Source organism: Jeotgalibacillus sp. 10bf12, from assembly GCF_055597105.1.
Genome location: NZ_CP200276.1, coordinates 288,357 through 346,027 on the forward strand (window position 1 = coordinate 288,357; position 57,671 = coordinate 346,027).

The 57,671-nt window shown below is 44.8% G+C and carries 56 protein-coding genes and 1 riboswitch (2 of these 57 cut by a window edge); of the genes, 27 read left to right on the forward strand and 29 right to left on the reverse strand.

The features are described 5' to 3' along the window. The 3 genes in view from DH10bf12_RS01300 to DH10bf12_RS01310 are tightly spaced (at most 51 nt apart) and all read right to left on the reverse strand, a layout consistent with a single transcriptional unit that may run on beyond the window. Positions 1-43, reverse strand: partial view of a transglutaminase family protein gene (locus DH10bf12_RS01300; protein WP_471736822.1) — the start only. Its footprint begins 809 nt before the window's first position; only the first 43 of its 852 coding nucleotides appear in the window; its start codon is at positions 41-43; its stop codon lies off the left edge, out of view. Between the two features lie 51 nt (positions 44-94). Beyond that, positions 95-1,063 carry an alpha-E domain-containing protein gene (locus DH10bf12_RS01305; protein WP_471736823.1) on the reverse strand — a complete coding sequence of 323 codons (969 nt, stop codon included), beginning with the start codon at positions 1,061-1,063 and terminating at the stop codon, positions 95-97. Continuing rightward, on the reverse strand, positions 1,044-2,510 hold the full coding sequence (locus DH10bf12_RS01310) for a circularly permuted type 2 ATP-grasp protein (RefSeq protein ID WP_471736824.1): 1,467 nt from the start codon (positions 2,508-2,510) through the stop codon (positions 1,044-1,046). The genes DH10bf12_RS01305 and DH10bf12_RS01310 overlap by 20 nt, the downstream gene beginning before the upstream one ends. Before the next feature lie 364 nt (positions 2,511-2,874). Between DH10bf12_RS01310 and DH10bf12_RS01315 the strand changes: the two genes are divergently transcribed. Beyond that, positions 2,875-3,045, forward strand: a complete 171-nt coding sequence (locus tag DH10bf12_RS01315) for an SE1832 family protein (RefSeq protein WP_471736825.1) — start codon at positions 2,875-2,877, stop codon at positions 3,043-3,045. Positions 3,046-3,150: 105 nt separating this feature from the next. Next, entirely contained in the window at positions 3,151-5,217 is a 2,067-nt protein-coding gene (locus DH10bf12_RS01320) for a cation:proton antiporter domain-containing protein (RefSeq protein ID WP_471736826.1), read from the forward strand. Positions 5,218-5,260: 43 nt separating this feature from the next. Here DH10bf12_RS01320 and DH10bf12_RS01325 read toward each other — a convergent pair whose 3' ends face one another. Both DH10bf12_RS01325 and DH10bf12_RS01330 read right to left on the reverse strand, forming a co-directional pair. After that, positions 5,261-6,640 (reverse strand): MATE family efflux transporter, encoded by a 1,380-nt coding sequence (locus tag DH10bf12_RS01325; RefSeq protein ID WP_471736827.1) that lies wholly within the window; start codon positions 6,638-6,640, stop codon positions 5,261-5,263. Beyond that, a complete protein-coding gene (locus DH10bf12_RS01330; RefSeq protein ID WP_471736828.1) occupies positions 6,624-7,091 on the reverse strand; it encodes a MarR family winged helix-turn-helix transcriptional regulator in 468 nt (155 codons plus the stop codon). The genes DH10bf12_RS01325 and DH10bf12_RS01330 overlap by 17 nt, the downstream gene beginning before the upstream one ends. A 148-nt stretch (positions 7,092-7,239) precedes the next feature. Here DH10bf12_RS01330 and DH10bf12_RS01335 point away from each other — a divergent pair, with 148 nt between their 5' ends. Then, on the forward strand, positions 7,240-8,796 hold the full coding sequence (locus DH10bf12_RS01335; RefSeq protein ID WP_471736829.1) for an ABC-F family ATP-binding cassette domain-containing protein: 1,557 nt from the start codon (positions 7,240-7,242) through the stop codon (positions 8,794-8,796). Positions 8,797-9,055: 259 nt separating this feature from the next. Here the strand turns inward: DH10bf12_RS01335 and proC are convergent, their stop codons facing one another. Continuing rightward, the gene (gene proC / locus DH10bf12_RS01340) at positions 9,056-9,865 is read right to left on the reverse strand and encodes a pyrroline-5-carboxylate reductase (protein WP_471736830.1); all 810 of its coding nucleotides are present in this window, start codon (positions 9,863-9,865) and stop codon (positions 9,056-9,058) included. A gap of 462 nt (positions 9,866-10,327) precedes the next feature. Here proC and DH10bf12_RS01345 point away from each other — a divergent pair, with 462 nt between their 5' ends. The 4 genes from DH10bf12_RS01345 to DH10bf12_RS01360 all read left to right on the forward strand — a co-directional run bounded on the left by DH10bf12_RS01345 (position 10,328) and on the right by DH10bf12_RS01360 (position 13,011). After that, positions 10,328-10,675 (forward strand): ArsR/SmtB family transcription factor, encoded by a 348-nt coding sequence (locus DH10bf12_RS01345; protein ID WP_471736831.1) that lies wholly within the window; start codon positions 10,328-10,330, stop codon positions 10,673-10,675. A gap of 18 nt (positions 10,676-10,693) precedes the next feature. After that, the gene (locus DH10bf12_RS01350; RefSeq protein WP_471736832.1) at positions 10,694-11,989 is read left to right on the forward strand and encodes an arsenic transporter; all 1,296 of its coding nucleotides are present in this window, start codon (positions 10,694-10,696) and stop codon (positions 11,987-11,989) included. A gap of 219 nt (positions 11,990-12,208) precedes the next feature. Beyond that, positions 12,209-12,628, forward strand: a complete 420-nt coding sequence (gene arsC / locus DH10bf12_RS01355) for an arsenate reductase (thioredoxin) (protein WP_471736833.1) — start codon at positions 12,209-12,211, stop codon at positions 12,626-12,628. A 98-nt stretch (positions 12,629-12,726) separates the two neighbouring features. After that, positions 12,727-13,011: an iron-sulfur cluster assembly accessory protein gene (locus DH10bf12_RS01360; protein ID WP_471736834.1), complete on the forward strand. Its 285-nt coding sequence runs from the start codon at positions 12,727-12,729 to the stop codon at positions 13,009-13,011. A 152-nt stretch (positions 13,012-13,163) separates the two neighbouring features. Here the strand turns inward: DH10bf12_RS01360 and DH10bf12_RS01365 are convergent, their stop codons facing one another. Together DH10bf12_RS01365 and DH10bf12_RS01370 are read right to left on the reverse strand one after the other, a co-directional pair. Continuing rightward, positions 13,164-14,018: a permease gene (locus DH10bf12_RS01365; RefSeq protein ID WP_471736835.1), complete on the reverse strand. Its 855-nt coding sequence runs from the start codon at positions 14,016-14,018 to the stop codon at positions 13,164-13,166. A 97-nt stretch (positions 14,019-14,115) separates the two neighbouring features. After that, the gene (locus DH10bf12_RS01370; protein ID WP_471736836.1) at positions 14,116-14,436 is read right to left on the reverse strand and encodes an ArsR/SmtB family transcription factor; all 321 of its coding nucleotides are present in this window, start codon (positions 14,434-14,436) and stop codon (positions 14,116-14,118) included. Between the two features lie 167 nt (positions 14,437-14,603). On the opposite strand from DH10bf12_RS01370, the gene DH10bf12_RS01375 reads away from it, so the two are divergent. After that, entirely contained in the window at positions 14,604-15,410 is an 807-nt protein-coding gene (locus DH10bf12_RS01375) for an alpha/beta fold hydrolase (protein ID WP_471736837.1), read from the forward strand. A gap of 46 nt (positions 15,411-15,456) precedes the next feature. Here the strand turns inward: DH10bf12_RS01375 and DH10bf12_RS01380 are convergent, their stop codons facing one another. From DH10bf12_RS01380 to DH10bf12_RS01390, 3 genes are all read right to left on the reverse strand, one after another. Then, positions 15,457-16,413, reverse strand: coding sequence for an ATP-grasp domain-containing protein (locus DH10bf12_RS01380; RefSeq protein WP_471736838.1), 957 nt, complete (start codon positions 16,411-16,413; stop codon positions 15,457-15,459). Between the two features lie 12 nt (positions 16,414-16,425). After that, positions 16,426-17,484: an LLM class flavin-dependent oxidoreductase gene (locus tag DH10bf12_RS01385; protein ID WP_471736839.1), complete on the reverse strand. Its 1,059-nt coding sequence runs from the start codon at positions 17,482-17,484 to the stop codon at positions 16,426-16,428. A gap of 80 nt (positions 17,485-17,564) precedes the next feature. Continuing rightward, positions 17,565-17,668, reverse strand: a riboswitch (SAM riboswitch). 348 nt (positions 17,669-18,016) lie between these two features. Next, positions 18,017-19,288 (reverse strand): hemolysin family protein, encoded by a 1,272-nt coding sequence (locus tag DH10bf12_RS01390; protein WP_471736840.1) that lies wholly within the window; start codon positions 19,286-19,288, stop codon positions 18,017-18,019. A 627-nt stretch (positions 19,289-19,915) separates the two neighbouring features. Here DH10bf12_RS01390 and DH10bf12_RS01395 point away from each other — a divergent pair. Next, on the forward strand, positions 19,916-21,289 hold the full coding sequence (locus DH10bf12_RS01395) for a dipeptidase (RefSeq protein ID WP_471736841.1): 1,374 nt from the start codon (positions 19,916-19,918) through the stop codon (positions 21,287-21,289). 262 nt (positions 21,290-21,551) lie between these two features. Here the strand turns inward: DH10bf12_RS01395 and DH10bf12_RS01400 are convergent, their stop codons facing one another. From DH10bf12_RS01400 to DH10bf12_RS01425, 6 genes are all read right to left on the reverse strand, one after another. Beyond that, positions 21,552-21,764, reverse strand: a complete 213-nt coding sequence (locus tag DH10bf12_RS01400) for a hypothetical protein (protein WP_471736842.1) — start codon at positions 21,762-21,764, stop codon at positions 21,552-21,554. Positions 21,765-21,863: 99 nt separating this feature from the next. Further along, the gene (locus tag DH10bf12_RS01405) at positions 21,864-22,514 is read right to left on the reverse strand and encodes a 3'-5' exonuclease (RefSeq protein ID WP_471736843.1); all 651 of its coding nucleotides are present in this window, start codon (positions 22,512-22,514) and stop codon (positions 21,864-21,866) included. A 14-nt stretch (positions 22,515-22,528) separates the two neighbouring features. Beyond that, positions 22,529-24,403 (reverse strand): DUF294 nucleotidyltransferase-like domain-containing protein, encoded by a 1,875-nt coding sequence (locus tag DH10bf12_RS01410; RefSeq protein ID WP_471736844.1) that lies wholly within the window; start codon positions 24,401-24,403, stop codon positions 22,529-22,531. Then, positions 24,372-26,048 (reverse strand): sodium:solute symporter family protein, encoded by a 1,677-nt coding sequence (locus tag DH10bf12_RS01415; protein ID WP_471736845.1) that lies wholly within the window; start codon positions 26,046-26,048, stop codon positions 24,372-24,374. Before DH10bf12_RS01415 ends, DH10bf12_RS01410 begins: the two co-directional genes overlap by 32 nt. Before the next feature lie 71 nt (positions 26,049-26,119). After that, a complete protein-coding gene (locus tag DH10bf12_RS01420; RefSeq protein ID WP_471736846.1) occupies positions 26,120-26,422 on the reverse strand; it encodes a DUF4212 domain-containing protein in 303 nt (100 codons plus the stop codon). A 17-nt stretch (positions 26,423-26,439) separates the two neighbouring features. Then, positions 26,440-26,625 (reverse strand): hypothetical protein, encoded by a 186-nt coding sequence (locus DH10bf12_RS01425; protein ID WP_471736847.1) that lies wholly within the window; start codon positions 26,623-26,625, stop codon positions 26,440-26,442. A gap of 433 nt (positions 26,626-27,058) precedes the next feature. Between DH10bf12_RS01425 and DH10bf12_RS01430 the strand changes: the two genes are divergently transcribed. The 3 genes from DH10bf12_RS01430 to DH10bf12_RS01440 all read left to right on the forward strand — a co-directional run bounded on the left by DH10bf12_RS01430 (position 27,059) and on the right by DH10bf12_RS01440 (position 28,514). After that, positions 27,059-27,274 carry a YuzF family protein gene (locus DH10bf12_RS01430; protein WP_471736848.1) on the forward strand — a complete coding sequence of 72 codons (216 nt, stop codon included), beginning with the start codon at positions 27,059-27,061 and terminating at the stop codon, positions 27,272-27,274. Between the two features lie 62 nt (positions 27,275-27,336). Continuing rightward, a complete protein-coding gene (locus DH10bf12_RS01435; protein WP_471736849.1) occupies positions 27,337-28,230 on the forward strand; it encodes a manganese catalase family protein in 894 nt (297 codons plus the stop codon). A 92-nt stretch (positions 28,231-28,322) separates the two neighbouring features. Next, entirely contained in the window at positions 28,323-28,514 is a 192-nt protein-coding gene (locus DH10bf12_RS01440; RefSeq protein ID WP_374096966.1) for a YwbE family protein, read from the forward strand. 207 nt (positions 28,515-28,721) lie between these two features. On the opposite strand, the gene DH10bf12_RS01445 is transcribed toward DH10bf12_RS01440, so the two are convergent. The 3 genes from DH10bf12_RS01445 to DH10bf12_RS01455 all read right to left on the reverse strand — a co-directional run bounded on the left by DH10bf12_RS01445 (position 28,722) and on the right by DH10bf12_RS01455 (position 32,793). Then, positions 28,722-30,968: a helicase C-terminal domain-containing protein gene (locus DH10bf12_RS01445; RefSeq protein WP_471736850.1), complete on the reverse strand. Its 2,247-nt coding sequence runs from the start codon at positions 30,966-30,968 to the stop codon at positions 28,722-28,724. A 192-nt stretch (positions 30,969-31,160) separates the two neighbouring features. Continuing rightward, positions 31,161-32,342 carry a class I SAM-dependent rRNA methyltransferase gene (locus tag DH10bf12_RS01450; protein WP_471736851.1) on the reverse strand — a complete coding sequence of 394 codons (1,182 nt, stop codon included), beginning with the start codon at positions 32,340-32,342 and terminating at the stop codon, positions 31,161-31,163. Further along, positions 32,323-32,793 carry an SRPBCC family protein gene (locus tag DH10bf12_RS01455; RefSeq protein ID WP_471736852.1) on the reverse strand — a complete coding sequence of 157 codons (471 nt, stop codon included), beginning with the start codon at positions 32,791-32,793 and terminating at the stop codon, positions 32,323-32,325. The genes DH10bf12_RS01450 and DH10bf12_RS01455 overlap by 20 nt, the downstream gene beginning before the upstream one ends. A gap of 155 nt (positions 32,794-32,948) precedes the next feature. Here DH10bf12_RS01455 and DH10bf12_RS01460 point away from each other — a divergent pair, with 155 nt between their 5' ends. Then, positions 32,949-33,758: an SGNH/GDSL hydrolase family protein gene (locus DH10bf12_RS01460; RefSeq protein ID WP_471736853.1), complete on the forward strand. Its 810-nt coding sequence runs from the start codon at positions 32,949-32,951 to the stop codon at positions 33,756-33,758. Positions 33,759-33,824: 66 nt separating this feature from the next. Here DH10bf12_RS01460 and DH10bf12_RS01465 read toward each other — a convergent pair whose 3' ends face one another. From DH10bf12_RS01465 to DH10bf12_RS01490, 6 genes are all read right to left on the reverse strand, one after another. After that, a complete protein-coding gene (locus tag DH10bf12_RS01465; protein ID WP_471736854.1) occupies positions 33,825-34,133 on the reverse strand; it encodes a hypothetical protein in 309 nt (102 codons plus the stop codon). 14 nt (positions 34,134-34,147) lie between these two features. Then, complete coding sequence (gene msrB / locus DH10bf12_RS01470) at positions 34,148-35,101, reverse strand: peptide-methionine (R)-S-oxide reductase MsrB (RefSeq protein WP_471736855.1); 954 nt, start codon at positions 35,099-35,101, stop codon at positions 34,148-34,150. 11 nt (positions 35,102-35,112) lie between these two features. Continuing rightward, positions 35,113-35,901 (reverse strand): hypothetical protein, encoded by a 789-nt coding sequence (locus tag DH10bf12_RS01475; protein ID WP_471736856.1) that lies wholly within the window; start codon positions 35,899-35,901, stop codon positions 35,113-35,115. A 272-nt stretch (positions 35,902-36,173) separates the two neighbouring features. Then, the gene (locus DH10bf12_RS01480; RefSeq protein ID WP_471736857.1) at positions 36,174-36,542 is read right to left on the reverse strand and encodes a response regulator; all 369 of its coding nucleotides are present in this window, start codon (positions 36,540-36,542) and stop codon (positions 36,174-36,176) included. 203 nt (positions 36,543-36,745) lie between these two features. Beyond that, on the reverse strand, positions 36,746-37,117 hold the full coding sequence (locus DH10bf12_RS01485; RefSeq protein ID WP_471736858.1) for a VOC family protein: 372 nt from the start codon (positions 37,115-37,117) through the stop codon (positions 36,746-36,748). Continuing rightward, positions 37,117-37,377 carry a hypothetical protein gene (locus DH10bf12_RS01490; protein WP_471736859.1) on the reverse strand — a complete coding sequence of 87 codons (261 nt, stop codon included), beginning with the start codon at positions 37,375-37,377 and terminating at the stop codon, positions 37,117-37,119. The genes DH10bf12_RS01485 and DH10bf12_RS01490 overlap by 1 nt, the downstream gene beginning before the upstream one ends. A 309-nt stretch (positions 37,378-37,686) precedes the next feature. Between DH10bf12_RS01490 and argC the strand changes: the two genes are divergently transcribed. The 9 genes from argC (at position 37,687) to DH10bf12_RS01535 (ending at position 48,344) form a co-directional block, all read left to right on the forward strand. Further along, positions 37,687-38,718, forward strand: a complete 1,032-nt coding sequence (argC, locus tag DH10bf12_RS01495; protein ID WP_471736860.1) for an N-acetyl-gamma-glutamyl-phosphate reductase — start codon at positions 37,687-37,689, stop codon at positions 38,716-38,718. A gap of 214 nt (positions 38,719-38,932) precedes the next feature. Beyond that, the gene (gene argJ / locus DH10bf12_RS01500; RefSeq protein WP_471736861.1) at positions 38,933-40,159 is read left to right on the forward strand and encodes a bifunctional ornithine acetyltransferase/N-acetylglutamate synthase; all 1,227 of its coding nucleotides are present in this window, start codon (positions 38,933-38,935) and stop codon (positions 40,157-40,159) included. Continuing rightward, positions 40,122-40,892, forward strand: a complete 771-nt coding sequence (gene argB, locus DH10bf12_RS01505; RefSeq protein WP_471736862.1) for an acetylglutamate kinase — start codon at positions 40,122-40,124, stop codon at positions 40,890-40,892. Before argJ ends, argB begins: the two co-directional genes overlap by 38 nt. Further along, positions 40,889-42,043, forward strand: a complete 1,155-nt coding sequence (locus DH10bf12_RS01510; protein WP_471736863.1) for an acetylornithine transaminase — start codon at positions 40,889-40,891, stop codon at positions 42,041-42,043. Before argB ends, DH10bf12_RS01510 begins: the two co-directional genes overlap by 4 nt. A gap of 431 nt (positions 42,044-42,474) precedes the next feature. Beyond that, positions 42,475-43,536, forward strand: a complete 1,062-nt coding sequence (locus DH10bf12_RS01515; protein WP_471736864.1) for a carbamoyl phosphate synthase small subunit — start codon at positions 42,475-42,477, stop codon at positions 43,534-43,536. Continuing rightward, the gene (locus tag DH10bf12_RS01520; RefSeq protein ID WP_471736865.1) at positions 43,529-46,597 is read left to right on the forward strand and encodes a carbamoyl phosphate synthase large subunit; all 3,069 of its coding nucleotides are present in this window, start codon (positions 43,529-43,531) and stop codon (positions 46,595-46,597) included. Before DH10bf12_RS01515 ends, DH10bf12_RS01520 begins: the two co-directional genes overlap by 8 nt. Continuing rightward, positions 46,594-47,535 (forward strand): ornithine carbamoyltransferase, encoded by a 942-nt coding sequence (gene argF / locus DH10bf12_RS01525; protein ID WP_471736866.1) that lies wholly within the window; start codon positions 46,594-46,596, stop codon positions 47,533-47,535. Before DH10bf12_RS01520 ends, argF begins: the two co-directional genes overlap by 4 nt. 163 nt (positions 47,536-47,698) lie before the next feature. Beyond that, entirely contained in the window at positions 47,699-48,169 is a 471-nt protein-coding gene (locus DH10bf12_RS01530; RefSeq protein ID WP_471736867.1) for a hypothetical protein, read from the forward strand. Positions 48,170-48,209: 40 nt separating this feature from the next. Next, positions 48,210-48,344, forward strand: a complete 135-nt coding sequence (locus DH10bf12_RS01535; protein ID WP_471736868.1) for a hypothetical protein — start codon at positions 48,210-48,212, stop codon at positions 48,342-48,344. Between the two features lie 273 nt (positions 48,345-48,617). Here DH10bf12_RS01535 and DH10bf12_RS01540 read toward each other — a convergent pair whose 3' ends face one another. From DH10bf12_RS01540 to DH10bf12_RS01550, 3 genes are all read right to left on the reverse strand, one after another. Further along, a complete protein-coding gene (locus DH10bf12_RS01540) occupies positions 48,618-49,823 on the reverse strand; it encodes a YflT domain-containing protein (RefSeq protein WP_471736869.1) in 1,206 nt (401 codons plus the stop codon). 283 nt (positions 49,824-50,106) lie between these two features. Continuing rightward, entirely contained in the window at positions 50,107-50,934 is an 828-nt protein-coding gene (locus tag DH10bf12_RS01545) for an aldo/keto reductase (RefSeq protein ID WP_471736870.1), read from the reverse strand. 102 nt (positions 50,935-51,036) lie between these two features. After that, positions 51,037-51,780: a Cof-type HAD-IIB family hydrolase gene (locus DH10bf12_RS01550; RefSeq protein ID WP_471736871.1), complete on the reverse strand. Its 744-nt coding sequence runs from the start codon at positions 51,778-51,780 to the stop codon at positions 51,037-51,039. A gap of 467 nt (positions 51,781-52,247) precedes the next feature. Here DH10bf12_RS01550 and DH10bf12_RS01555 point away from each other — a divergent pair, with 467 nt between their 5' ends. From DH10bf12_RS01555 to DH10bf12_RS01575, 5 genes are all read left to right on the forward strand, one after another. Further along, the gene (locus DH10bf12_RS01555) at positions 52,248-53,234 is read left to right on the forward strand and encodes a LacI family DNA-binding transcriptional regulator (protein ID WP_471736872.1); all 987 of its coding nucleotides are present in this window, start codon (positions 52,248-52,250) and stop codon (positions 53,232-53,234) included. A 21-nt stretch (positions 53,235-53,255) separates the two neighbouring features. Beyond that, positions 53,256-54,572 (forward strand): ABC transporter substrate-binding protein, encoded by a 1,317-nt coding sequence (locus tag DH10bf12_RS01560; protein WP_471736873.1) that lies wholly within the window; start codon positions 53,256-53,258, stop codon positions 54,570-54,572. A gap of 276 nt (positions 54,573-54,848) precedes the next feature. Beyond that, positions 54,849-56,126: a carbohydrate ABC transporter permease gene (locus tag DH10bf12_RS01565; RefSeq protein ID WP_471738168.1), complete on the forward strand. Its 1,278-nt coding sequence runs from the start codon at positions 54,849-54,851 to the stop codon at positions 56,124-56,126. A 12-nt stretch (positions 56,127-56,138) separates the two neighbouring features. Continuing rightward, complete coding sequence (locus DH10bf12_RS01570; protein WP_471736874.1) at positions 56,139-56,960, forward strand: carbohydrate ABC transporter permease; 822 nt, start codon at positions 56,139-56,141, stop codon at positions 56,958-56,960. A 181-nt stretch (positions 56,961-57,141) separates the two neighbouring features. Continuing rightward, a protein-coding gene (locus DH10bf12_RS01575; protein WP_471736875.1) for a ThuA domain-containing protein crosses the window boundary here: on the forward strand, positions 57,142-57,671 show its 5' portion. Its footprint extends 199 nt past the window's final position; 530 of the gene's 729 nt are visible here — the first part of the coding sequence; its start codon is at positions 57,142-57,144; its stop codon lies beyond the right edge, outside the window.

Sequence of the window (57,671 nt, forward strand, 5' to 3'; positions counted from 1 at the left end):
TTGAATAGTTAAATGAATTGATATGTGTAATTTCGTATTTCATCGGTCGTCCGCTCCCTCGTGTTGTGAGTTTCTCCTCTTGAGTCTTACCCTTTCAAGAAGATTTAGACGGTTCGACGAGATAATAAGTCTCAGAAAAAATGCGCCCGATGTCATTACACTTGTTCTGGAAATCATCCAGAAAAGCACTGATGCCCTCTTCTTTTAAAGATCTGATCTTCTGCTCGTCAAACTCGTCAATGATCAAATCCAGTGCCGCATACATCCTCCATGAATAGTGCGAAACGCGTCCGCCCTCAAGAGAAATAACCGACTCTCTGATATGGTCTATGCAATATTGAATCGCCCGCGGGAATGAAAAATCTGAAATAAGGAAAGTTAAAACATCTCTTTCATTCATTCTAGGCGGATACTTTTTTAAATATTCCTCATATCCATTTACCAGCTGAAGAGCAGAGCGCCAGTAATAATAATTGGTCCCATCTGCTTTTTGTCTGTCAGCTGTGGACTGATCATTTAAGATATTTAAAATTCTTGCTGTTTTCTCGGCCCGTTCAAGCCATTTAGCAACATTGAAAAATCTGTATGGAACACCGCGCGTCATCATGGAATCCACAATTCCGTGTGACGTCAGCGCCGCGATTTTTACTTTGTTTAAAAAGTGCTGGATATCTCTTAATGACCCTTCTGAGATTTTAATTTCAGTCATTTCAAGGTAAAGGTTATTCCAGACTTCAAATAAATCGTTCGGGATAATGTCACGGGTCGTTCTTGCATTTTCCCTTGCAAATTTAATACAGCTTAAGATCGAGTTCGGATTCGCTTCCGAAAAAGCCAGATAATCGATCATATGACTGGTACTCATTTTAGGATACAGGCGATTGAAATCCGCTACAGAACCGCAGATTTCAAGAACTGTTTCCCAGTCATGACGTGCCATCGTCTCTTCAGAAGAAGCTTCAAGCATCTGAATAAGCTGTACACCAAGCACACGTGCATTATTTTCTGCACGTTCGATATTCCGTGACATCCAGTAAAGTGAATCAGCTACTCTGCTCAGCATGATTGCTTTCGCCTCCTTTTAACACCCAGGTGTCTTTTCCGCCGCCACCCTGTGATGAATTTACGACAAGTGAGCCTTCCTTCAGCGCAACCCTTGATAGTCCGCCTGGCAGCACATGCGTTTTCTTTCCTCTCATCACGAATACACGCAGATCCACGTGACATGGATAAAAGCGTCCATCCTGGAAGGCAGGCGCCCTTGAAAGCTGAATGGTTGGCTGCGCAATATACTGATGCGGTTCTTCTTCAATCTTCTTTTTGAAACGGTCAATCTCTTCATTTGTAGCATGAGGACCGATCAGCATATCGTAACCGCCGGAAGCCCCTACATTTTTCACAACAAGCTGATCAAGATTTTCAAGCGCCCACTTACGCTGCTCGACGTTCCTCATAAAATACGTATCTACATTTGGAATGATCGGATCTTCATTTAAATAGTAGCGGATCATCTCAGGGACAAACGCATACATTGCCTTATCATCTGCTACACCGTTTCCGACACCATTTAATATCGATACATTTCCTTTTTTATACGCGCTCATTAAACCGGGTACACCAAGCGCTGAATCTTTATTAAATACCTGAGGATCCAGGAATTCATCATCTATACGGCGATAAATAATATCAACACGCTGCATGCCGCGGATCGTTTTGACGTATACAATATTGTCTCTGACATAAAGGTCACGCCCCTCAACAAGCTCAATCCCCATCTGCTGCGCGAGAAATACGTGGTCGTAATAAGCTGAATTATACATACCAGGAGTTAAAAGCACCGCTCTCGGCTCGTGGAGACAATTGATCGGGCAATGATCAAGTACAGCATCATGCATATGAGAAAGCTGATGTTCGAGTGAATGAATGCTGTGACGGTTAAAGAATTCAGGATATACCTGACGCATCACATAACGGTTCTGATAGACGTAAGACATACCTGAAGGGTTTCTCAGGTTATCTTCAAGCACACGATATGTACCTTCCTGATCGCGAATTAAATCGATACCTGCCAGAAAAATGTGATTTTTGAGCGGTACATCGATGCCTGTTACCTGTTTTTTCAGATAATGGGGGTTTTGCTCGACAAACTCTCTTGGAATCACGCCAGCTTTTACAATCTCTGCATCGTGGTATACATCATCAAGAAAACGATTGAGCGCTTCAACACGCTGCCTCATTCCTTTCTCTATCATCGTCCAGGTTTCAGGCGGCATGATAATCGGAATAAAGTCAAATGGCATCGTGCGCTCTGTACCTATGTTATCGTTGTATACCGTAAATGTGATCCCCTGTCTTAAAAAGCTGAGCTGGGCTGTTTCATGCTTTTCCTTCAGTTCGGCTTCACTGAACTGGTCCATGACTTTGTGAAAATCCTGATAGTGCGGCCTGACTGAGCCGTCTTTTTCAAGCATTTCATCAAAATTTCTTTCAGACTGATACGGCTTGAACATTTACCTGTCCCCCTTTAAGATATCTTTCTAAAGCCGGCGGTTAATTGCAGCGAGAGGGGGACGCTTTCCGCGGCAGCGCGGTGAGCCTGCAGGCTTCGCCTAGGCCTCACACGTCCCTTCCTGCGAGCCGCCCCCTTACGCTGCAATCAACAGCACTTGGTTAGCTTTTAAAAGTTTTATCGATAAATCATAAAAAACAATCATTAGTACTACATCACTCTTTCAACAAATGAGAACAAAATTCCTCTAAATTTTCTGAAAATACTTTATTCTTTACCCTTCTTCTGTTTATCATAAGCGTATCAGATTAAGTTTTGTCGAGATAAAAGTAAATTTGTTAGAATGGAAAAATGGAGGGATACTGATGACACAAAGTGAGATTCAGAACAGAATTGCTGAATTAAAAATGGACTATATCAGAGCACAGGATGATCTTGAGAAGCTCGAATCAGTCGGACGTGACGGGGCGTCAGCTCAAAAACGACTTACGCTGATTGAGGAAGAGCTTTCTGAGCTGAGAAGACTTGAAGAATAAGCAGCGACAGCCGGTTGCCGGATGAGGCAATCGGCTATTTGTTTCCTCAAAAACAGGTTTCGTATATAATTTGACTATACATGTACAAGGAAAGCAGGTTGATCTATGACTCTTCCACTAGAGGAGCCGGTACTCGTTTTTGGACTGGCTGTCATTATTTTTCTTATCTCACCATTTCTGATGAGTAAGCTCCGGATCCCTGGGATTATCGGACCAATTATTGCCGGGGTGGTTATCGGGCCTAACGGACTTGGTCTGTTAGAGCGCGGAGAGACAATCCAGCTCTTAGGTACAGTCGGCCTTTTATTCATTATTTTCATTGCAGGACTTGAGCTTGATATTGATGGATTTAAAAAGTACCGGTCAAGAAGTATTTTATTCGGTCTGCTTTCATTTTTCATTCCTTTATTATTCGGTACAGCATTAGCCTATTATCTGGGCTTTTCATTCAGTGCAGCCATTTTACTCGGCTCAATCGTGGGCTCACATACATTGCTTGCCTATCCGATTGCTTCAAGACTTGGCATTGCAAAAAATAAAGCCGTAACCACAGCGATTGGCGGAACGCTTTTAACGGATACATTCGCCATGCTTGTTCTTGCTGCAGTCGTTGGTCTTGCAGGTGGAGACACAAGTGCAGAATTCTGGTTCCGCCTGATTATTTCCACGATTATTTTTGGTCTCGTCGTACTTGTAGGTGCACCATTTACAGCTAAATGGTTTTTCAGAAACTCAAACAATGATGGACAGATGGAGTTTAACTTCGTTTTAACTGTCATGTTTGTAGCCGGGGCACTTGCACTCCTTGCAGGACTTGAACCAATTATCGGTGCTTTCCTGGCAGGCCTTGCGTTAAATCGCTATATTTACGACCACGGAACACTAATGAACAGAATCCGTTTCACCGGGAATGCACTCTTCATCCCGTTTTTCCTGCTGTCTGTCGGTATGCTCATGGATTTATCTGTGCTGTTTTCAAGTCTGGATGCATGGATCATGCTCGGTGTCGTGCTCGGGTCAGTGCTGATAGGTAAATCGATTGCGAGTATGGTAACCAGTAAAATCTATCATTATAACCGGCTGGAAAACCTGGTTATGATTGGACTCACCACGCCACAGGCTGCTGCGACACTTGCTGCGACGCTTGTCGGCTTTGAAATCGGACTGCTGAATGTGGCAACAGTCAACGCAGTGATTGTCATGATTCTGCTTACCTGTATAACAGGTCCCTATCTGACTGAAAAGTTTGGACGAAAGCTTGCAGAAAGTGAAACACTTGAAGCGCCTCAGCTGAACGATGAGCGTCCGGAAAGAATTCTTATTCCTGTTGCCAATCCAAAAACCACGGAGACTTTACTCGACCTAAGCTTCGTAGTCAGACGTGCCAAAGCTTCAGAAGAACCGATTTACCCGCTAAGCGTTGTACAGCGGGACGTGAAATCTGTAAAGAATGCCGTCGCAAGCGCTGAGAAAATGCTGACACAGGCAATTGCCCATGCAGCAAGCGCTGAAATCCCGGCGAGGTCACTGATCAAAGTTGACCGGAACCCGGGACGTGGAATTGAACGGGCTGTAGCTGAAGAGCGGATTACAACCATTATTGCCGGGTGGAATGGGCAAAAGTCCACGAAGACCAAGCTCTTTGGCAGTGTGATTGATAACTTTCTGGATCATACAAATGAACGGGCAATGATTGTAAAGCTAGGACATCCGCTGAACACGACTGACCGGATTATGTTGTTAGTCCCGAGCGGCTCAGATCATAAACCCGGTTTTGCTGATGCCTTGAGAATTGTCAAAGGGATGGCAGCACAATTAAACACACTATTAGAGGTCCTGGTCATCCGTGATCAGACTGAAACTTACGAAAAAATACTCAGTGATATTAAACCAAATGTTACGACTGTCATTCACAGGCTCGCTTCCTGGCAGGAACTATACAAGCAGCCTGTTGAATCGTTACGCAAAAATGATTTAGTCATTGTGATGAGTGCCAGAAAAGGAACCATCGCGTGGCACCCGCAGCTTGATCAGCTCCCAAGCCGACTGGCCGTTGCCAATCCTGAAAGCTTTATTATCTTCTATCCGACAGAAACCGGCGAAACCGATGTCCGCGGAGCCCGTGGGACAGAAGTGCCAAAAGAAGTGTTATTCAGACGTGATTATGATTAACTAAAAAACACCCTTGGCCGCAGTTCGGCTAAGGGTGTTTTCGTTAACTGTGTACTTCTGCCTGACGCAATTTTGGTGCAGGCGTTTTTTGAAATAAACTTCTCCGGTCTCTCCAGACAAAGAAGAGCGATAGCAGAAATGCAAGTCCGTCTGCAATCGGGAAAGCAAGCCAGACACCGGTTAATCCAAGGAAGGTTGGCAGAATTAACACAAGCGGAATCAAAAAGATCAGCTGCCTTGCCATTGACAGGATAAAAGAAATCTTCGCCTTTCCAAGCGCCTGATACAAGCCCCCTGTGACCATCTGGAACCCGATAATCGGTACGATCAGGAAGATAAAGCGCATCGCCTCTTCCCCACCAGCAATTACTTGGGGATCTGTTGAGAAGACAGACATCATCGCCCCAGGGAACAGCATGGTTACCGCCCATACAAATATCGCCATGACAGTCGAGATTCCTATACCAAGCTTCAATGTTTCACTGACTCTGTGATGCAGCTTAGCTCCGTAATTATAGCCAATGATCGGCTGCATACCCTGGACAATCCCAAACATCGGAAGGATCGCAAACATCATAATGCGGTTAATAATCCCGAAGATCGCAACAGCAGACTCCCCACCGTAGATGACGAGCATCCAGTTCACTGCAATAAACATCAGACTTCCTGCAGTCTGCCGTACAAATGTAGCAGAACCGATCTGCGTGATTTCACGCACGACACGCCAGTCCGGTAAAAGACCGATCCATTTGAGTTCAAGTGAGCTTTTACCTGCACGGAAGTACAGATAAATCCAGATCGCTCCGACCGCCTGTGAGATTACTGTCGCAATCGCCGCTCCAGCCATACCCATATCCAGTGCAAAGATAAAGATCGGATCAAGTATGATATTTAATCCTGCAGAAATCACCATCGTCAGCATCGCCATCTTCGCATTTCCTTCAGAACGCACCACATTATTCATCGACATCGCAAACGCCTGGAAGATTGCTCCATACAAAATAATCGACAGGTACTCTGCTGCATAAGGAAGGATCTCTTCAGTCGCACCGAATGCCACCAGAATCGGTTCTAAAAATACGAGCGCCGCAACAACCATCAGAACACTCAGGAACCCGACAAGCCAAATCACATTTCCGAAAATCTTATTCGCTTCATCCAGCCTGTTCTCACCTAGGCGCCTTGAAATGATAGACGCACCACCAATTCCGATTGCTGCTGCAAATGCTGTAATAATCAGCTGCAGCGGAAAAGCAATTGAAAGTGCAGCAACCCCGACTGTTCCGACGCCTCTTGCAATGAAGAACGTATCCGCAATATTATAAAACGCCATCACGAACATTCCGATAAATGCCGGAACAGAAAATCGCACCATCAGTGATGGGATTTTTTCAGTTCCGAGCCTTTCACTCTGCTGCTTCATTCGATGTCACCTCTTCCCTTCCCTCGACTTCGCGTACTGCATTTCCGGCCATCCGCTTCAGCAGTTCTATCGCAAGCTTCTGTTCTTCTTCTGTAAAGCCTGATGTTAATGTTTCAGTCCAGTAGGTCATTTCCTTTTTCACAAATGATTCTATATCCTTTGCTTTTTCAGTCAGATAAATATAATTCGATCTTCTATCTGATTCATGTGGCATTCTTTTCACATAGCCCTCCGTCTCAAGCTTACGGACAGCACGCGCCACAGTTGCTTTATCAATATTTAACTCATTCGCCATATACTCCTGTGTCAAACCATCCTGTTCAAAAAGCATCATTAAAAATTTAATTTGCCCCTGCCCGATTCCATATTCAGCAAAGGTCTTACTTAAAAATATATAACTGTACCGGTGCACCGTTGACAGCCAGCGCCCGGCAGTATGTGCGTGTTTCATCAATATCATCCCATTTCTATTACACTGCTGATTAGTATAAACCCATTTAGTTGCATGCGCAACTTTACAGCTTCCGAAGGTTTTTATGGTGGCGGGAATAGGTTACATCCATTATGATGTAGGAAGACTTTGATTTTGGAGGACGAACATGAGTGTACTAACTGTAAGTAAGCTGTCCCATTCATTTGGAGACCGCACGCTTTTTAAAGACGTTTCTTTCCGGTTATTAGCCGGTGAACATATTGGACTTGTCGGTGCAAATGGCGTTGGTAAATCAACGCTGATGAATATATTAACGGGAGAGCTTATTCACGACGAAGGAAAAGTGGAATGGCTGCCCGGTACGCATTACGGATACCTGGATCAGCATACACAGCTGACGCCTGGCCGTACGATGCGCGAAACACTTGGGGATGCCTATCTTCCTCTATTTAAAAAGGAAGAAGAATTGAATGAAATCACAGGTAAAATGGCAGATGCCACACCTGAAGAGCTCGAAACACTTTTGGAGGAAATGTCTGAGATCCAGGATGCGCTGGATGCAGGTGACTTCTATACGCTTGATATTAAAATCGAGGAAGTCGCACGTGGACTTGGTCTCGATGCAATCGGCCTTGACCGTGACGTATCTGCACTGAGCGGTGGTCAGCGTACAAAGGTGCTATTGGCAAAGCTTTTACTTGAAAAGCCAAAAGTATTACTGCTGGATGAGCCGACCAACTACCTTGACGTTGAGCATATCCGCTGGCTGTCTATGTATCTGAAGGATTATCCTCATGCATTTTTGCTAATCTCTCATGATACGAACTTCATGAACGATACAGTTGATATTATCCTGCACCTTGAGTTTGCCCGTATGAATCGTTATACAGCAAGCTATGATAAATTTATTGAGCTTGCTGAGCTTCACAAAAATCAGCACCTGCAGGCGTATGAAAAGCAGAAGGAATTCATTAAAAAGCAGGAAGATTTTATTGCAAAAAATAAAGCGCGTTATTCAACAACCGGCCGAGCAAAAAGCCGTCAGAAACAGCTTGACCGGATCGAGCGGATCGACCGTCCTGAAACAGCTGCAAAGCCAACATTTGAATTCAAGGAATCCCGCGGCAGCAGCCGTTATGTAATAGAAGCTGAAAACCTTGAAATCGGTTATGATGAGCCGCTTCTGCCGAAGATGACGCTTGATATTGAGCGCGGTGAAAAAATCGCGGTTGTCGGCTGCAACGGTGTCGGTAAGTCAACGCTTTTGAAAACAATTATGGGTAAGCTTGATCCGATTGGCGGAAAAGTCATTCATGGTGATTTTCTGTATCCATCATATTTCGAACAGGAAATGAAGCCAAAAGCGATCACGCCGATCGAGGATGTATGGAGCGAGTTCCCTGGCATGGATCAGAACCAGGTGCGGTCTGCACTGGCGAGATGCGGATTGAAAAATGAACATATTACCCGACAGATGAACCAGCTGTCTGGAGGCGAACAGGCGAAGGTCCGCCTGTGTAAGTTGATGATGCATGAGAGTAACTGGCTGCTGTTTGATGAGCCGACGAATCATTTGGATGTGACGGCGAAGGAAGAGCTGAAGCGTGCGTTGAAGGCGTATAATGGGACGATTGTGCTTGTGTGCCACGAGCCTGATTTTTATGAGGATTGGGCGACGCGCACTTGGAATGTTGAGGAGTGGAGCGAGAAGGTTAACGCTTAGGGGTTTTAATCAAAATCGCTGAGCCTTTCCGTGGGGGACTGCGCTTTCCTGCCCCCGGGCGGTGAGCCCCTGAATGCTTCGCATCCAAGGTCTCACCTGTCCCTTCCTGGGGCGGGAGTCTCCGTCCCCCACTCCAAGGCTCAGCTGGATGGGCTGCCTTAACCTTCTTTTTCTTTTGATTTAGAGCGTAAAAACAAGATTGTACTGGAAGATTATATTTGTTTCACACACCAAAATAAGCAGTGCCCGCGGGCGCTGCTTATTTTTTGTTTCCTAATTCTTTTACTGTAGACGTGCAGCTTTCCATCGCTTCTAAGATTGCGCCTCTGAAGCGGTGTTTTTCGAGTGCTTCTGTTGCGGCAATGGTCGCGCCGCCGGGTGAGGTCACCTGGTCTTTCAATTCGCCGGGGTGCTTGCCGGTATCAAGGACCATTTTCGCTGCGCCGAGTACTGCCTGGGCTGCGAGTCTGTAAGCCTGATCACGCTTGAGCCCCTGACGGACGCCGCCATCTGCCATGGCTTCAATCATCATGTAGACATAGGCCGGCGATGAGCCGCTGATTGCCGGGATGCTATCCATCAGATCTTCTGAAATTACTTCTGTTTTACCGAATGAATGGAACAGTTTGAGCACTGCCTCAAGTTCTTCTTCTGTAACTTCATCATTGACGCTGATCGCCGACATGCCTTCTCCTGCAAGTGAGGGTGTGTTCGGCATCGTTCTGATGACCTTCAGTGTTTTGCCGGCAAATGCAGAGATATCAGCAGTCGTAAGCCCTGCTGCGATTGTGATGATCACTGTATCTGCTGACAAATGAGATTGGATTTCTTCAAGGATCTGCCTGTGAAGTCCCGGAGCAATGCCCAGAAATAACAGATCTGCTTCCTCAGCTACTTTCGCGTTGTCACCTGTTACTTCAATGCCAAATTGATCTGATACTTTCACTCTTGTTTCTTTGGTTGTTGCGCTTGCGATAATCGATGAGGGTTTGACTGTTTTGGAGCGGATCATGCCGCCGATCATTGCCTGTGCCATTTTCCCGCATCCTATAAATCCGATTTGTGTCATGTGATCCTCCTACTTCTTTGCTCTTGAGCTGATATATAAAATGCCTGCCGTAATGACTGCAATTGTGACGACTGTTAAGATCAGCGATGTGCTGAATAACGGGAATCCTTCCATTGTCCATCTCCCTTTCATGCCGGTTTTGTTTACTATCTCATATTTTCCCTGAAAGCTCTATCTAAAACGCTGTCATGTTTCTTAAGGGCATGAAGAGGGTGTCTTGATGCACACATTATGGCGGATATAAACACCATTTGAGTGAATCGATACAAGTTCAGCGGTGAAAGGTGCAAATCCCCGGGTATATCGCGACATCCTGACGGTGAATTGGTGCAACTCCGGTAAAAATCAAACCATCCACCGCCTGTAATATAAAATTTACAATTAAATTCAGACGAACACATTGCGCATATAAGCATATGCCTATATACTAATCAGCGGATGAACTAAATGGAGGTGTGAGCCATGCTCGCAAAGGAAGCCATTTCAATTGAAAAAGCTTCAGCCGCTTTAAAGCTGATGGGTGATAAAACGCGCTTGACGATGCTGCGTATTCTTGCAGATCATGACTGCTGTGTATGTGAATTCGTCGAAATCTTTCAGATGAGTCAGCCGTCAGTCAGCCAGCATGTCCGGAAAATGAAGGACATCGGGATGATCAAGGAGCAGCGTAAAGGACAGTGGATTGTGTATTCGCTGAATGAATCCTTTGAAGGCTATGACATGATTCACAGCATTTTAGAACAGCTGCCTGCGCAGGATCATCATCTTAAACAGCTGATCGAGCAGGGAAAGCGAGTTTCCTGTAACTAAACTTAAAGGAGTTTCGTCATGGATGTATTTTTAGCTATACTGATTTTTCTTATTACGTTAACACTTGTCATCTGGCAGCCTAAAGGACTTGGCATCGGCTACTCTGCAATGGGTGGTGCAGTGATCGCACTGATTTTAGGCGTCGTCTCCATGCAGGATGTCGCTGATGTAACAGCGATCGTCTGGAACGCCACGCTGACATTTGTCGCACTCATCATTATTTCATTAATTTTAGATGAGATTGGTTTTTTTGAATGGTCCGCACTGCATATGGCGCGTTTTGCAAAAGGCAGCGGGATCAGAATGTTTATTTACGTCACACTACTTGGCGCACTCGTTGCAGCATTTTTCGCAAATGACGGTGCCGCACTGATTCTGACGCCAATCGTACTTGCAATGGTCCGAAACCTGAACTTTAAAGAAGCGATGATTTTACCATTTATTATGGCCAGCGGATTTATTGCTGATACAGCCTCCCTTCCGCTGATCGTCAGTAATCTGGTCAACATTGTTTCTGCTGACGTCTTTGGCATTGGGTTCGCTGAGTACGCAAGCCGGATGATCATTCCAAATTTCTTCAGTATCGGGGCGAGTATTCTCGTGCTCTGGCTGTTTTTCCGTAAAAGTATTCCGGAAAATTATGATTTATCACAGCTGCGAAAGCCAAGTGAAGCACTGAAGGACCCGAAAATGTTCCGCCTGTCATGGGGCGTGCTGGCAATTCTGCTCGTTGGCTACTTCACAAGTGAATTCGCTGAAATTCCGGTATCGATTGTTGCCGGTACCATCGCCATCCTCTTCCTGCTGATTGCAAGAAGAAGCCCGGCTGTCAATACGACCACTGTTGTAAAAGATGCGCCATGGGCCATTGTGTTTTTCTCAATCGGTATGTACGTTGTTGTTTACGGACTGCGAAATGTCGGCTTAACCAGCCTGCTTGCAGATGTACTCGATGCAACAGCTGATCATGGACTGCTTGCTGCAACGATGGGAATGGGATTCATTGCTGCCTTCCTGTCTTCCATTATGAATAACATGCCAACTGTCATGATCGATGCACTGGCGATCCAGGAAACTTCAACAACCGGCGCTGTGCGTGAAGCACTGATTTATGCAAATGTCATCGGATCTGACCTCGGACCGAAAATTACACCAATCGGCTCGCTTGCAACTCTATTATGGCTGCATGTGCTGAGTAAAAAAGGTTTTAACATCAGCTGGGGATACTACTTTAAAGTAGGGATCATCCTGACAATCCCGACGCTGTTTATCACACTGTTCGGATTGTATCTGTGGCTGCTGATTATTTTGTAATCACATATTATGAAATTTTATTAAATCATCACTAGGTATTGAGTAAATCTCAGCTGCCTCTCGTAGTGGAGGACGGAGACTCCCGCCCCAGGAAGGGACAGGTGAGACCGAGCATGGCGAAGCCTGCGGGCTCAGCGCCCGGGGGCAGGAAAGCGCAGTCCTCCACGGAGAGTGGCAGCGGTTTTAAAGAACAATACAAAATTCCAAGGAGTGTTTCTCATGTCTAAAAAAACATTATATTTCCTATGTACAGGTAACTCTTGCAGAAGTCAGATGGCTGAAGGCTGGGGGAAGAAATATTTAAGCAATGAGTGGAATGTCCTGAGCGCAGGACTTGAAGCGCACGGACTCAACCCAAATGCGGTGAAGGCGATGAACGAAGCGGGCATTGATATTTCAAACCAGACTTCAGATACAATTGATCCCGAGATTCTGAATAACGCTGATCTTGTGGTTACACTATGTGGACATGCCGCAGATCACTGCCCTGTCACACCACCACATGTAAAACGTGAACACTGGGGCTTTGATGATCCCGCTAAAGCGGAAGGAACTGAAGAAGAAAAATGGGCGTTCTTCCAGCGCGTGCGTGATGAGATCGGCTCAAGAATGAAAGAATTTGCTGAAACAGGAAAATAAGCTGACGAATCATACCAGAAAAACAGCATCATACTTGCGTTTATCTTCCTTTTCACACATCATAAATATATAAGCTTATGTGAGAAAGGAAGACAAACATGATTATTACAGATGAAGCAAAAGAAGCTTTCAAAACGCTGTTTCACCAATATGAATCTGAAAACATCCGCGTTTATTTCGCCGGTCAGGGAGAAGGCAGTCCTGAAATTGGGTTATCTTTCGATGTACCGGAGGAAAATGATGTGATGCAGACGATTAATGGTATTAAAGTAGCGATTGATCCGCAGATTTTATTCGTCGCAGAAGAATTGACGCTTGATGTTCAGGATACACCTGAAGGCCGGGGAATTGTGATGACCGGCGGACCTGAGCAGATTATGTAAAATGACTGCATCCGGAACATTACTGTTCCGGATGTTTTTTATTAACAGCAGTTTTTCTCCTTCACTTCCACAATCTTCACTTTACAGCAGTTTTCTTTCTTAGCCGGCTTTACAATTGAAAGCAGTTTTTTCAACATCTTCTGTCACCTCCTTTAAATAAAGTAAAAAATAAATCCTGATATTGAAGCCATGGTTAGAACTGATAGTACAAACACAGCAACCAGCTGGATACTGAAAACAGATTTTAACAGTACTATTTCAGGCAGACTCGCTCCTGCTGAACTGATCAGCAATGCCATAATCGGACCAAGTGCCATCCCTTTTAACAGCAAAACCTGAGAAATCGGAATCATACTTGATAACCTGATGTATAATGGGATGCCGAGAAGTGCCGCAAGCGGCATCAGCCACCATGCCTGATGCCCAAAGTTTTCAGCAATGAATGAGGCAGGTACAAGCCCGTGGATACCTGCGCCAATTGCAGCACCTATTATTAAAAACGGGAATACTGATTTCATCATCTGTGCAGTTTCCTGAAAAGCCCGCTTTACTTCCCACTTTTTGTGCGTTGATTGATATCCTTCCACCATTACCGGCTTTACGTATTTTTCAAAACCGAACCTTTCCAGTGTGAAACCTAACACGAGAGAAAAGACAGCTGTAATAATCGTATAAATAGCTGTTGTCTGCCACCCCAGTATCACACCCATAACAGTGAGAATTGTCGGGTCTAGGAGTGGTGAAGCAAATAAAAATACCATGGTTAATCCGAAAGGCACTTTATTTCGCAGCATATTCACCACTACCGGAATCGTCGAGCAGGAACAAAATGGCGTGATAAATGCGAATACAATTGCAAACAATCCTGCTTTCCATTTTGAGCGCGTTCTCAGATAATGCTCCACTTTTTTATACGGGATCACTGACTGCAGTAAAGATAAAACGAATGAAATGATAACAAACAACAGTGTAAGTTCGAGTGCAATCCATAAAAATGAAGTTAACAATTATCCCACCCCTTATATCAATTATTTTTGATTTATTAATCAATTTTTTTTGATGTATTATATAAACTCCGGGCATTCATTTTCCCGGTAGAATCAATCAGCAGCTGTCATTATTCCTGAACAGACAACATAATGCAGGCGATAACACTTCATTAATGCCTTCATCTCTAATGGAATAATAATTCCACGTCCCTTTTTTCTCCACCTGTAAAAAGCCTGCATCAAGCAACTGTTTTAAATGATAGGATAATTTAGACTGCGGCATATCAATATGTTCTGCCAGATCACATACACACAGTGATTGGTGCTGCTGAATCAGGTGTAAAATCTCCAGTCTTTTCTGGTCAGCAAGCGCTTTAAATTTCTTTTCGTATTTTACAAATGTTTCTTCATTTGGCTCAATCATTTGTGATGACATTTCAGGTCCTCCTTAAATCAATTTTATTTGATATAACAATCATATTCCTGCAACAACACAATGTCAATCACTAAATCAAATTAATTTGATTTAGTGATTGACATAGATTGGTGTATATTAAAAAGTTTCGGGTATACAACTATTATCTTAATTCAGGAGGTTTTTTAATGTCGCATCGAATTGAAGTTGAAAAAGGTGTATCTTTATTTGTAGAGGATATCGGTGAAGGTCAACCGGTTATTTTTATTCATGGGTGGCCGGTCAATCACCGCATGTTTGAATATCAAATTAATGAAATCGTTAACCTGGGCTATCGTTTTATCGGAATTGACCTTAGAGGATATGGCCAATCTGACAAGCCCTGGAGCGGTTATAACTATGACCGGAAAGCGGATGACATAAAAGCAGTGATTGACCATTTGGGATTAGAGAATGCAGTGTTGGCAGGTTTTTCAATGGGCGGACCGATTGCGCTCAGATATATGGCGCGTCACCAGCAGCATGCCGTTTCCAAGCTGATGCTGCTTGCTCCTGCTGCACCACGTTTTACAAAAACAGATGATTTCCCTTATGGCATTGAAGCCAAAGAAATCGACGGGATGATTGAGAGCATTCAAAAAGACCGTCCGGCTTTCTTAGAGGAATTCGGTGATATGTTCTTCCACCAGGAGCCGTCAGAAGCTTTCAGGCACTGGTTTGGTACACTCGGTCTTCAGGCATCTGCACATGGGACCATTCATTCCGCCGAAGCCCTCAGAGATGAAGATGGACGCGGCGACCTTGAGCACGTGACAGTTCCTGTTCTGCTGCTTCATGGTACAAACGATGAGATTTGCCCAATCGATTTTTCTGAGTATCTGCAGTCTCACCTGCAAAACGCAGAGCTTGTTAAATTCGAAGAAAGCGGTCACGGCCTTGTTTTCGAAGAAACTGAAAAGCTGAACGCAGAGATTCTACAGTTTTTGCGTAATTGATCAATAAAAAAAGCCCTGTTTTACAGGGCTTTTCAAATGCAATGTTTTAAGCTTCCACAACCGAATACTCGCGCTCAAGCTTCTTCTTCAAAAACTTCGCAAGCTCAAGCATTCCGAAAGTACCGTACGCTGCTTCAGCATCCGCATTATAATTCGTATTTGTGTTAATGTCATACACATAAATTTCGCCGTCAGCATCTTTAATGAATTCAATTCCTGCTACTGCAATATCATTTTTTGCGAGGAAATACTCAAGCTGTGTGATCAATAGCGGCTCATTAAAATCTTTTACCACCTGGAATTTCGGCTTCTCTTCCACTTCTTCACCAACCGGGCAGAATAGATCATCAATCTGACACGCATCTGCCGGGCATAATTCAAATCCTTCAGAAGTATCCACACGGACTGCATACACAAATTTCCCGCCTACAAATTCACAGCGCGTGATATAAGATTCAGGTGATTCAATGTATTCCTGGATCAATGTAATTCCGTCAACCGGCAGTTCGAAATCATCACCGTTCACATACTGCTTCAGTGCGTCAATTGAATGGAAAAGCTGTACGCCAAGCCCCTTACCTGCGCGGTTGTGCTTTGTAATAAATGAAGGCTTATCAAGCTTTTCAGCCGCTTCGATAATCTGCTTGCGTCCAACCGCTGCGATTGTATCAGGTGTTTTGATCCCATTCAGCTGAAGTGCCGTATACTGATTGACCTTGCTGACTTCGAGACGCAGTGCACGCGAGCCGTTCAGCACTGTTCTGCCGTGCTGCTCGAGCCACGCAAGCACTGATTCAGTCAATTCCGGTGCAAAGCGGTGACCGCGCGTATGTGATGAAGCACTCATTCTGCTGTAGAAAATGCCTTCCGGCGGCTCTTGCGTCAAATCAACAATGCCTTCATCAAGGTGCCATACTTCATAAGGTACATTCAGTTCATCCAGCCTTTTCGTTAAATGAACTGTCCACTCATCATTTTCATGCAGTATATATGCTTTAGCCATGCTGAATTCCCCCTAAATGTTGATTTCCTGATGAATTTTTCTCTTTTCTTCAACCAGTGGCATTACCTTTTCAGAAAAACGCTTCATCTCTTCAAGCTGCGGAGAGAATTGAAGCAGTAACAGGTCCAGTCCTGCATTTTCAAATTCAATAATACGCTCAGCAATCTGTTCAGGTGTCCCGATCAGGTTCGGTCTCAGCCCACGGTTTGATACAGAGTAATCCATCAGCTTCACCTGCTGTTCAAGCTGTGATTTGCTGACAAAATCGTTGTAGCCCGCATATCCGCTCACATCTTTTACATCCGTAATGCGCTCAAGCTCAGCCTGCACTTCTTCTTCTGTGTCACGGCACACAATAAATGCAGCCATTCCAAATGAACCAAATGGATCTTTTCCAGCTGCTGCGCGGCGTGATTTCATATCAGCAATTTTCGTTTCAATCTCTTCAACGGTTCCGCCATGCATCACATATGAATCACAGTGCTCAACAATCGACTGCTTACCCCGCGGGCTTTCACCGCCTGCATAAAGAATCGGATTTGGCCGCTGAACCGGTTTTGGCTCAAGCTTTGTATTTTCAATATCATAATATTTCCCTTTGAAGCTGAATGTATCTTCTGTCCATAACCCTTTTAGAATTGTCAGGAATTCATCTGTACGTTCATAGCGCTCATCATGCTCTGTAAAAGCACCGCCATACTGCTTCGCTTCTTCAGCCCACCAGGCAGATACAACGTTCAGTGTGAACCGGCCATTTGAAATGTGGTCGATATTTGATGCCATTTTTGCTGCGACTGCCGGATTATGGAACCCCGGACGGATCGCCGTCATAATTTCAATTTTTTCTGTAACCGCTGCAAGTGCAGCTGCAGTCGACCAGGCTTCAATCGAGTCGCGCTCCGGTCCTTTTATATCGTTCAGATAAAGTTCAGCAATCAGCGTTGTATCATAACCCCACATCTCCGCTGACTGAATGACCTTTTTCGCATAATCAAATGTCGGTGGCATATTCTCATCTTCAACATTACGAAGCCACCCGCCAAAAATCGGAAGCCAGAAACCGTATTTCATCCTGATCCACTCTCCTTGTTAGTTCATAAAATAAAAAAACTCCCTCTGCGACAGACAGAAGAAGAAACCTCAGAACTCCTGTCTTATCTTTCAGGCAATGCCTGATGGATGTAGCACCTTTCTGACTAAGTCAGCGGTTGCCGGGCTTCACAGGGCCATATCCCTCCACCACTCTCGATAAGAGCTATTCACTTTAATACGCTAATCCTATAACATCACTTGGTATTAGTCAAGACCCAATGTGTGAATTTTCTAATCCATTCGTCCAGCGAAACATAAATTTAAAAGGCTCATTTAATCGTTTCGCTGCGCTTCAGGCGGACGCTTTCCGGACGGAGGTTGCTGAGCCTCCTCAGCCTGCGGCTTCCGGGGTCTCAGCTTCCCTCTATTCGTCCCGTAGTCGCCGCCTTTCACTCCACTGCACTTAGATTTCAATAAACTGAAGTGTTACGATTCAATTTTTATGGTTTTTATTATTTATGATTTTTATAATGAATACATAGATATAGAAAAAAGCTGACGGCAATTGCCATCAGCTTTCAGTATCAATATCTTTATCATCCGCAATCCCATCAATGACTCGTTTTTCAATACGGACTTTTGTAATTTTATTTTTCTCCATTTCAAGCACGGAAAAACGCAGATGCTGAAAATCGAATTCGTCGCCTTCTTCAGGCAAGTGACCGATTTCTTTTAACACAAATCCTGCAAGCACGTCCTGCTCTTCAGGAATTTTAGTTGAAAACACTTCATTTAAACGGTTAATATTAAGCTTTCCGTGACAGACAATCGTTCTGTCAGTCAGTTCGTCAATCCACGATTCTTCCTCATCATCATTTTCATCAGCAATCTCCTGACCGATCATTGCTTCGATGATGTCTTCGTGCGTAATGATCCCAAGCGTTCCACCATACTCATCAAGCACAATCGCAAAATGCTTTTTCGCCTGAAGCATACGTTTGAAGATGCGTTCAATCGAAGTGGTCTCTACCGTGAACAGCGGATCATTATCCATAAACTCTGTCAGCGGCTTCTCCGGCGTCAGTGACCATTCAATCACCTGCTTTGAATGAAACACCCCAACGATATTATCCATATTTTCTTTATATACGGGATAGCGCGTATAAGGATTATCAATCACGTAATCACGTACTTCTTCATAAGTTGTTTCAATTGGAATACCAATAATGTCAACACGCGGCGTCTTCATTGCATCGCCTACGTCTTTTTTCTGGAAATCAAGAACACCTTTAATTCGCAGGGATTCATCTCCAAGGAAAGTTCCTTCAGTTGATGCAATATCAACCATTGTACGCAGCTCTTCTTTTGTGATAGTGGCTTCTTTAATGTCACCTCTAGAAAGGATCCGGATCACAATATTTGTGAACTTAGAAAGAAACCATGTGATTGGTTTAAAAATAACCATTAAAACACGAATCACAGGCGCGACGATATAGGCGATCCTGTCAGCAAAAGTAGCAGCGATTGTTTTCGGCAGTACTTCGGAAAAAATAATCAGAGTAACAGTTAGAACCCCTGTTGCGAGTGCAACTTCAATGTTGTATTCAATTGCAATAATTGTTACGAGCACAGGCAAAAGAATATTTGATATATTGTTCCCGATCAGAATGGTTGTAATCATCTGATCCGGCTTTGACACCTGTTTCAACAGCTTTTGAGCCGCACGATCACCCTGCTCAGCACGGGTTTTAACCTTCATTTTATTAACAGCAGTCAGTGCTGTCTCACTACCTGATAAAAAGAATGAGGCTAAAAGCAATGCAGCTATGGCTATAAATTCCAACGATATTCCTCCTGATAAAATAGCGATATGTAAAAAAATTAGATAGAACTAGCGTATACTATCCCGCATAAAAATTCCACTATCATTCACTGAAAAGTCAATCTTTTTGGATTTAGATGGAAAGAAAATTGAAATGATTTTCATTTAGGAGTAATGTTAAGAGGATTGGTGATCTGCCTTACGGGAGCGGCATTACATAATACCTAAAACAACGAAAGCCCTAACCTCTCTTTCGTCCTTGCAGCTCCGAAGCTGCGCCAGTGTGAATCAGATACTACTTTAAAACGTTCAAGTCGTTCATAAAGTAATCTGGAATTTTTGGTCTGAATCGGTTCGGTGAGATAGAACCTTTAGAAGTGCACAGTTACTGCGTAGTAGTTTGAAGTACTGTCTCCGGGCAACGACCCCGGTATGTTTAGAGGGTTTTTGCTTCAATCGGTGAAATAGCTTAACTGCTTAGCAAACTCAGAAGGTGAGTCGCTGAATTCAGGCCTTGGATTTCCAGACCTTGTTATTAAATGATGGCGGTTGGCGATATCCGCCTGACAACCGCTCCCGTAAAACGATCAACCAATAGCATAACAAATCACTAACCCGCTGTCAACCTAATTAAAGGAGTGTTTTAATATGGCATTAGATCAATACTTTCACGATAACCGTGACCGGCATTTAGCAGAACTAACAGAATGGCTTTCAATCCCAAGCGTCAGCTCACTTTCAGAGCACAAACAGGATACATTAAAAGGTGGCGAATGGATCGCTGAAAACCTGCGTAACATTGGTATGGAAAATGTCCAGATCATCCCGACACCCGGCCACCCTGTCGTCTACGGAGACTGGCTGCATGCTGAAGGGGCACCAACTGTTCTCGTTTATGGACACTACGACGTCCAGCCGGTTGATCCGCTGCACTTATGGGAAACTGAACCCTTCCAGCCTGCAATCCGTGACAACAAAATCTTTGCCCGCGGCGCAACAGATGATAAGGGACAATCCTTTATGCATATAAAGGCTGCAGAAGCTTTACTGAAGGAAAACGGCAGTCTGCCAGTTAATCTGAAGTTCCTGATTGAAGGTGAAGAGGAAATCGGCAGCGTAAACCTGCCTAAGTTTGTTGAAGAAAACCAGGACCTGCTGTCATCAGATGTGATTGTCATTTCAGATACTGGCATGCAGGAAAAAGGACAACCGGCGATCTGCTATGGTCTGCGGGGACTTGCAGGTGTTCAGATTGATGTAAAGGGTGCAAAAGGCGACCTTCACTCAGGTCTCTATGGCGGCGCTGTGCAGAATGCACTTCATGCGCTTGTCAGCCTCCTTGATTCTTTCCGTGATGAAAACGGCGTGATTCAGGTAGACCGCTTTTATGATAAAGTCGAGCCACTTACTGATGAAGAAAAAGCAGCCTATGAAGCGCTGAACTTTTCAGATGAAAACTTGAAAAAAGAGCTTGAAGTAGGAGAGCTGTTCGGTGAAAAAGGCTATACATCTCTTGAACGCATGTGGACACGTCCAACATTAGAAATTAACGGGATGTGGGGCGGATTTGAAGGGGAAGGCATTAAAACTGTATTGCCAAATGAGGCGCATGCGAAAATTACATGCCGCCTCGTACCGCATCAGGATCCTGATGAAATCGTCGAACTGCTGACCAGGCACGTTGAAGCGCACACGCCACCCGGTGTCACAGTTGAAGTAACGCCATTTGATAAAGGAGCTCCTTATGTCACACCTTACGACCATCCTGCCATTCAGGCTGCCGGTGCATCTTATGAGAGAGTGTACGGCGTGCCGACTCAGTTCATTCGCGGCGGCGGCTCGATTCCGATCGTTGCAGCGTTCGATCAGATCCTGCAGAAGCCGATTGTACTGATGGGATTCGGCTTGCCGGGAGAGAACTTCCATGCACCAAATGAACATTTCCACTTAGAGAATTTTGATCAGGGACTAAGGGTGATTGCTGATTATTACAGTACGCTGCCAGAGATTTTGAAGAAATAAGGTTTTTGACCGCCGCTCATTTGGGAGCGGCGGTTTTTTGTGCTGGGAAATGACTATGGTGCTGCGAGAGAGTTGGGTCTTTTCACATAATCTCGGGGACATCGATGAAAATCTCCTGAACGCTGTATGTAATGTCATGAACACCAGCTGTAATTTTCGGAACCACCCACGAGATCTCCTGAACACCGACAAAAATCTCCTGAACCGGCCACCGCCATATAAAAAACCGTCCGGCGTCACCAAACGGTTCTCATCACACTATTTAAGTATCCATCAGCCGATTACTCGCAATTAACCTGTACACCGTACTCACTGATCTATTTTTCTCTTCCCATTCCGTTGTGATGACATCAGGGATTTCATAGGACTGTTCCATCCGGATCATCAAATCAGCATATTTTTCATCAAGTAAGTCTACTGGAATGGACTCCGCTTTTAATGTATGGAATTCCTGTAAAATGCTTTGAAGCGTCATTTCTGACAATCCTCTCTCTGTTCAATTTACTTCGTGCACCTTACTATTCCCACATAACAAAATGTTTCAAACCATCCCCAGCATATTGTTAAAAATTTGTCACGGTGTTCTTGACGAGCGGAGCGCCAGCAGCTCTCCCCAGGTTGTAATACCTCTCTCTTTCACGCGCTCACACAGCTCACAAAAAAGGTAGGCCGCTGTCAGTGCATCTCCGAGTGCTGTATGCCGGTCATACATTCTCGTTTCAAAGACAGACGCATAATAGGCAAGGTCCTTCATTTCCCAGGTCGGTACGAGATAGGAAAGCAGGTCGAGTGTATCCATTGCCGGTGGCTCCTGATAGCGGAGTGAGTTTCTCCTGAGCTCATGTTTGAATACGAGCAGATCAAATGAAATATAGTGCCCGGCAAGCGCATGAATCCCGAGCTGTTTCCCTTTGTCAAAAAGTGCTTCAATGACCTCCAACGCTTCAGGTGCATCTGCTACGTCTGACTGTTTGATCGACGTCAGGTCTGTAATGACAGGCGGGATGTCTCTGCCCGGGTTCACGTACGACTGAAAAGACTCTTTTTCAAGCACCTTCAGCCCCTTCACCGGTACCGCGCCAATTTCAATCATTCTGTCATCTTTACCTACTGCAAACCCTGTTGTTTCAGTATCTATGACGAGCAGATTCAATTCTTCAAGCGGTGTGGAAAGCGGAATATCTGTGATGAGCTGATCATCAAATTTCTTTGACCATATCGCCATGGTGCCACCTCCTTTTACACACCCATTTCTCTAACTGCTGCCTGTTGAAAATAGCGCAGCGTTTCAAGTGATTTTGACAGTAAGGCTTTCTCTCTTGAAGTCAGCTGATCCGGGCGGACTTCTGACGTTCCTTCCTGCTTGCGTTGAAGGTTCAATGAAATGATAAAATCAATGCTTTCTTTCAGATCTGCATCCTCTTCAATCTTCCCTTTTTCCGTCAGCTTTGTGATTCTTTCAGCTGTTGATCCTTCTAATATGCCTGCTCGGATTGAGCTGATCTGCAGTGCATGATGGAACGGAAAAAGCACCTGCTTTTTCAGATCAATGACTTTTCCTTCCCGTAAAATAAAGCTTCTGATCCGGTGGTCTATGGAGGGGATCGGCGCTGATTTAATTTCTTCTGCCATTTGCCTGAGCAGTACACCGGAGTGATCAAGTTCTTTTTTCAGCCCCTGCATAAAAACGTAATGAACCTCGGCATTTCCATAGAGCCATCTCATCGCAAAAAAGTTATAGGCGTATAGGATGTTTTGTGGTGTAGAGCGAAGTGCCCACCTTCTGATCCGCTGCTGCCAGTCAGTCACAGAGCCTCTCCACATCGGGTTGCTGACCATCATATGACCGTCACATAATCTGAAGCCGGCTTTTTCAAGCAAAGACGTGATTTCTGAGCCCAGCTTTTCAAAATAAGCCTCTTCTTTCTCACCATTCCGTTCAAATACAAGAAAATGATCCTGATCCGTCATCTGGAACTGCTCCGCACGGCCCGCACTGCCCATCTGATAAAAAGCAAATTCGCATGGCGGCTCCCCGGTATTTCTAACCGCATCATTCAGCAGCTTTCCTGTCAGCTGATCAAAAAGCGGTGTCATAGCTGAAGACAACATACGGACACTCGCACGTTCAGCAATCAGCTGTGAAGCCATTTTTTTCAGATCTTCTGACAGTTTTTCAAGTGATGACGGATCAACTGACTGGATTTCTTTCATCAGATGCTGGATGGATCTGTGACGCTGCTTTAAGACGTCTGAAAGGGTAAGCATGCCGATCGGACGCTCTCTTTCATCAAGTACCACGATGTGGCGCAGGTCGCCTTTCATTTGAAAAACAGCGAGCGCATCATAATAAAATGCACTTCTTTTAATGACGGCGCATTCCCGGCCAATCTCTGACAGTTGTGCAGTAAGCGGAACTTTTTCAGAGATCGCTTTCATCATTTCTCTCATCGACACAATATAAGGGACTTCATTTTTTACATATACGGCAGCACTCAGTTCGTGACGCGCCATAAAACTGATGCCTTCTTCGATTGTACTGTCAGGTGAAATGGTAAGCAGCGGGGAGGACATCATGTCCTGCACCCGCTGAAATACCTGCTTCTGCTGTTCGAGCCACCCCGCGTGCTGCATCTGCTCAGTCAATGACTGATACACATCCTGCAGCCGGAAGATTGCTTTTTCCAAAAAGTACTGCTGTACCGACGGCTCCCCCCAGAGCTCTTTCAGTACACTATATGGAATAAATAAACCCTGGGTGGTTTCAAGTGCTAAAATCTCAACGGTATGAACGGGTTCATCCGATGGTTTCAGCATCGTGCTGATACTTGCAAGCCCGACAATTTCGCCGGGACCTGCAAATTCAAGCACTTCTCTTTCATCCCGGAACCCTGCTGCATATACTTCAGCAAGCCCTGATGTAATCAGCAGAATCCCTTCCCTTTTTTTACGCGCATCCGCAATTAAAACACCCTGGTCGTACTGCCGCTCCTGACAAAGGTCATAAAGCCGGCTGAACTCACTTTCAGATCTGTTTTTAAAAAGCGGTGTCTCTTTGATAAATGCTTTGATTGATTCACCGTCACTTGGATGGCGGTACGTCGTTTCCGTCATCAAGCCACACCTCTCCATCCCGGTATGTCATCTGCTCAGGATAACGAAGGTCAATAACCTCTTCCTGAATCTTCTGTGATGGCGGCTTCGTCGCAAGTGATACGACTACGTTTGCAATAATCGCAGCCGAAGCACCGAAGACGCCGGCTCCTGTGTCAATAATGCCTAAGATTGTAAATCCGCCAAATTTAGCTGCGAAAATATAACCGAGTGTCACTGATAAACCGACAAGCATGCCGGCAATAACCCCTTTGGCATTCGATCGCTTCCACCATACACCAAGCAGCAGTGCCGGGAAGAATGATCCGGAAGCAAGCGCAAATGCCCACGCAACAATCTGCGTAATCGCACCTGGCGGATTCAGTGCAATCACACCTGCTGCAAGTGAAGCAAGGACGATCGACCAGCGTCCAACTGACAGGCGCTTTTTATCTGACGCATTTGGATTAATTGAACGGAAATAAATATCGTGTGAAAGTGATGCTGAAATGGCAATCATCAGACCACCGGCCGTTGAAAGTGCGGCAGCCATCGCACCTGCTGCCATCAGACCGATGACAAAGATACCAAGGTTTGCAATTTCAGGCGTCGCCATCACGACAATATCATTTGCAATCTGAAGCTCCTGCCATTGCAGTACGCCGTCCCCACTCGTATCTGCAACCTGCAGCATGCCGGTATCCACCCATGACGCTGTCCATGCAGGAAGCTGGTCAATTGGTGAACCTGCGACCTGCGTCATCAGGATAAAACGTGAAAATGCAGCATATGCTGGTGCTGAGAGATATAGAAGACCAATGAATAACAGCGCCCATGCACCACTCCAACGGGCAGCCTTCATTGTTGATACTGTGTAAAAACGTACAATTACGTGAGGAAGTCCTGCAGTACCTGCCATCAGCGTGAACATCAGCGCCAGGAACTGCCACTTGGTTCCTTCTGTAAATGGAACCACATATTCAGATATCCCAAGCTCCCGGTCGAGTACCCTCATTTCCTCAATGACTGATCCATAGGAAATCCATGGCAGCGGATTATTTGTCAGCTGAAGCGCCATAAAAATAACAGGTACAAGATACGCAGTGATTAGTACACAATACTGTGCGACCTGCGTCCAGGTAATCCCTTTCATCCCCCCAAGTGCTGAATAAAAGGCAATCAGGCACGCACCGATTATCGTACCGACCCGGTAATCTACTTCAAGCAGACGTCCGATGACAACACCAGATCCTGACATCTGTCCAATTGAATACGTAAAACTGATAATGATCGTTGCAACAGCAGCAATCAATCTGGCAAGATTACTCCCATAACGGTCACCGATAAACTCAGGAACCGTATAACGCCCATACTTACGAAGCTGTGGCGCCATCAGGAAGGTTAATAGTAAATAACCGCCTGTCCAACCCATGATATAGCCAAGTCCGTCATACCCCATGACCATGACAGTTCCGGCCATACCAATGAATGAAGCAGCACTCATCCAGTCAGCACCAATTGCCATCCCGTTATAAATTGGCGGCACGCCACGACCTGCTACGTAAAAGTCTGATGTTACTTTCGCCTGATTATAAATGGCGATTCCTATGTAAAGTCCAAATGTGATCAGTATAAAGGACAGTGAAACAATAAACTGACTATCCATTCTGTATCCCCCTTTGAATGACATTCATTCTATTAGTTGTCTAGAGAACCATTCTTTCAGTCAGATCCCCTTTAATGGTCGACAGTTTTCCCCGAACCAATCGATTCATTCTTCGCTTCATCAATGCCATATTTCTTATCAACACGGTCGCTGACAATCGCATTTACAAACAGCAGAATGATAAAGGTCAGAACCGCGCCCTGGGCACCCATATAATAGTGGAACGGAATTCCGTTAAAAGAGAACTCAGACAGCGGCTCAGCAAACAGCACAACGCCGTATGAGACCGTTGCACCGATCGTCAGATAAATCATGATGAGCGTCGTCCGTGTCTTAAAATAGGAATCTGCTACCTTCTTGTCAATTTTCTTCATGATACTCCTCCTCTGCATTAACCTCTTAAGTCGAAGATAAATGTGATCGTATCCCAAAACGGCATTGGCACTTTCATAATCTCTATGATGATTAATGCACCTACACCAAGCAACGGTGTCAAAAGCAGCCGTTTTTTCTTAAGCTTTAAAGCCAGAAAAACCGATACAACTGTCAGTATTCCTAAAAACCACACCGAGAACATATAATCCTCCTTTTTGTAAGCGTTAACATTTTGCTGGATAACTAATGAAAAGATCTGTGATTCTGTAGAGCTGATGATTAGAGCATAGAGCGGTGACTCCTGTGACATAAACGGTCAGATAGAGACTGGGCGTTAAGCCCGCTGCCGCGGCATCCGCATGAAGAGGAAATCAGCAGCCAGTTTTCAAAAATCCACAAGAAGAATGAATATTCACCTTTTTTCCATTATTCATTTAATTAGCACCTGATGTCAAGAATTGTTCACAATGGTAAAAAGGTCCAAAGTCCTGTCTCATATACCAGCTACTTACCTGTACTATTTTAGAAACTTACCATAACACCTTCTATTCGTATTCAAATCATCTGTACTATTACAGGAAACCTTTTTAATTTTTTTTGCATATACTACATCATTCTGAAAAGGAGATGTTTTCATGAACGAACAACAGCTTACGTTTGTTAGCAATTATGACCCTTTTGTATATCAGGCGTTAAATTCACTGGTCGGTACGATGATTACAGTTCAAACCACTAAAAATCCTGTACAGGGAATGCTGACGAGTGCCGCTCCAGATCATATTGTCATTGAAATCAATCAGGTTCCCTTTTTTATTCGGACCCAGGAAATTGTCTGGATCTCTCCATCATAAAAGCATAAATATCTCTCACGCTTCATACAGTTAGCAGAGCTTCCATTCAAAGGAGGAACTGCATGTTTAAGCGCGTAAATAAATTACTGATCGATTTACCGGCTCCTGAATACGGTGATGCAAATGCAGCAGCAGCGGTCCAGGAGCTGCTTGGTGGTAAATTTGGAGAAATGTCAACATTGAATAATTATATGTATCAGTCATTTAACTTCCGACAAAAGCATAAGCTTAAGCCTTTTTATGACCTTGTGGCCAGTATTACAGCAGAAGAATTCGGTCATGTGGAGCTGGTCAGTAATACCATCAACCTCGTTTCCAAGGGAACCACATTTACCGCTGCGCCCGACTTAACACCACTCAGTAACGCAACAGATAAAAGAAACACCTATTCATTTATCGCAACTGCACAAACCTCACTTGCAGGAGATTCGATGGGCAATGCGTGGCGGGGTGATTATGTATTTTCAAGCGGTAACCTGATCCTTGATTTGCTTCATAATTTCTTTTTAGAAATCGGAGCAAGAACACATAAGATGAGAGTGTATGAAATGACTGACCACCCTACTGCCAGGGAAATGATTGGTTATCTGCTTGTACGGGGAGGCGTTCATATTCTTGCTTACGCCAAAGCCATTGAGATTGCTACCGGCACTGATCTGACGAAAATGCTGCCGATCCCAAACCTTGATAACCGGGTATTTGATCACGCCAGAAAGTATGAAGACCAGGGTGTAGGGAACGTTCTTTTCACCTGGAGTGACAATGACTATAAAGATATTAAGCAAATTTGGAAAGGCACAAACCCTGCCAATGGACAGCCGCTAATCGTGAAAGAAGGAATTCCCGAAGACGGCGGTGACATCCCTGATCTGCACGATCTTCCGGAGGAATTCGCACCTGGTATCGACCGGGATCTGTACGAGCAGATCGCTAAAAGACTGAAAGCAAATATGTAGCGTAAGACCTCAGAGGATAATCATAAGCAGAGATACGCCCGCTTTTCTTTGTTATACTATATGATATAAAAAGTGAAGCGGGGTATAAACGAATGAATGGACAAAAGCGCAGCGATATTGCACCTGGTAAAAAGGTCGATATCGTCTTAAAAAAAGACCAGCGATCAGGCAACCTGACAGCTGGTACTGTAAAAGATATTTTAACAAACTCTCCAAGTCATCCACACGGGATCAAGGTACGTCTTGAGGATGGACAGGTTGGCCGGGTGAAGAAGGTATATTGATTTTTATGATTGTGCGATTCGGGAGGCTTGGCTTCCGGGTCGTTTTTTTGAGCGCAGGATAGGTCTAATGACGTGAAGTGGCGAAGTTTATGTCGTCACCGGCGAACGATCGGGTTTATTCGTCGAACACTCCCTGCGATGCGTCGAACCGCCAATATTTCCCGCCGAACATCAGTCATTTTCCATCTAATCACAAACCGCGTCCCTCTACCTCCACTCATCCGGCAGCAATTTTTGGTACTGCGCTGTCAGATACCGGTCATCAATCAGCAGCAGAATACCACTGTCCTGTTCCGTACGGATCAGCCTTCCCCCTGCCTGCAGGACTTTGTTCATTCCGGGAAATACGTATGCATACTGATAACCGTTCAATCCTTTATCCTGAAAGTATCTCTTCAGCTGATCCCGCTCCGGATTAATCTGCGGCAGACCTACCCCAACAACTGCAACACCCGTCAGCTGATCACCGGGCAGGTCCACTCCCTCAGAAAAGACGCCGCCAAGGACAGCAAATGCCGCTACTCTTTGTCCATTTTTAAAAGAGGCTAAAAATGAATCTCGTTCAGCTTCATCCATCCCTGAAGACTGCATGATCAGCTCGACGCCCTCAATTCCTTTCTCTTCAAAAAAACCGTAGGCCATTTCCATATAAGCATAGGACGGGAAAAAGACCATGAAATTACCGGAATGTCTCTCAATTGCGCTTCTTAATTCATCTGTAATCCGGCTGATTGTTGCTTCACGATCCTTATATTTAGTCGAAACAGGTACTGTCTTAACCTCTATCTGCTCTTTACTAAACGGTGACGGCAGATCAAGCTGAAAGTCATCCGGTTCCCCGCCGAGCATTGTTCTGATATAGGAAACAGGCTGCATGGTAGCGCTGAAAAAGACTGATGCCCTGTATCCTTTTGAAGATCCTTGTATAAAGGCTGACGGGTCCATGCAGACGACTTTAATCAGCACATCATTTCTCATCTTCTGGATGTATATATAAAAACGCTCATCGATCTGTTCAGCTGCAGCGGCCAGCTGGCGCACGGCAAAGTACTGCTCAATGAGCTGTTCATCACGTACACCTGACTGCACGAGCCGTTCTGCTTCTGTGAAAAATGCCTGGACCGCCTCAAGCCACTCTTCAGGAAGCTCACTCACAATTGCAAAGGACTCATCAAGCTCCTTTTTCACTTCAAGAAATGCCTGATTCACACGCTTCGCCGCCTGCTTAAGCGCAGGATACTGATCATTTCTGCTCAACTGTAAAAAAGGCGCTTTTGTTAATGAAGCTGAGTACATGTTACTTGCCCGGTCAGGCAGATTGTGTGCCTCATCGACAAGCAGTATGGACCGGCTCTTCTGTTCACCTGCCATGCGCTTTCTTGATACACGCGGGTCAAATACATAATTGTAATCCCCGATCATCGCATCTGTTACATAAGAAAGATCCATTGAAAATTCAAATGGGCATACGCGGTGCTTCATTGCATACGTTTCAATCACACTGCGCGTCATCAGCCTTTCATTAGCCAGAATGTCCATCATGGCACCATTAATCCTGTCAAAATGTCCATCCGCAAATTCGCAGTATTCTTTTTGGCAGATCGTTTTTTCCTTAAAGCAGATTTTATCCTTTGCAGTCATCGAAACAGCAGACATCTTTAACCCCTGACCCTGCATCAGACTGAATGCTTCCTCAGCTGCAATGCGCGTCGTTGTTTTCGCTGTCGTATAAACGATCTGATTGACTTTTCCTTCACCAGCCGCTTTGACGGCAGGAAAAAGCGTTGAAATCGTCTTACCAATTCCGGTTGGCGCCTGAGCAAACAGCTTTGCCTTTTCATTGATCGTCTTATAGACAGAGCCCGCAAGCTCCCTCTGCCCGGGTCTGAATGACTGAAAAGGAAAGCTGAATGTTTCAATCGAGTCCTGCCGATCCTGCTTCAGACTTTGCATTAATAAAGCAAATGGCTCATAAATCCTTACCATTTCAATTACCTTATCCTTCAAAAAAACAGCACTGTAAGTGTCAACAAAGCGCATTTCTTCCCGCGTGGAGGACTGCACATAGGTGACCTGAACCTGAATGTCATCCAGATTCAACTCTTCTGTTAAGATCCACGCGTAAACAAACGCCTGCGCTTTGTGAACCTCAGCAGGCGATTGTATATCTTCAAACGGCTTTGAAGTAGATTTAATCTCATCTACGATATAATCGCCCTCACGCTTCAAGAGACCGTCGCAGCGCCCCTCTAAAATAAAGGTTTTACCATCAAGGTCCAGCTCCCGCGAAAGGAATTTCTCTTTTTCATCTTCTTCGCCGTAGGTTTTCTGGATCGCCTGATGGATTCTCGTTCCCTCCATCATAGCATTTGCGCTTCCGATTGCGGCGTCTATACTGCCGCTGCGGTGTACGTATTCGGCGAGTCTTCTAGCAGATAGTGTAACGGGCTCCATCAGGGATCCTCCTTTCAAATATGGTGTAATGATGTGACCGGGACTGGGTGGGATTGCGACATCTGGTGCGGGAATTCGGGCATCCTGCGCCGGCATACCGACAACTTCCCAGGTGTATCGCTACATCCTGCAGCGCAACCGATACAACTTCGGCGGAAATACCGACATCCCGCGCAGCCTGTCAGGAACATTCTACAGCGTCTGTATCACACAAACCTTCAGATAATCACCCGCAGGATAGCCTTCTGTTGTGCGGAAGTCTTCCGGCAGCGAGAAGGTTTCGATGATTTTATAGCGTGCACCTTTTTCTTTAAAGGCCTGGTCGATAAATGAACGGAACTTTTTCATATCAAATGACGCCGCGTTTGTTGAAGCCACGATGACGCCTTTTTTCTCTGTGATATCAATGGCCTGCTTTACAAGGTTTTTATAATCTTTTGATGCAGAAAATGTATGCTTTTTCGAACGCGCAAAGCTTGGCGGATCCATAATAACAAGGTCAAATTTGACTTGATTTTTCACACAGTAATTGAAGTAGCGGAACACATCACGCACGAGGATATCCTGCGCTTCGTAATCAATCCCATTCATACTGAACTGCTCAATCGTTTTTGGAACACTGCGGTTTGCGAGGTCAACACTCGTTGTTTTCAAAGCACCTCCAAGCGCCGCAAACACCGAGAAAGCACCTGTATAAGAGAATGTATTAACGACCGTTTTACCTTCAGCATAAGTATCCATGATCGCTTTTCTGACATTACGCTGATCAAGGAATATACCAGTCATCGCACCATCATTTAGATAAACGGCAAAATGGGCGCCGTTTTCTTTTACTACAAGCGGGAAATCCGGACGCTCACCTTTTACAAAGTCATCATCTTCCACGTACTGTCCTTTTGAATCAAAGCGCTTTTTCTCGTAAATGCTCTTATAAGGAAGGATTTTTTCAAATGCATTTATAATCTCATCTCTGAACTGATAAATCCCGATGCTATACCATGTGAACAGATAATGTCCTGCATAGTGATCAATTGTCAGGCCGCCAATACCGTCACCTTCTCCATTGAACAGACGGAATGCATCTGTCTGGTTATCATCAAAGAAGCTTTTACGAAAAGCTGCTGCTGCTTCAATCTTCTTTTTAAAATGGGATTCATTGATTTCTTCATCCTGCTTCCACGTTAAGAGCCAGCCTGATCCTTTATTCTGCTTGCCAAGATAGCCCTTCGCAAGAAACTGCCCGCTCAAATCAATGGCAGTGAATACTTTTCCTTCCTGTTCAATGTTACCCTGCTGCACCATGTCTTTTGTCAGCAGCGGGAACCCTTCACGGATCTTTTCTGAAAAACCTTTTTTAATCGTTATTTTCGTCATGCTTCTCCTCCGTACGGTCTTCGATATATTTTTTCAGCTTTTGTAAATGAAATAATTCTTCTCTTGAGATCATCCGGACAATCATCCCTTTAAATAAAGAGCGTGCAAAGCCCTCGGTTGTAATTGTGCCATCAAACGTGACAAACGTATTGTTGGGATCTTCTTCACGAAATGTATATCTGAATTTAATTTTCACACCATTTTGCTCACTTGTTACCGCGTAGGATTTATTTTCTTCAAATTCAGTAACAATAAGTTCTGACTGCACCTTCCGACCACCCAGATCCCTGACTTCTTCATACCGGGTTCCTTCGCCGATCGGTCCTTCAGTCAACTTTTTTACACTGATCACCTGATCCATGATCTCAGGTGACTTTTCCATTTGTATTGTTTCATTAAAAACCGTCTCAATCGGACGTTCAATGACCATTGTCTGATTTAAAGCACCCATTCCGACCCCTCCTGTAAACATTGTCTATCACCTATTATAACGCGTTCATCCTGCTTATGCCGAGAAGGACAGCAGACCTATTGAGGTATTATTACATTTTTGTTACAATTACATTTATAAAGTGTTACCGAACAAGAAAGGACTGTACCTGCCAGATGAAACATTTAACTAAGCTGCTGTTGATCAGTTGTGTGTTCCTCGTACTGATGGGAATGGTACGCGGAGAATACCGTTCAAAGCAAAGTGCTGTTGCGGATGAAATGCACAAACTTAATCCTGCACATAATACTGATCTCTCATATATTGATTTTCTTACTTATCGCGTATTAAAAAATGGTTCAGCGCGCATTGCTATTCTGGGGAGCAGTGTGACAAAGGGGGTCGGCGCAAGCGCTCCTTCACACAACTGGAAAGCGCTGCTGCAAAATGAAATCCGCAGCACGTCCAGACCGCTCCGCCACGTAACCATTGCAAATCACGGGCACTCCGGCTACACCTCTGAAATGCTGCTAAGACCGGAAGTCATTGAAGGCGTGATTAAAAGCAGACCGGACCTGTTAATTCTTGAGACATCCGTTATTAATAATTATCGTCAGAATGTACCTTTGGATGTGACTGAATCATCACTGGAAGAATTGTATCGTACATTTACCCAGGCAATCCCCGGGCTTGAGATCCTGTTTATTTCACCGAATCCGATCCTAAAAACAAACCTGACAGAATCAGGTCTGAATGAACTGGGCTTAACATTTGCAGATTACAACAACCTGACAAAAGCACTTGCCGCTGAAAATGGCTGGCACTATTTCGATACCCATGACGCGATCTTAAACGAAATGACTGAACGCAACATCGCCATTGAAGATATGCTGGCTGACAAAATCCACCCGAATGATCTTGGATATGAAATGTGGTTTAATCAGCTTTATCACAATAAGATGACATTGCCGAAGTTTGGAGAGTAATGTAAAAGAGCCGGAGACCAATCTCCGGCTCTTTTACATTGTTCAGGCGTTCCCAGTGCCGCTGCTTCACCCGCCAAATATTGTTGCAAAAATAAATGTAAACAAAATCGGTGCAATCCACACAATTGGCAGACTGTTCACAAGGAGCATCTTCTTCCAATTGTACTTGTGATATGACATCCATGAAATCACAATTGCAATCATCAGGATAACGGGATAAGACCCGACAGCATAGAGCACCATACGTCCTGCAAATGATCCGTCCTGCTCAATATTCATCAGCGATACGCCGTAGAATGTAAACCAGATCGGCAGGAATAATACATAAAAAAACTGGCTTCCGAATAACAGCAAAGCCACTTTGGCATTTTTCAACAGAAGGTCCTCCTCTAATCTCTCTTTAAAGCAAATAATATCATAAAGTCACCGTAACCTTCTTCTTCGAGCCGCTCTTTCGGAATAAATCTGAGGGCTGCAGAGTTAATGCAATAACGTAAGCCGCCTTTATCCTGAAGTCCATCTTCAAACACATGTCCGAGGTGAGAATCAGCATGCCGGCTTCTGATTTCACGACGCGTATTCTTTGTGGATACATCCCACTTCTCTTCCACCATCGAGTCGGTAATCGGCTTTGTAAATGACGGCCAGCCACAGCCAGCGTCATACTGATCCCGGGATGAAAAGAGCGGCTCACCGGACACAATATCCACATAAATCCCCTCTCGCTCATTATCCCAGTATTCATTTTCATAAGGGTGTTCTGTGCCATTTTCCTGCGTCACAAAATACTGTATATCAGTCAGCTTCTTTTTTAAATGCGTTCTGTCTTTTGGCCAGTATGTGCGCTGGAACTTTTCGCGTCCTGATCCTTGCACATAGAGCGCATAACGAAAGCTGTTTTTCAGATCAAAATCCTGGTGAAAATCCTCTGCCGGGTAAAAAGATCCCGCTTCCCTGATCTCTGTTACAATCGGTTTTTCAAAACGGCCGCTCCCAGCAAGTTTATCTCTGGACTGCACCGCCGCCTGTCTTTGCTCAGCTGTGTACGTAAAAACAATTGATCTGTACGCATCACCACGATCTGAGAACTGCCCCTCTGCATCAGTCGGATCAGTCAGTGGCCAGTAAATCTCGAGTAATTCCTGATAAGAAATCCGCTCAGGGTCGTACTCGATATAGACAGCTTCCACGTGACCCGTACCACCATTTTTCACCTTAGAATAGACAGCGTCTTCTTTGGCGCCGCCGGTATAACCCGAGACCACATTCAGCACGCCATCACGCTCTTGAATCGGTCTGACCAGGCACCAGAAACAGCCGCCGGCAAACATTGCTTTTTCCATTCCACTCACCTCTACCTGTTCCCGCGCTGCAGATAGCTCATCCAATAGCATACAACTGCTGCAGCAAGCGTTTTTTCATCTTCAGAAAGCTGGTCCCCCACTTTGACTAGGTCAAGGGCTGTAGAGTTTTGAAACTGCGGTTTCATTGCGTAATCGAAATAACCGTGTCTATACGAGACGAAGAACCTTCCGTCCTGAGTACTGATATCAAAATCTCCAACCATTGATTTCGCCTTTACTTCACACAGTAATTCGTCATCAGCTGTATAGATCGATCCATTGATTTTGGTCAGTTTTCTTTCTTTTTTAAAATAACCTGCAGTCCTGCCAATGTGATCCCTGATTTCAAGTACAGTGCTGCCTTCTTCTTTTCTCTTCTGAAAAGCCACTGCAGGTTCATTATGCGAGGTAAAGATCCCTGCTGTAAAAGAAAAATATGTTTCCAGACCGGCAAAAGCCGCTGAAATAAGCTTTTTAATGATAGGCTGATTCACGATTTTATAAGCACCAATGTACTCCCCGTCTTTATCGAGAATCGTCATGGCCCCCGCTGAACTTCCGCCCCATTCAAAAATCCATTCATATTCATCAAGCATTGACCTGCCTTCAAGATCAGCAGCCTCCGCTAACCACTTTGCCTGTTTTTCTTTCGATCTTATGTAAAAGTACGGAGACATTCCGATTGCAAATATCGGAAATGCTAAGGCACTTAAGAATTCAACTTCCATATAAAGCATGAGCGCAACAACTGCTCCCATAAAAACAAAGCCTGAAATCAATGCGACGTTCTCTCTTTTCATCATGGCCACCCCCACTAGTCTAGTTGTTTATACGGATGAGGGAGGGGATTGTTTCAACGATCTGAGAGATAGGCGGAGAATTGTCGCTGTTTAGGTCTCTCGTGTAGCAATCTGTTCCCAAATTGTAGCGACACATCCGGATACTTGCACCAAACCACACCAAGTTTGTCACAATCAACGCGCGCCCGGTAGCAATCATTCATAACCCACTCTCCTAAAAAGGCCCCCGACAAAAGAAAAACCCCCAGGCTCTTTGCCAGGGAGTGTGTCATTTATTTCAATCTATTTTTTAGATATTGTGTCAAAGTCGTTCTTAACATTTCCGACGTCAGCGGCAATATGTCTCCAGTTGACTTGCGTCCTTCTCTTGCCACTTGTAACCCTCTTGTTGCATCTTCGTGATGCCACAGATAGACAATCGGACATTTGGAATACTCTCTGATTTGACGGTACCAGTAAAAGCCGTCGAAAAAAGGCAGTTTCACATCCAAGAGCACCAGGTCTGGCTTTTCTTCGATGAAATGCTCTATGATCCGTTCAAAATCTGTGACCGGTATGGATTGATACCCCAGGTCAGAAACCTGCTCTGTGAGATCCAAGCGAAGGTCAGCGTTATCTTCAATAATCATGATTCGCTGCATGCTGATGACCTCCTAACTACTTCATTCCATAAGCCTGATGGTCACATTTATTAATCGATTTAAATATTAGAAAAAAATACGCTCCTTACATGGTAAAACAATAGATCAACAGATTACGATCTGTTGTTCCCATCTTTTCATACTTAACCGTTTTTGTCAAAGGCTGTAAGGGCAACTTATTTGTTTACCTCTTATAAATCGTTTTAAACGTGATACTCAAGAAATTCTAATTTGTTCCCAAAAGGATCTCTGACAAAAAACCTGGTTCTTCCTTCGATCGGCTGCTCTTCCTGAATCGTTATGTTCTCTTCAGATAAACGAATGCGAAGTTCCTCCAGATTCATTATAACAAAGGCTGGATGCGCCTTACGCGGAGGAGTAAACTGCTCCTCACGCCCGATGTGTATTTCCTGATGCCCACACAAAAACCAGCATCCACCGTTCCCACGAAGGTTAACAGGCTTAGGGGTTTCTTTCAACCCCAGCAGGTCAGAATAAAATCTGCGCGCTTCATCTTCGCTGCCTTCAGGTGCTGTCAATTGCACGTGATCAATGCCTTCAAACTGAAAACTCATCACACCATCCCCTTTATTTTTTCTTCTACTATTTTAATAAATTCAATTGGATTTTCTCTGACTTTATAAGGGTAAAGCCCGCGGGTCGTATGCACGTATAACAAACCAAAACTTCTCTGGCTTTCTTTATAGGAAAGGTCAAGAATTTCGTGGAAATAAAATTCATTGGAGTCGTCAGTCAGTTTTTGAGGGTAAAGGTGCAGAAAGCTTTCATGTTCAATGATGTGTTGTTCTTCCCACTCAATTTTACGTGTGATCATCACATAAGGATGCGAAGCAATGCGGCTGATAAAAAAACCTCCCTTAAATTCGATTACTTTCTATTATTTTAACGAATTTGACCCAAGAAAGATATCTGAACGGCTTAGTCATCAATATTTAATCTCACCGTAATCATTACTTCATTAAAGAAGTTTTACACAGATTTATTAAAAAAGTTTATTCCTACTGCTATCTATATTGTAAGCGTTACCATAGACTGAATTGCGTAACATTTTATAAAAATACGGTTGATTTTATTTTTATACATACCTATAATATGCCTAACATAATTTTTTGGAGTGATGGATGTGAAAGTTGGAATTATAGGTGCAACCGGTTATGGCGGTCTTGAGCTCATCAGGCTTTTACATCGTCACAGCGGAATTTCATCAATTGACCTGTTTACTTCTTCTGACGAAGGAGAGTTATTTTCTCATAAATATTCATATTTGATGAATATTTATGACACTCCTCTTCATAAAATCAGAATTGAACATTTAGCAAAACTGGATGTTATATTCACAAGTACACCAAGTGGCGTGACAAGCAGACTGTTGCCACCCCTGATCGGTAAAGGGCCTCGTATTATTGATCTGTCAGGCGACTTCCGGCTATCAGCGGCAGATTACAGTGAATGGTACGGAAAAGATCCAGCACCGGAAACTTCACTTGAGAAGTCAGTGTACGGACTGACTGAGTGGAACCGGGACGCTGTAAAAGACGCAGTTATGGTGGCAAATCCAGGCTGTTATCCGACAGCAGTGCTTCTGAGCCTGCTGCCCGCTGTTAAAAATGGACTGATTGACACTGACAACCTGATCATCGATGCAAAAAGCGGCGTATCAGGAGCAGGTAATAAGCCAAATCAAATGACTCATTTCAGCGAAACAAATGAAAGTCTTTCTATCTATAAAGTAAATAAGCATCAGCACATACCTGAAATTGAAACAGGCCTTGCCCGGTTTGCGGAGAAGACACGACCCATCACCTTCAGCACCCACCTTGTGCCAATGACACGGGGAATCTTGGCAGCCGCTTATGCACCGCTTGCTGACGGTGTAACTGAAAAGCAGTTGCAGGAATGTTATCAGGACAGCTACCAGAATGAAACGTTTGTGAGATTAATGCCTCCTGGACCAAAATTCAGCACAAACCAGGTATACGGCTCAAATTACTGCGACCTTCAAATTCACGTGGATCAGCGCACAAACCGCGCAACGATCGTCTCAGTAATTGACAACCTCGTAAAAGGTGCTGCAGGCCAGGCGATCCAGAATATGAACGTTCAGTTCGGGTTTAAAGAAACAGAAGGACTCGATCTGGTTCCTTCGTATATATAAGTCAAATTAAATTATTTTTTATGATAAGCACAGCTATTTACTTGCACAGCTGTGATTGCAGCGTAAGGCGGCGACTCCTGCGGCAGGAAGGGACGTGTGAGACCGAGCATGGCGAAGCCTGCGGGCTCACCGCCCGGCCGCGGAAAGCGTCCGCCTGAAGCGGAAATCAACAGCCAACGTTAAGAGCACCGCATTTTAAGGAGATGAAGTTTGTATGACGACTGTCTATCCATCAATCAAAAAAATTTCAGGTAATAATATTGCTTCGCCAATCGGATTTAAGGCTGCAGGACTTCATTGCGGCATTAAGCATAAAAAAAATGACCTTGCACTTCTCGTGAGCGAGGTGCCTGCAAATGCTGCGGGTGTGTATACGACGAATGCAGTGCAGGCCGCTCCTTTAAAAGTAACTAAGGAAGCACTGGCGGTTGAAAAGAAAATGCAGGCAATCATCGTGAATTCTGGTAATGCCAACGCCTGTACCGGAAAACAGGGCTATGTGGATGCGCAAACGATGCAGCATTTAACAGCGAACCTTTTAAATATCGAGCCTCACCTTGTAGGCGTTGCTTCAACAGGTGTGATCGGTGAAAAGCTGCCAATGGACCGCTTAAAATACGGAATTCCAAAACTGGAGCCTGCTGCCGGTCTTAAGGGGTCAATCGACTTTTCACAGTCGATCCTGACGACTGATACCGTTTCTAAAAACACTGCTTATAAAGTGGATATTGACGGAAAAATCGTAACCGTCGCAGGTACTGCGAAAGGGTCAGGGATGATTCATCCGAATATGGCAACCATGCTCGGCTTTATATCAACTGACGCTGCGATTGAATCAGATCACCTGCACAACGCACTGAAATCAGTTGTAGACCGTTCATTTAACTCGATTACGGTTGATGGTGATACGTCAACGAATGATATGGTGCTCGTGATGGCAAACGGGCTTGCTGAAAACGAGACACTCTCTCCTTCCCACCCTGACTGGAAAGTGTTTGTTCAGACACTTTTACATGTGTGTGAGGACCTTGGCAAGATGATTGCGAAAGACGGTGAAGGTGCGACAAAGCTGATTGAAGTTGAGGTGAATGGCGCGAAGAACGATGAGGAAGCACGTAAGATCGCTAAAACCGTTGTCGGCTCACCTCTTGTCAAAACAGCTGCATTCGGCTGCGATGCCAACTGGGGACGTATCCTTGCTGCTGTGGGCTATAGCGGAATGACGATTGATCCGGATGAAGTAGAAATTCTGATCGGCACCACACCGGTTGTCCGCGAGGGAGAGCCACTTTCCTTTTCAGAGGATGAACTGACAGAATATCTGAAGCAGCCTGAAATCAAACTGAAGGTGAATGTGAATCAGGGTGATGGAAAAGGACTTGCCTGGGGGTGCGACCTGACATATGACTATGTCCAGATCAACGCAAGCTACAGAACATAAAACTGTGATTAAACTCGGTGGCAGTCTGCTTGAGCGGCTGACACCAGACTTTTTTAAAAGCATTCGTCAAATGAGCGAGAGCGGCAAAAGGGTCATTATCGTTCACGGCGGCGGTCCGGCCATTAACCGTAAACTAAAAGAAGCGCAGGTTGAGACGTCTATTGTGAACGGTCTGCGCGTCACACCTGTTGAAGCGATTGATATTGTTCAAACGACATTGATCGGATCCGTGAATCCCTGGATCGTCCATCAGCTTGAACAGGCAGAGATCCAGGCAGTCGGCTTAAACGGTTTTGACGGCGGATTAATGAAAGCATCATTTCTAGACCAGAAAATATACGGCTACGTCGGACAAATTGATGAAGTCAACCCTGCACTGCTAAACCTTTTAAAAATTACTGTTCCTGTCATTTCATGTATCGGCAGAACAGACAACGGGCAGGCGCTGAACATCAATGCTGACACAGCTGCTGAAAAAATTGCCGCTGCTATCCAGGCAGATGAACTGCTATTCGTCACTGACACACCGGGTATTAAAGTGAACGGAAAGACCGTCACAACGACTCATCCCGAGGAAATTAACGGGTGGATTAAAGACGGCACTATATATGGCGGCATGATCCCGAAAGTCCAGGCAGCTGCCGGCTGTCTGGATGCGGACATTCCAGCTGTCCGGATTGTCAATGAAATGCTTGAAGGCACTACGATTTTAAAGGAGGTGGCTGTCAGATGAGTGCACTCTTTCAAAACTACGCGAGACGTACACTTCATATCGTAAAAGGTGAAGGGACAACTGTCTGGGACGATCAGGGGAAAACCTATCTTGATTTCACAAGCGGGATCGCTGTTGTAAGCCTCGGACACAGCCATCCGAAAATGGTTAGTGCGCTGCAGGCACAGGCTGAAAACCTCTGGCACATTTCAAACCTGTTTGAAAGTCCAGCCCAGGAAAAGCTCGCTGCTGATCTTGTAAAAGACACGCCACTTTCCCGTGCACTGTTTTGTAATAGCGGCGCTGAAGCGAATGAAGCAGCAATCAAGCTTGCACGGAAAGCGACAGGCAAGCACGTCATCATTACATTTGACCAGTCCTTTCACGGAAGGACAACGGGCGCTATGGCGGCAACCGGTCAGGATAAAGTAAAAGAAGGATTCGGTCCGCTCATGCCTGAGTTCCGGACGATTCCTTATAACAATATAGAAGCTTTAAAAGACGCAGTTGATGGTGATACTGCAGCCGTCATGCTTGAAGTCATTCAGGGTGAAGGCGGCGTAAATCCGATTGATGATGATTTTGCTGCTGCACTGCAGAAATTAAGTGAATCAGCAGGCTTCTTGCTGATCATAGATGAAGTACAAACCGGAATCGGCCGGACAGGTACGAGATATGCTTTTGAACAAACACCGCTTAAACCTGATATTGTTACACTGGCAAAAGGACTTGGCGGCGGATTCCCTGTCGGAGCGATTCTCGGAACTGAAGCACTGGCTGACTATTTCGGTCCAGGCTCACACGGATCCACGTACGGTGGCAACCCGCTCGCTGTCACAGCAGCCCAAACAGTCGTAGATCACGTATTTGATGAAGCATTCCTTGAGGAAGTCCGGCAAAAAGCAGCTTATCTTCGCGAACAGCTCGCTTCGCTTTTTGGACTTTCACAGGTAACACGTATTCAGGGTAAAGGCTTAATGCTTGGGATTGTACTAAGCACTGAAGCTGGACCCATTGTTAAAAAGGCTGAAGAAAACGGTTTGCTGCTCGTACCTGCAGGACCAAACGTGATCCGGCTCCTCCCTCCGCTGACAGTCAGCTACGAGGAGTGTCAGCAGGCAGCTTCACTGCTTGAGAAGACGATGATGCAGGTGGAATATACGGTGAGTTGAGGGTTCTTGAGGTTCGACGTAAAATCATGTGTGTTCGGCGTAAATCATCGCTGGTTCGACGTTCAATCACTCATGTTCGACGGAAAAACAAAACGGTTCGACACTCAGTTATCGATGTTCGCCACTTAGTGTAATTTGACCTATACTATCCGGGTAAATTGACCACCCGCGATCAAATCTAAATACCAGCTGTCCCGGAAGCCAACACCTTCCCGGACAGTATTCTTATTGACACAAATGAATAAAATTACATTATTATTTATATTTATTCATAAATCCACAGACTTTTACATCTATTCAAGCGTTGATTGGAGCGGGAAGGGGTGACTCCTGTAGCAGGAAGGGACAGGTGAGGCTTACGGCGAAGTCCCCCTGAAGCGGAAATCATAAGCGATTATTAGAAAATATCTATTTTAAAGGAGGCGGTTCTCATGAAAGGAACGCTGTCACTGTCGAACGGACAGTCATTTGAAGGAGCATGGAAAGGCGCAGTGAAAGATGTACAGGGAGAAATCGTCTTCTTCACCGGAATGACCGGTTATGAGGAAGTGCTGACTGACCCTTCCTACCATGGACAGATTATTGTATTTTCTTATCCGCTAATGGGTCAATACGGTATTCAGGAAGCAAATCTTGAATCAACAAAGATACAGCCTGCGGGCATTATCGTAACTGAACTTTATGAAGGGATACTTGAGCGAGGGGTTTCTCTTTTAGAGTTTGCCGTGATGCATAACGTCCCCATTATGTCAGGTGTGGACACGCGCTCTGTGATTCAGACGATCCGTGAAGACGGGACGATGCAGGCAGCGATGCAGCTTGAAGGAAAGCCGCTTCCTGCATGGAAACCGATTCGTACGTTTGTCGTGCCACACGTGACTGCAAAGACTGCAGTGACTCACGGTGAGGGCTCACCTCATATCGGACTGATTGATTTCGGCTATAAGAAATCCATTTTACAGGCACTGCTTGACCGCGGATGCAAAGTAACGGTTTTCCCTTATACAGTATCCACTGACGAGCTGATGAATATCCCTTTGGATGGATTACTCTTTTCAAACGGTCCGGGGGATCCTGCATCACTTATGCATAAAATTGATGACTACCGTGTATGGGCGAACGCATACCCGACACTTGGTATCTGTCTCGGTCACCAGCTGCTTGCGATTGCTTTTGGTGCATCTACCGAGAAGCTGGCATTTGGTCACCGCGGAGCGAACCATCCAGTGATGAACCTGAAGACGAAGCGTGTGAGTATGAGTTCGCAAAACCACAGCTACGTTGTAAAAATGGATTCAGTTCCCTCTAATGTAGAGGTTCTTTATACAAACGTAAATGACAGCAGCGTTGAGGGCCTGCAGCATAAGGAGCTGCCGCTGTTAACCGTTCAGTTCCACCCTGAAGCTTCTCCGGGACCGGCTGAGCATCATGAAGTTTTTGAAGCGTTTTTTAATCTGATTCAACAGGAAAAGAAGGTGTCACAACATGCCTAAACAGCAGGAAATTAAAAAAGTATTAGTGATTGGCTCAGGCGCCATTGTAATCGGTCAGGCAGCCGAGTTTGATTATTCAGGTACGCAGGCTTGTACTGCCCTTCGTGAGGAAGGCATTGAAGTCATTTTAATCAATAACAATCCGGCTACGATTATGACGGATGAAACGACTGCGGATCGCGTCTATTTTGAGCCGCTGACAGTAGAGAGCGTGAAAGCGATTCTTGAAAAGGAAAAGCCGGATGGTCTGCTTGCGACAGTCGGTGGTCAGACAGGGCTGAACCTTGCGATGGCACTGACAGATCAGGGCATCCTTGAAGCATATGGCGTAAAGCTCCTTGGTACTGATATTCACTCTATTAAAAAAGCAGAAGATCGAGACGCTTTCCGTTCACTCATGAAGGAACTGAATGAACCGGTACCCGACAGTGAAATCATTTACAACGAAAAAGAAGCGCTCGCTTTTGCAGATTTTTGCGGTTACCCGATCATCGTCCGTCCTGCCTACACGCTTGGCGGATTCGGCGGCGGTATTGCCAAGGACGAAAAAGCCTATCTATCACTAGTCAAACAGGGACTTTCTGCGAGTCCGATTCACCAGTGTCTTGTTGAAAAGAGTATTGCAGGTTATAAGGAAATTGAATATGAAGTGATGCGAGATGCTTCGGGCACATGTATTACGATCTGTAATATGGAAAACCTTGATCCTGTCGGTGTTCATACCGGTGATTCAATCGTGACCGCACCGAGTCAGACGCTGCACGACAAGGAATATCATATGCTCAGAACATCTTCCATAAAAATCATTGAAGCGCTTGGGATTGTCGGCGGGTGTAACATTCAGTTTGCCCTTCACCCATTAAACGGCGAATACTTCCTGATTGAAGTGAATCCGCGTGTGAGCCGTTCATCAGCACTTGCATCTAAAGCAACGGGTTATCCGATTGCGCGTCTTGCTGCAAAGCTTGCGGTCGGTTATCACCTGCATGAGCTGAAAAACCCTGTCACGGGTACGACATTTGCAAGCTTTGAGCCGGCACTGGATTACGTAACAGTTAAAATTCCACGCTGGCCGTTTGACCAGTTCAGTGATGCGAACCGCGAGCTTGGCACCCAGATGAAAGCTACCGGTGAAGTGATGGCGATTGAACGTTCGATCGAAGCAGCATTTCAGAAAGCGATCCGTTCACTGGATCAGAAAATTGACGGCCTCTTCCTCCCTGCCTTGTCAGGACTTGAAACACAGGCACTTGAAGTCCTTGTTAAAGAACCGGATGACCGTCGCCTGTTTGCGATTTTTGAGCTATTAAAAAGAGGCATTTCCACAACAACGCTTCACACCTGGACGAAGATCTCGCTTTATTACCTGTCAGTATTGTCAAGACTCGTAAAAGCGCAGCTTGCTTACGAAGACCTTGCCTGGCTTGAAGTGACAAAAGAGAAAATGCTTGAAGCAAAGAAGCTAGGTTTTACAGATAAGCAGCTTGCTTCTTTCTGGAACGTTCCAGCTGCTTTTGTAAAAGAGCAGCGTCAAAAGTGGAACATCACACCGTCTTACAGAATGGTGGATACGTGTGCTGCTGAATTTGAAGCAAAGACAAATTATTTCTATTCAACGTGGAGCGGAACTTCTGATGACCGTAATAGCAAAAAGCCGAAAGTAGCCGTGATTGGTTCAGGACCGATCCGTATCGGGCAGGGAATTGAATTCGATTACTGCTGTGTGCACAGCGTACTCGCTCTTCAAAAAATGGGCTACGAAGCTGTGTTAATTAATAACAATCCTGAAACAGTCAGCACAGATTACGAAGTAGCAGATGCGCTTTATTTTGAACCACTTTGCGCTGAAGATATTATGAATGTGCTTGAATTTGAAGGCATCAATGCTGTCATCGTTCAATTCGGTGGACAGACTTCAATTAATGTTGCAAAAGAGCTTGAAGATGCAGGCTACAACCTGCTTGGTTCATCGTCAGACATTCTCGATGAGATGGAAGACCGCGACCGTTTTTATACGTTCCTGAAAAAGGCCGGACTCCCGGTCATTCCGGGCTTTACTGCCAATCAGCAGGCTGAAGTATGGCAGGCTGCTGATGATCTGAGTTATCCGATCCTCCTCCGCCCGTCCTATGTGATCGGCGGAAGCGGCATGATCAAACTGAACAGCGACGAGGAGCTTGAAGCTTATTTAGCTTCAGCACAGATCGAGTATCCTGTACTCGTCGATAAATTTATTCAGGGAAAAGAAACTGAAGTGGACGTCCTGTCTGATGGCAAAAACGCCTGGGTGGCAGCTGTCTATGAACACATTGAAGGTACGGGCGTGCATTCAGGTGACAGCATTGCTGTAACCCCGCCGCTTTCACTGTCAGCTTCCATGCTTGATCAGGTATGTGATACGGCTGTTCATATCGCTAAAAAACTTGATTTCAAAGGGTTATTCAACATCCAGTTTGTCTGTCAGGACAGCGGATTATATGTCATTGAAATTAATCCGCGTGCATCAAGAACTGTGCCGATCAGCAGTAAATCAACGCATGTGCCGCTTGTCCAGCATGCAACCTCTTTGATGCTTGGTCAGCACCTGAATGATCTTGGTATTTCACAGTCGTTTAACGGCCAGCGTGGATTTACAGTAAAAGCACCTGTATTCTCACACATTAAGCTGCCGGGTCTTTCACCGGAGCTCACGCCTGTCATGACATCCACAGGTGAAGTCATGGCGTCTGACAGAGATCCTGAAATCGCCATGAAAAAAGCATTATCAGGTGCAAGTCAGCAGCTTGCTGACCTGTGGAATGGCGGCAGTATATTTATCACGAATCATTTTGAGACGTCACTGATCAAATCATGGCAGGAAAAAGGTTTTCTGGTCTTCACACCGGAGACGCTTGCTTTTGAGGAATGGATGGATCGTGACGATAAAAAAGCCGTCATTTCACTTGAAGCGGATCCTTCAGTGATCAGAACGGCGTCGATTCACAGACTGCACGTCTGGACGAGAAAAGAAACAGCGGAAGCATTTTTCAGCACGCTTCCCAAAAAAGGAGTTTTCGTATGAATATGCTCATTCCAACGCTTCAGCACAAAGATTTGCTGACGTTAAGAGACTATACATCAAATGAAATTTTAGAGCTGATTGAACTTGCAGCTGAACTTAAAAAACCTGAGAACAAGCACCTGCCTCTCCTGCAGGGAAAGGTGCTTGGGATGATTTTTGAAAAGTCATCCACCCGTACCCGTGTTTCCTTTGAAGCGGGCATGCTTCAGCTCGGAGGCCATGCAATGTATCTGAGCACAAGAGATATTCAGATGGGACGCGGCGAGACGATCGCTGACACTGCACGTGTACTCTCAGGCTATCTGGATGGGATTATGATCCGCACATTTGCTCAGAAGACCGTGCAGGAGCTTGCTGAAAACAGCTCAATCCCTGTCATTAACGGGCTTACTGATGACTACCACCCATGTCAGACGCTTGCAGATTTGCTGACTGTCTATGAAACATTCGGTTCATTTAAGCATAAAAAGATGGCTTATATCGGAGATGGCAATAACGTTGCACACTCCCTTATGATCGGTGCAGCCAAAACAGGGATGCACTTCACGCTTGCCTGTCCTTCAGGCTATGAACCTGATACAGAAATTCTTGCATATGCCCAGTCTGAAGGTGCAAAGACCGGCGCTGATATCATTGTGACGCACGATCCGGTTCAAGCTTCAACAGGCGCACATGTGATCTACACTGATGTATGGGCAAGTATGGGGCAGGAAGCTGAGCAGGCTGAGCGACTTCAGGCATTTGAAGGTTTTCAGGTGAATGAACAGCTAACTGCACATGCAGAACCGGATTATATTTTCATGCACTGTCTCCCTGCCCATCGCGAGGAAGAAGTAAGTACAGCCGTACTTGAAGGTCCGCATTCAGTGGTTTTTCAGGAGGCTGAAAACAGACTGCATGCTCAAAAGGCATTGCTCGTTGCTTTAATGGGAAAGTAAGCGTTGACCACTTTTATAGATGATAACCTGCACTTCATGCATTTAAGGATCAGTTTCCTACATGCATGAAGTGCTTTATCGTGTAAAAATTACGTGAATATGGCGGACGCAGCTCAATATGCTATAATAAACGGCATCAATCAATTGAACGGAGGCAGACGCAATGCTGACTTTTGAAGAAAAACTTAACATCATTGAATCATTTGAAGAATTAACACGGCACAACGTTTCACTCGGACGGGTTAATTTTCATTTTGAAGGAAGCATTCGTGAAAAGAAAACGGTTGTCTATCACCTTCATCCAAACGGAAACGGCTTTGTCTATACAGCCCACCTGAATGACTACCCTTCTGACGCTAAAGGGATGACCAATATCCGTGACTGCAGCGAAGGGGACCTGCGTACAATCATCGCAGCATCTATCGATTCCCTTCTGACTGAAGAACTTGCAGACTTTGTACCTTTCAGCGATGAGCCGTGGGTGAATGCAAACGGTCAGGAATTATTGTTAACACGTGAAGACGCAGATACATGGAGCGTATACGCAGACGACATGCTTGATGGGATCTTTACGACTTATGAAGAAGCTGCTTCTTATCTGGATCAGGAAGGCTTCTCTAAAAAAACGCGCTGATGGCGCGTTTTTTGTTTGGGGTTTTTGGGAGATTCAGGAGATGATGTGTGGTGTTCAGGAGATTACTTGGGGGGTTCAGGAGATTAACTCTGGTGTCCATGAAATTACGCTGTTGGTTCAGGAGATTTCTTCTACTGTTCCTGAAATTGTGTCATTTGAACTATACTCCAGTTAGACTGAAGCTGTATTAAAAGGTAATCTGGCATCGTGCAATGGACGGTTCTTAGAAAAACGGTAAATGTTCATAGAAAAACACCGGTGGTTTAAAGCTCACCCGGCTATGTTCGAAGAAGAACTTATACCCTTCGGAGAAAAAACACCTCGGTTCGTAGAAAAGTGTAATTCGACCTACGCTTGTTTATCGTTTCACGTCCTCCCCCCTCATTTTCCCTCACCAAAAAACCGGAGCCAGGCATCTCTGCCCGCTCCGGTTTCCTATGAAATCGTATTATAAACGATCCTTATTTCTAAAATGGTTTTCTTCCATCAATAAACGGCGTTCTTTCTCTTCTTTATCAAGCGTTGGATCATGCGAAGGCTTAGCCCGGTCACGATCACGCAATTCACTTTCTTCACCAGGATGCTCCTGATGTGCGTGGTCATTTGGATTCTGCTCTGAGATATCCTCCTGCCCGCGCAGGCGTCCTTTGCTGTCAGCCTGTGCTTCTACTTGCTTGTCACTGTTTGACTGACTTTTGTCTACCCACACAGATTCCTGGCCGTCCACGACTCGTCGATTATTATCAGCACCACCATGCTCTTCAGGTGGCTCCACCTCTTCATGACGGTGTTTGCCTGAAGGATCGCCCTGGTAGTTCGGCTGATCAGGTCTTACCTGACCACGGGGTGTTCCTGCATCTACTGCATCAGGAGAAAACTCCTCATCACCCTGTCCGCCACCATATTGCTGCTTGTCATGTTCTGATGGTTCAAAGATTTTACCACGGTCATCCGGCGCGCGGTATTCACCTGGTTCTTCATCATGCTGATCTGCTGCTGCAGCATCCTTATGATTCGAATGGCTTTGCGTTTTTTGTTCTTCAGCACGGATTAAATCTTCTCTGCTGTCATTAACCGGCTGTGTCTGTTCAGGGTTATCAATGTTTGGATCCACATAGCGGTCACGGTCACCAAGCGCTCTGTCATGATCTACGCCCGCCGTATTTTGATCTGTCTGCTCTGCAAGAGGTCTTCCTGCACCTTCAGCAGCTGATGTGTGCGTATTTTTTTGTTCATTTGTAAAGTTTGTCCCGCTCACCTTATGATCTGCATGTGAATCAGGGTCAAGTCCACCGGCTGCCGGGCTGACGAAATCATCGTTTTCATCTGCGTAAGCATTATCTGCATATAATAAAAATGCGCCGTTTCTCACTTCATCGTAATAGCGTTCTGCATCCTGTTTCTCCATTCCCATCCGGTCAAATGCTTCCCGTACTGAAGAATCTCCTGAAACAAACGCTTTAAACTTATCCCACCAGTTTCCTTCTACTGCTTCGATATCAGCATCTGTGCGACCTCTTACTAGTGAAAGCTCATCTTTATCACGGGCCACAACATACATATCGTTTTCTTTATATCCCTGGAGTTTCAAGTCTTCGATCTTATTCAAAACGTCCTGCTCAGAATGAAATGTTTCAACAAATGTTTTTGACATGGTATTTCCTCCTTGAGTCGTTCTATTTTTCAGCATAGTTTGGAATTACCCTGTCTATTAATTCTTGAAACAACTGCATGTATGGCTTAATGGTAAATACTGATATTTACCTACTAAATGTAATATTTGTTATAATCCATTCACTTCACTTTAGATAGACTTTACAGCTGATTGAAAAGCATGTTTTATTTTTAGATTACAAAGTCATGTCCTTCATTAAATTACTTTCCCAAAAAAACTTCTACATAAAAAACGGGAGCGCTCAGGCTCCCGATTCGATTATTTATTCTTTATTCATTTCATTTGGATGCGGACCTTTACGTTCGCCCTTATCCAGATCGTTAATGCTTTTCAGTTCGTCAGCAGTCAGTGCAAAATCAAATACGTCGAAGTTAGATTCGATGCGTGATGGTGTCACTGACTTTGGAATGACAATGCTGCCTGACTGCAGGTGCCATCTAATCACAACCTGTGCCGGCTCTTTTCCGTATTTTTCTGCGATGTTGCGGATGATGTCGTCTTCAAGGACTTCTCCACCCTGCATGAGCGGGCTCCATGCTTCAAGGAAGATATTATGCTTCGCACAGAATTCTTTTAGCTCAAGCTGTGCAAAGTATGGATGGCACTCAACCTGGTTTAATACAGGCTTCACTGTACACTCATCCATGAGACGCTGAAGGTGCTCAATTTCAAAGTTACATACGCCGATCGCTTTCACTTTGCCATCTTCGTAAAGTTTTTCGAGTGCTTTATATGTTTCGATGTACTTATCTTTTTCAGGCATTGGCCAGTGAATGAGATAAAGGTCAACGTAATCAAGACCAAGCTTTTCAAGGCTTGTTTCAAGCGCTTGTATAGTGTTGTCATAGCCCTGGTCTGCATTCCATACTTTTGTTGTAATGAACAGCTCTTCACGCGGAACACCTGATTCGCGGATTCCCTGACCGACTGCCTCTTCGTTTTTATAAATCATCGCTGTGTCAATTGAACGGTATCCTGTTTCAATTGCTTTCTTAACTGAATCCACACCTGTCTGATGGTCTTCTACCTGCCATACGCCAAGTCCGATTTGAGGCATTTTCAGCCCATTATTTAATGTAATGATATCCATGCTTAAAACTCCTCTCGAAATTGAAAATTCAAATTAAGTATATACATGTGCTACTTTAACGTCACATTCATTGTTATTTCCGATTCCGAAAGAAATAAAACATTATTTCAGCACAAAGCGTCTGATCGCTTCTGCCACGCCGTGATCTTCATTTGAATGAGTGATCCAATCTGCAGCTTCCTTGACTTTGGTTTGCGCATTCTCCATTGCCACACCAATCCCGGATTCTTTAATCATGGCAAGATCATTCAGACTGTCACCCACTGCCATGACCTGGTCCATCTGGATATTCAGGCGCTTGCAGACTTTCCGTATTGCTGCTGCTTTATTAATTCCTGCAGCATTTACTTCTATATTGGTCAGACTTGAATTCGTCACTTCGAGCTCCTGACGTTTTGAGAGCTCTTCCCAGATTGTTTTCCGTACTTCATCGTCTTTTATATCAAAACCAAATTTCAGCCACTGATAATCATGAATGTTTTTTGGAAAGGTGGTGTTTTTATTCCATACACCTTCTACTGTTGATGACCAGTAATGCGTATCATGCTTCAATGCCATCTCAAGCATGAATTCAACGTGAGAAGAATCGATCATCGTCCGCTCGATTAACTCGCGATCCGGGCTCCATATTTCTCCGCCATTTACAGTGATCAGGTACGTTGAGAGCTCTAATGAGTCTACAATTTCTTCAGCGTACAGAAGCGGACGCCCTGTACTGACCATGACAGCCTTCCCCTGCTCTTGTGCGGTTTTAATCGCAGCTCTATTTTCTTCAGAAACGCTGTGATCATTTCTCAAAAGTGTGCCGTCCATATCCAGCGCAATCAGTCGTATATCGTTTCCCATGTGTATCCCCTTTCGAATCTGTGGAGTATCAATATAAGTATAAGGCGCCTGTCGCAGCTAGCGCCTGAAGCTGGATATAAGTATAGCTTTTCCAGCCATTAAAATCGACCAAAACCCTTTGTGAATCGGCATTTACGAATATAATTTCGTTCACCAAAATACTATTTTAATAATAGTATTTTAAAAGATGTATAGACATGAATACGCTTTCGTGTTTTCATAGAAATAGCCCTTTACTTTCTGGTTATTTTGATAAATAATACATATGAAATCCTTTTCATCAGGTAGTTGAACCTATTTAAGCTAATGAAAACCATTTCAATTGTCCTGTATTTTCAGAATAAAAAGAATTTTTAAAATTTTTTTATTTAGTATTGAAATCGATTTCATAATGTTATATGATTTAGTCGTGAAAACGATTTCATACGACTTCACAAATGGGGGTGTTCCTATAGGAGGGTCAGCGCGTGTACACCATTAAAGATGTAGCGTTAAAAGCTGGGTTGTCACAGGCTACCGTATCAAGGGTAATCAATCATCATCCGTACGTCAGTGAGGAAAAAAAGCAGGCTGTTCAAAAAGCGATGGAGGAACTCGGCTATGTGCCAAACTCTTCTGCACAAAGATTACGCAATATAAAGACAAAGAAAATTGCGGTACTGATCTCAAGAATCGTGAATCCTTTTTTCAGCCAGCTGGTCGATGCGATGGAAAAAAAAGCAGCCAGACATGGATATCAGCTGATTTTATGCAACACGAGAATCAGTCCTGAAAAAGAATTAGAATATTTTCAGCTGCTACAATCCAAACAAGTCGACGGCATTATTCTGGCAGCCGCCGAGAATAAGTGGGGAGCTATTGCGCCCTACACAAAATACGGCACTGTCATTTACTGTAATGAATATGACCCCGATGCAACAGTCACGAGAGTCCGTCTCGACCAGGTAGAAGGCGGATACATTGGTACAAAGCACTTACTCGACAAGGGACACACAAAAATTGGTTACTGCCAGGGAAACGACAGCAGCGTTTCTGTCAATCGACGCAAAGGTTATTTGAAGGCGATTACAGAAGCCGGTATAGAGCCAAATCCGGCCTGGATGTTTAAAGACGTCTTTACTGTTGAGAATGGAAGAGAGATTTTTAGACACATTGCTACAATGGATGACCCACCCACTGCCTTCTTTACGGGAAGTGATGAGGTGGCAGCAGGAATGATTAAGGAAGCCCAGCTAAATGGCTGGTGCGTCCCGGATGATCTTGCAGTTGTCGGGTTTGATGATCAGCCCATTGCTACGCTGATGGATCCGCAATTCACAACGATTAACCAATTTACTTCTGACATTGGCGAAAAAGCAATGGAAGTCATGCTTGAAATTATCGAAGGAAAACGTGAAAACAAGGCAGAGGACATTCTTCTACCTTTGGAATTAATTGAAAGACAATCAACTTAAAAACTAAGGGGGCTTTACTTTATGAAACTTTGGAACAAAAAAGTTGCCGGTGCTACTGTTTTAACAATGAGCTTACTTCTTGCTGCATGTAGCGGAGACGACGAATCAACGGACACTGGTACAGACACTGGCGGAGATACAGGTGGAGATGAAGGTACTGAGGAGCAGGTAACGATCACATATGCTGCCGGTGTTGATGTAACCGGTGCAACTGATAAATTGATCGAAGAATTTGAAGCTCAAAACCCTAACATTACTGTAGAATATCGTGAAATGCCTGCAGATACAGGCGCTTCTCATGACCAGTATGTAACAATGTTCAGTTCGCAGGATGCTTCAATCGACGTATTTGATGCAGATGTAATCTGGCCGGCTGAATTCGCCCAGGGACAATATGCACTTGAGCTTGACCGCTTTATCGAAGCAGATGAAATTAATATGGACGACTACTTCCCTGGTACAGTTGCATCAGGTCAGTTTAATGGCCGCCAGTATGCAATGCCGAAATTTACTGATGCCGGACTGCTTTACTACCGCACAGACATTGTAGAAGAGCCGCCTACAACCTGGGACGAGCTGATGACAATGGCTGCTGAGCTTCAGGGTGAAGCAGGAACTGAATTCGGCTACCTCATGCAGGCGAATCAGTATGAAGGAATGGTAACAAACGCAATTGAATTCATCGCTTCTCACGGTGGACAGGTTGTTGATGAGAACAACGAAGTCGTTGTAAACAGTCCTGAAACAATTGCAGGAATCCAGACAATGATCGATATCGTTAACTCTGATTTCGTACCTAGCAATATCTTAAGCTTCCAGGAAACTGAAACAAATAACGCATGGGTTGGCGGACAGGCAGTATTCGCACGTAACTGGCCTTACATGCAGTCAACTTCAGCTGATGAAGAAGCTTCTGAAGTTGCAGGTAACGTAGGATTCGCAACACTTCCTGAAGGGGATGCAGGAAGCGCAGCAACACTTGGCGGATGGATGACAATGATCAACCGTTACTCTGAAAACCAGGAAGCTGCTTGGGAATTCGTTAAATTCATGACTGGTGCAGAAGGTCAGACAATCAGTGCAGTTGAAGGTGGACGCGCACCAACAATTGAAGCACTTTATGACGAGACTGAAGTACAGGAAGCTGCTGCACTGTTTGCTAACGAGCAGTTTGTAGAAACACTTCAAAATGCTGTACCAAGACCGGTAACACCGATCTACCCACGTATTTCTGACATCATGCAGGTTCAGCTTTCACAGGCACTAGCTGGAGACATCACAGCTGAAGAAGCTGCAGCAAACATGCAAGAAGAAATGGAAGCAGCAATGGCTGAGTAAAAGCGGAAGCAGGCGTTCAGGTCCGACAAGCATAAGACGCAATGAGAGAAATGGGTGACCTTTCCCATTTTCTCATTGTGGCTTATGACTCGAGGACCTGCCTGCTGGAGCTGGATATCTGTAAAAGCGTAAGGCGCCCTTTTAAGGCGCTGAATGACAACAGGACGAAGGGGGGGTGTTTTTTCACCTCCCCTTCTCTTGATTCAAAACATTCTATGAAAAAAGTAGGTGAAACCGTTGAAGTTTCAATTGAACGAAAAGCAGCTTGGTTATGCAATGGTCGCGCCCGCTCTGATTCTTGTCATACTCGTTACACTTTGGCCGGTTGCGCAGTCATTTTATAACAGTTTATTTGATTATCGTCTGAATGACCCTTCCAGATCAGAGCGTTTCCTCAGTTCGAATGTGGATCTTGAGCGTTATGCGAATGACTATTTTTACTTATCAAGAGATTTAGAGGCTTTAGAAGGTCAGTCGCCTGACCCTGAAGCCGGAGCCGCTGCTGCTGAGATCAGCCAGCAGTTTGAAGCTTACCATGCTGAGCTTTTAGAAATGGATGGTCTCGCAGAGCAGTATGAAGAGGTTGAAGGCATGATTGCCTCCTTTACTGCAATTTCTGACCGTGACCTGAAGTATGCTTCAGTCGAAAATGACTGGGCAGAAGGTTTCAAAGCATTTCTGGATGATTCGAGTCAGCAGTTGATTGATATCTCCAGCGACGCAGAAGATGAGGAATTTTCTGCAACGGCAGCAAATGTAGCTGGATCACTTAATTTGATTGACACAGCAGTCATTGAATCCAACTTTATCGGATTCAGCAACTATCAGCGTTACCTGACAGATAGCCGTATGTGGCAATCAATGAGTAATACAATGCTCTTTACAGTCGTATCAGTATTTGTAGAGCTTGTACTTGGTCTGATGATCGCCCTTTTGATCAATCGTGCATTTGTCGGACGTGGAATTGTCCGTGCTTCTGTTCTGATTCCATGGGCAATCCCGACAGCGGTTGCTGCAATGATGTGGGGCTTCCTGTATGACGGACAGACTGGTATTGTGGCGCATTACTTTGAACAACTCGGCTTTATTGACGATGCCTCAGTGCTATTATCGACAGGCGCCGGCGGTATGTTCTCCGTTATCTTCGCAGATGTATGGAAAACAACACCTTATATGGCCCTTCTATTATTAGCAGGTCTGCAGACAATTCCAGGCTCACTTTATGAAGCAGCTGAAGTGGATGGTGCAGGTAAATGGCAGCAGTTCTGGAAAATCACATTGCCACTTTTAAAATCATCAATTCTTGTTGCTTTGTTATTCCGTACGCTGGATGCTTTCCGCGTATTCGACCTGATCTTCGTACTGACAGGCGGTGGACCTGCAAACTCAACAGAATCAATTTCAATTTACGCTTACATTACCCTGTTCTCTCAATCTAACTTTGGGGCAGGTTCAGTATTATCAGTTATCGTATTTATTTCAGTAGCGATCATCTCAACACTATTTATCAAATTCATCGGGTCGGATTTGTTTGCCGGCAAAACGGGTCGATAAGGAGGAATCAAGATGAACAAACGTGCAGGAATAGGCTTTTATGTTTTTCTCGTCGTGTTTGTATTTTTCGTGATGTTCCCTTTCATCTGGGTTTTCCTCACGTCGATCAAACCGCCGGGTGAAATTTTCAATAATTTTAACTGGTTTACATCCAATCCGTCTATCGCTTCCTATGAAAATGCGGTCACAAACCGTCCACTTTTCAGATATATGTGGAACAGTATTGTCGTATCAACGCTGACAACTCTGATTGCGATTGGATTTGCTTCGATTGCTGCATACGCACTGACGCGTCTGCCAATCAGATTTAAAGGCGTGATCCTGGGAATTATCCTTGCTGCATCGATGTTCCCGCAGATTGCGATCATCTCACCAATCTATAACTTTGTTACTGCTGTTGGTCTTCGTAACAGCTATATGGGTCTTGTGATTCCGTATATTACGGTCTCTCTCCCTCTTGCAATCTGGATTCTCGCAACCTTCTTCCAGAAGATTCCGTGGGAGCTTGAAGAATCAGCAAAACTGGACGGAGCATCTCCTTTCCAGACATTCAGAAAGATCATTTTCCCGCTTGCTGCACCAGGGGTATTTACAACAGGTATCCTGGTATTCATCGCAGCGTGGAATGAATATTTATTTGCATTAACAATTAATACGTCAGATGAGTGGCGTACAGTTCCGGTTGGGATCTCGTTCTACCAGAGTCAGTTCACGATTCCATGGGGAGATATTTCAGCTGCGACAGTTATTGTAACGATTCCTATTGTTATACTGGTATTGATTTTCCAGAGAAGAATTGTTGCCGGACTGACTTCAGGCTCGGTAAAGGAATAATACTGAGTGTGCCGGGTCCCTATCAGGTCCCCGGCCCTCTTTATGATTGAAGTCGAAGGAAACGGTGCAAATATTTACTTTTCAGTTGATAAATCTGTTAAAGTAAAGGAAGCGGTTGCATATACAACCTTTCATTTTTAATCATGCTTTTACAGTAATAAATAAAGGAGTGTTTTAAGTTATGAATGTTACGGTTTGGAATGAATTCAGACATGAAAAGAAGCATGATGCAGTCAAGGAAATTTATCCTGATGGCATTCACCGCGTCATTGCGGATGCGCTTACTGAACACGGCTATGACGTGAAAACGGCTACATTAGATGAGCCTGAACATGGTTTAACAGAGGACGTTCTTAATAACACCGACGTTCTTTTATGGTGGGGTCATCTTGCACATGATGAAGTTGATGATGAAATTGTTGAAAAAGTACAGAAGCGCGTTTGGGAAGGTATGGGCCTGATCGTCCTTCACTCTGCTCACTTCTCTAAGATCTTCAAGCGCCTGATGGGTACAGGTTGTGACCTGAAGTGGCGTGAAGCAAATGAGCGCGAGCGTCTGTGGGTTGTTGATCCGAGTCACCCGATTGCTGACGGGATTGGGGAGTATATCGAGCTTGATGAAGAGGAAATGTATGGCGAACATTTTGATATTCCGGCACCGGATGAACTGATTTTCCTCAGCTGGTTCCAGGGTGGAGAAGTATTCAGAAG

What these genes read in the sequence shown, in the direction of transcription:
- DH10bf12_RS01480 (WP_471736857.1), bottom strand. Translation starts at nt 36,542, where the DNA reads ATGCAGCGAATCATGATTATTGAAGATAACGCTGACCTTCGCTTGGAT.
- DH10bf12_RS01475 (WP_471736856.1), bottom strand. Translation starts at nt 35,901, where the DNA reads ATGAAAAGAGAGAACGTCGCATTGATTTCAGGCTTTGTTTTTATGGGA.
- DH10bf12_RS01515 (WP_471736864.1), top strand. Translation starts at nt 42,475, where the DNA reads ATGAAAGGAACGCTGTCACTGTCGAACGGACAGTCATTTGAAGGAGCA.
- DH10bf12_RS01565 (WP_471738168.1), top strand. Translation starts at nt 54,849, where the DNA reads ATGGTCGCGCCCGCTCTGATTCTTGTCATACTCGTTACACTTTGGCCG.
- DH10bf12_RS01545 (WP_471736870.1), bottom strand. Translation starts at nt 50,934, where the DNA reads ATGGATATCATTACATTAAATAATGGGCTGAAAATGCCTCAAATCGGA.
- DH10bf12_RS01560 (WP_471736873.1), top strand. Translation starts at nt 53,256, where the DNA reads ATGAAACTTTGGAACAAAAAAGTTGCCGGTGCTACTGTTTTAACAATG.
- DH10bf12_RS01395 (WP_471736841.1), top strand. Translation starts at nt 19,916, where the DNA reads ATGGCATTAGATCAATACTTTCACGATAACCGTGACCGGCATTTAGCA.
- DH10bf12_RS01490 (WP_471736859.1), bottom strand. Translation starts at nt 37,377, where the DNA reads ATGATCACACGTAAAATTGAGTGGGAAGAACAACACATCATTGAACAT.
- DH10bf12_RS01420 (WP_471736846.1), bottom strand. Translation starts at nt 26,422, where the DNA reads ATGAAGAAAATTGACAAGAAGGTAGCAGATTCCTATTTTAAGACACGG.
- DH10bf12_RS01370 (WP_471736836.1), bottom strand. Translation starts at nt 14,436, where the DNA reads ATGTCATCACAAATGATTGAGCCAAATGAAGAAACATTTGTAAAATAC.
- DH10bf12_RS01450 (WP_471736851.1), bottom strand. Translation starts at nt 32,342, where the DNA reads ATGACGAAAATAACGATTAAAAAAGGTTTTTCAGAAAAGATCCGTGAA.
- DH10bf12_RS01530 (WP_471736867.1), top strand. Translation starts at nt 47,699, where the DNA reads ATGCTGACTTTTGAAGAAAAACTTAACATCATTGAATCATTTGAAGAA.
- DH10bf12_RS01305 (WP_471736823.1), bottom strand. Translation starts at nt 1,063, where the DNA reads ATGCTGAGCAGAGTAGCTGATTCACTTTACTGGATGTCACGGAATATC.
- DH10bf12_RS01330 (WP_471736828.1), bottom strand. Translation starts at nt 7,091, where the DNA reads ATGAAACACGCACATACTGCCGGGCGCTGGCTGTCAACGGTGCACCGG.
- DH10bf12_RS01310 (WP_471736824.1), bottom strand. Translation starts at nt 2,510, where the DNA reads ATGTTCAAGCCGTATCAGTCTGAAAGAAATTTTGATGAAATGCTTGAA.
- DH10bf12_RS01375 (WP_471736837.1), top strand. Translation starts at nt 14,604, where the DNA reads ATGTCGCATCGAATTGAAGTTGAAAAAGGTGTATCTTTATTTGTAGAG.
- DH10bf12_RS01535 (WP_471736868.1), top strand. Translation starts at nt 48,210, where the DNA reads ATGATGTGTGGTGTTCAGGAGATTACTTGGGGGGTTCAGGAGATTAAC.
- DH10bf12_RS01325 (WP_471736827.1), bottom strand. Translation starts at nt 6,640, where the DNA reads ATGAAGCAGCAGAGTGAAAGGCTCGGAACTGAAAAAATCCCATCACTG.
- DH10bf12_RS01445 (WP_471736850.1), bottom strand. Translation starts at nt 30,968, where the DNA reads ATGGAGCCCGTTACACTATCTGCTAGAAGACTCGCCGAATACGTACAC.
- DH10bf12_RS01415 (WP_471736845.1), bottom strand. Translation starts at nt 26,048, where the DNA reads ATGGATAGTCAGTTTATTGTTTCACTGTCCTTTATACTGATCACATTT.
- proC (WP_471736830.1), bottom strand. Translation starts at nt 9,865, where the DNA reads ATGACACAAATCGGATTTATAGGATGCGGGAAAATGGCACAGGCAATG.
- DH10bf12_RS01550 (WP_471736871.1), bottom strand. Translation starts at nt 51,780, where the DNA reads ATGGGAAACGATATACGACTGATTGCGCTGGATATGGACGGCACACTT.
- msrB (WP_471736855.1), bottom strand. Translation starts at nt 35,101, where the DNA reads ATGGAAAAAGCAATGTTTGCCGGCGGCTGTTTCTGGTGCCTGGTCAGA.
- DH10bf12_RS01570 (WP_471736874.1), top strand. Translation starts at nt 56,139, where the DNA reads ATGAACAAACGTGCAGGAATAGGCTTTTATGTTTTTCTCGTCGTGTTT.
- DH10bf12_RS01540 (WP_471736869.1), bottom strand. Translation starts at nt 49,823, where the DNA reads ATGTCAAAAACATTTGTTGAAACATTTCATTCTGAGCAGGACGTTTTG.
- DH10bf12_RS01400 (WP_471736842.1), bottom strand. Translation starts at nt 21,764, where the DNA reads ATGACGCTTCAAAGCATTTTACAGGAATTCCATACATTAAAAGCGGAG.
- DH10bf12_RS01315 (WP_471736825.1), top strand. Translation starts at nt 2,875, where the DNA reads ATGACACAAAGTGAGATTCAGAACAGAATTGCTGAATTAAAAATGGAC.
- DH10bf12_RS01380 (WP_471736838.1), bottom strand. Translation starts at nt 16,413, where the DNA reads ATGGCTAAAGCATATATACTGCATGAAAATGATGAGTGGACAGTTCAT.
- DH10bf12_RS01360 (WP_471736834.1), top strand. Translation starts at nt 12,727, where the DNA reads ATGATTATTACAGATGAAGCAAAAGAAGCTTTCAAAACGCTGTTTCAC.
- DH10bf12_RS01435 (WP_471736849.1), top strand. Translation starts at nt 27,337, where the DNA reads ATGTTTAAGCGCGTAAATAAATTACTGATCGATTTACCGGCTCCTGAA.
- DH10bf12_RS01385 (WP_471736839.1), bottom strand. Translation starts at nt 17,484, where the DNA reads ATGAAATACGGTTTCTGGCTTCCGATTTTTGGCGGGTGGCTTCGTAAT.
- DH10bf12_RS01510 (WP_471736863.1), top strand. Translation starts at nt 40,889, where the DNA reads ATGAGTGCACTCTTTCAAAACTACGCGAGACGTACACTTCATATCGTA.
- argF (WP_471736866.1), top strand. Translation starts at nt 46,594, where the DNA reads ATGAATATGCTCATTCCAACGCTTCAGCACAAAGATTTGCTGACGTTA.
- DH10bf12_RS01430 (WP_471736848.1), top strand. Translation starts at nt 27,059, where the DNA reads ATGAACGAACAACAGCTTACGTTTGTTAGCAATTATGACCCTTTTGTA.
- DH10bf12_RS01350 (WP_471736832.1), top strand. Translation starts at nt 10,694, where the DNA reads ATGGATGTATTTTTAGCTATACTGATTTTTCTTATTACGTTAACACTT.
- DH10bf12_RS01460 (WP_471736853.1), top strand. Translation starts at nt 32,949, where the DNA reads ATGAAACATTTAACTAAGCTGCTGTTGATCAGTTGTGTGTTCCTCGTA.
- DH10bf12_RS01410 (WP_471736844.1), bottom strand. Translation starts at nt 24,403, where the DNA reads ATGACGGAAACGACGTACCGCCATCCAAGTGACGGTGAATCAATCAAA.
- DH10bf12_RS01485 (WP_471736858.1), bottom strand. Translation starts at nt 37,117, where the DNA reads ATGAGTTTTCAGTTTGAAGGCATTGATCACGTGCAATTGACAGCACCT.
- argB (WP_471736862.1), top strand. Translation starts at nt 40,122, where the DNA reads ATGACTATGTCCAGATCAACGCAAGCTACAGAACATAAAACTGTGATT.
- DH10bf12_RS01440 (WP_374096966.1), top strand. Translation starts at nt 28,323, where the DNA reads ATGAATGGACAAAAGCGCAGCGATATTGCACCTGGTAAAAAGGTCGAT.
- argJ (WP_471736861.1), top strand. Translation starts at nt 38,933, where the DNA reads ATGACGACTGTCTATCCATCAATCAAAAAAATTTCAGGTAATAATATT.
- DH10bf12_RS01425 (WP_471736847.1), bottom strand. Translation starts at nt 26,625, where the DNA reads ATGTTCTCGGTGTGGTTTTTAGGAATACTGACAGTTGTATCGGTTTTT.
- DH10bf12_RS01455 (WP_471736852.1), bottom strand. Translation starts at nt 32,793, where the DNA reads ATGGGTGCTTTAAATCAGACAATGGTCATTGAACGTCCGATTGAGACG.
- DH10bf12_RS01520 (WP_471736865.1), top strand. Translation starts at nt 43,529, where the DNA reads ATGCCTAAACAGCAGGAAATTAAAAAAGTATTAGTGATTGGCTCAGGC.
- DH10bf12_RS01320 (WP_471736826.1), top strand. Translation starts at nt 3,151, where the DNA reads ATGACTCTTCCACTAGAGGAGCCGGTACTCGTTTTTGGACTGGCTGTC.
- arsC (WP_471736833.1), top strand. Translation starts at nt 12,209, where the DNA reads ATGTCTAAAAAAACATTATATTTCCTATGTACAGGTAACTCTTGCAGA.
- DH10bf12_RS01335 (WP_471736829.1), top strand. Translation starts at nt 7,240, where the DNA reads ATGAGTGTACTAACTGTAAGTAAGCTGTCCCATTCATTTGGAGACCGC.
- DH10bf12_RS01345 (WP_471736831.1), top strand. Translation starts at nt 10,328, where the DNA reads ATGCTCGCAAAGGAAGCCATTTCAATTGAAAAAGCTTCAGCCGCTTTA.
- DH10bf12_RS01405 (WP_471736843.1), bottom strand. Translation starts at nt 22,514, where the DNA reads ATGGCGATATGGTCAAAGAAATTTGATGATCAGCTCATCACAGATATT.